A 57,671-nucleotide genomic window follows, 5' to 3' on the forward strand; every position below is an offset into this window, starting at 1 on the left:
CGTGCTCCGGTTGATGTTTTTGTGCTCCGGTTGATGTTTTTGTGCTCCGGTTGATGTTTTTGTGCTCCGGTTGATGTTTTTGTGCTCCGGTTGATGTTTTTGTGCTCCGGTTGATGTTAAAAACCGAGCGGCTTGGCAGCGCTCGGTTTCACTAAATTAATATGCTTTTGCCCAATAAACAAGTTCTTTGGCCTCTTTGCCGCAGCAGACGCATGTATCGGCAACGGTTTCTTGTTCAAATGGAATACAGCGGGATGTTGCTGTTGTTTCTTCCTTAATTTTTTCTTCACAGGCTGTATCGCCACACCACATTGCTTTAATAAAACCAGGTGTTTGTTCAAGCGTTTGTTTAAATTCCTCCATGTTCGTTGCGACCGATGTTTTCTCAGTACGGTGTGCTAATGCTTTATCATATAATCCTTGCTGAATTTCCTCCAGCAGTACGGATAACCGGCTTTCTACTTCATGTAAAGCAACGAATTCTTTTTCACCGGTATCCCGGCGAACGAGAACAACCTGATCCTTTTCGATATCCTTTGGTCCCATTTCAATTCGAACAGGAATTCCTTTCATCTCGGATTCATTAAATTTCCACCCCGGCGTTTTATCACTTGCATCAATAGCAACTCGTGCTATATTTTTCAGCTGATCCCGCAAATCGTATGCTTTATCCAATACCCCCTCTTTATGCTGGGCGATTGGTACGATCATAGCTTGCGTCGGCGCAATCCGTGGCGGTATTACTAATCCGCGGTTATCCCCATGAACCATGATTAATGCACCCATAATCCGGGTAGATAAGCCCCATGATGTTTGATGGACAGGCTGCTGCTTCCCTTCTTTATCCAAATAACGAATATCAAATGCCTCGGCAAAGCCGGTTCCCAAATAGTGGGATGTTCCGGATTGTAATGCTTTTCCATCGTGCATAAGGCTTTCAATTGTTAAGGTATAATCAGCTCCAGCAAACTTCTCTTTTTCCGTTTTCCGCCCGCTGATTACTGGAATAGCCAAATAGTTTTCGCAGACATCCGTATAGATACCGAGCATCCTCGCCGTTTCTTCCTGTGCATCTTCCATTGTTGCATGGCATGTATGACCTTCTTGCCATAAAAATTCCGACGTACGCAGGAACGGCCGGGTTGTTTTCTCCCAGCGGACAACATTGCTCCATTGATTGTAAAGCATTGGCAGATCCCGGTAGGAGTGAATATTTTTCGCATAATAGTCGCCAAACAATACCTCTGAAGTTGGGCGTACACAAATACGCTCTGCTAATTCTTCCTCCCCACCATGTGTTACCCAAGCAACTTCCGGAGCAAACCCTTCAATATGATCCTTTTCCTTTTGCAGCATGCTTTCTGGAATAAATAATGGAAAATAAACGTTCGAATGTCCTGTTTCTTTAAACTTCCGGTCCAGTTCATCACGGATATTTTCCCAAATAGCAAAACCATATGGCTTAATAATCATCGTTCCTCTGACTGTTCCGTAATCAACAAGCTCAGCCTGTTTAACCACATCGGTATACCACTGGGCGAAATCATCCTCCATCGCCGTTACCTTTTCAACAAATTGCTTATTTTTACCCAATCCTAACACCTCTTTAAAAATTTTATATACAAAAAACCTCGCATCCCAAATAAGGGACCGAGGTTTGGTGGTACCACCCTTGTTGCAATCAAAAGCACTTCTCCGACCTCCGGTATCTTGCCTCTGTCTTGCCACTTTACTTGATAACGGTTATGAACCGCGCGCATCTATTTGGGATAAACCATCAGAATTACGAACTTAAAGGCAGGTTCCAATCGTGTCTTTGGGAATTCACACCACCCATTCCCTCTCTTGCAAAAGACGCTCCGATCGTACTAATCCTTGTCAACGTTTCATCTATGTATTTTTAAATATATATCGATCGAAAAATAAAGTCAAGCCTTTCTCCTCAAAGGTTTTTCGTACCTGGAAAACTCATCCCCTGCACCAATATATCCGGTGGGCATGATAGCTTGAATCGCTAAAGCCAATTATTCCTATTATCTAGCGCATTGGCTTTGTTATCATGCCCACAGAAACTCCATATCAAACCGGCCATGATTTTATCATTTTACATTAAATAGCAAGAAGCCAAAATGAGAAAAGCTGAGCACCTATTTGTCTCTCAACCGGGGGTTAAGCGTATGCCCCCCAAATGGTTTTGAGTCATAAGCTTTTTTGTAAACCTTTTTTATAGCCCCAGTGACAAGGTATTCCTTATCACTAGGGATTGTTCAAGAGCAGACCTTCTGATCTATTGCCATTTTTCTAGTAAATAATCAGCATTCATTTTAAAGGCATTATACGTCTTCTCGGAAATTAACTCGTCATTTTTTTGTTGTTGAACCAATAACTTAAATCCTTTCATATGTTTTACTGCCTTATTAGATTTATCTTGCTTTTTGTAATGCTCTACTGCATCTAAATGTATCTTTAAAGCGCGGAAAGTTTGTTTATTCTTGAATTCTCCGTTTTTATTAAATTGCTCAACAAGATTTTTCATCCCCGCTACATCTTCCACTTGTGTTGAAGCAGTTGTAGCCAATGTATTTTTACTCATGTTTCCAAATGCGTCGATCGCTCTTATACTAATGTCATACGTTGTGGCAGGTTGTAAATTATCGACAGGCAATTCCAGCGGGTCGGGAATTTGAGCCTCGTAATACTCTGAAAAAGCCTTAAATTCATTCTCTACTTCGCCAGTTTTTTGATTTTTGGCTGTTACTTTATAGGAATGTGTTAATAGGTTATCAGTCGCTTGAGTAAACGCTATATTCAATCCAGATGTTGTTGTTTCATTTTGGTTGACAGTAATGGTCGCGTCATCTTCGAAATAAGGATTTTCTGGATCCCGGTCGTTTGTGTATTTAAAGTGCTCTTTATTATTACCCGCTGTTTCGATTACCCATGGATCTCCAATCCAGTCATTTGCTGTAAAACTACGGCGATTGATAACAACCCTGTCATCATATACTTCTACAAGGAGGCCATTACTAACCTCTGTCTCAGGGACTTCACCTTGTAGATAACCTGGTTCCGTCCACATATAAGCGACAGATCCTGTATTAACCGTAGTGTAATCTTTTTGATAGATTGACCTCGGATCGCTTATAGGATAATGAGTGTGGCCGGCCATTAAAATGACTTGCGGATATTGTTCTAAGGTATCGCGAAGCAACTTCTGGTTATCGTCATCAATATACCAATCATCGGTGCCGTATGTCGTATCTTTAATTCCATGGTGCAAAAACACGAAAATCGGCTTTTCCGGATCCCGTTGTTCCGCCTTATTCAGTTGCTTTCCCAGCCATTCAACTTGATCTTTGGAATAGAAGTATCCCGATTCTTCACCAAGCATGATGAAATTATAGTCATTAATAACCTTGTTATAATAAAGAGAATCCATACCTGTTTTATCTAGAAAACGTTGTTTGGATTCCTCAACAGATGAGTTATTTTGATACTCATGATTACCAATGCCAATCAATTGCTCTGCCTGTGGTTGGATATGATTATTAAAGACAGACATCCAATCGTCATATTCCTCCTCGTATCCATGCTCGGTTTCGTCACCAATGAAAACAAATGCATCTTGTTTTGGTGCTAAGCTATTGAGTTGCTTAAAAGCATTGTTAAAATTACGCAATTCTTCTCTTTCACCACCGACTTGTGTATCACTTATAACAGGAAAAACCAAATTAGGTTCTTCTTCTGCATCGAATTCCGACTCCCCCGAAGCAGCTACTTGCGCCCCCCAAGATAATGTAGTTATCCCTAGACCAATAACTAGAACCGTTGCAAAAATGAGTATATTCAGTTTCTTGCAAAAAACCTTAAACACAGAATGACCTCCTATGATATTGTTGATATTTCATTCAAGTCGAACAGCTCCGACTGCAAGCAAATTATTCTTTAATTTAAACTTACCCCTCCCTTATTAATTTTTTTATGTATTCGTTTTCTTTTTCCAAATGGTTTTAAATGTTAAATTTTAATTTAATATTTAAAACCATTTAATAAATTTAACCTTAACATAAAGAAAAGTTATGTCAAATGCCTCTTGTTTGAGAAGAAACACCCTTTGAAAGTTCACATACGCTTATTCTGAGTTAACAAAAACCATGCATATATTTGTTGTGTGTAGTCAAAATATCCTGTTTAATTTTCTGATCTTCTCCACCGCTGCCTAGATAACCCCATTGCGGAATTTCCTTTGCCTTTAACCAATTTTCCCCATCTTTAGTTGCAGTACATTTGCGGTTCTTTTTCACTTGCCAGTCTGACGGAAAAATTATCAACGCAGTTTTGTGTAAGAAAAGCGCAAGCGCCCGTTTAGCAACGTACAAACTGGAGCACTCCGCAATGAGATAAAGGAAACATGCCCTTCATAGGGGTATACGTGAGTTGGACGCAAAGTCCGCTTTTAGTCGGCCCTCCTTTGTCAAGCGAACCGATGTTGACTTATCGTAGTGAAGGAGTGTGAAGTTTGCCAGTTGCTGGGCGCTGGAACTGGACATGGCCAACTCTGACGTAAGCAGAATAGAGCCTAAATTTTTATATTTTCTTTACTTATAAAAAATCCTTCCATTGCTCGATCCCCTCTCTACTATTTGAAATTAATTTTACCGTGGACATTGGACAACAAGGAAAATCAGACTCTGGTATGAGTTAAATTCATACTAGCAGACGTTAATCAAAACCACCCTGCTCCTTATACTAAAGACAGCAGGCAAAGAAATCGCAAAAATATCTTTACTTTCTAACAACTAGTGTGTATTGTTAAATTAATTTGACCGTACAATTTATTTTAACAATTAGGAGTGAGCGTTTTATGAAACAAATGATGACACTTACAACACGCAATCAATTAAAAGTGATGGGAGAACCACTGCGTGCGGAGATAATGATGCATCTCATTGAAAGGCCTTATACCGGACAACAACTAGCTGAAGCAATGAATATTCCCCGTGGTAAAATGCATTATCATTTAAAAGAACTTGAAAAAAATGACTTGATTGAAATGGTCAAAACCGAAGAAAAGAATGGTATCCTACAAAAGTTTTATCAAGCGGTTGCGGCCGGATTTACCATCTCAGAAAAATTGCTTCCACATCGAAGCGAAATTAACCAGACGACACGCCAGGTGATAAATAGCATTTTGGATCGTGCCAAGCATCGGGTTCAAAATGCACCAGACTATGCATTCGAGGATAAAAACCAAAGTGAAAATCCTGAAGATTGGGGCTATATCACCACAAATGGTGAATTTAAGGCAACTGAGGAACAATTTATCGAATGGAAGAAAAAGTATTATGCCTTGATGCGGGAGTTTGAGCAATTGGGTGAGGAAACATCAGAAGAAACAAACACTTATTATTTCTTGCATATTGGTTTTCAAATTGAGGAAGAAGCGTTCCAAATTCCAATTGACAAGGGGACCAGTGACGATGAGGATTTTAAAAAATAAAAATTTCTTATTTTTATTGTTAGGAAGAATTGTGTCGAATATGGGTGACAGTATTTATTACGTGGCAGCGATGTGGCTTGTATATACATTAGGCGGAAATGCCTTCTATTCCGGACTTGCCGGGTTTTTAACATTACTTCCACAATCACTGCAATTTATCACCGGTCCATTCGTTGACCGCTGGCCGGTAAGGCGAACATTAATCATTACACAACTTCTCCAGGCAATCTTGATTCTAATCATTCCAATTGCCTACTATTTTGGCGTATTAACCGTACAAATCGTATTAATTGTCATGCCGATCGTTGCTTTTATTGAACAATTTGCTTATCCATCGCAATCAAAAGCATTGCCGTTAATTCTGTCAAAAGAGGAATTGGTGAAAGGTAATTCCTATTTCTCCTTTGCCTATCAAGGAATTGATCTCGTATTTAATGCATTATCAGGTGTTCTGGTTGCATTCGTTGGTGCAGTAACATTATATCTGGTGGATTCCGTAACGTTTGCCGTGGCGGCTATTCTTTTTACCATATTAAAAATCCCATCATCTGCTGAACAAACAGTCTCAAATGAGAAGGGGATTGTTCAGGGGATAAAGAAATATTTTTCTGATTTAAAAGAAGGCTTTTCCATTGTATTCCGTTCCTTAATGGCCACTTTTCTAATTGGCTCCATCGTCGCGAATTTTGCCATTGGCGGGGCGCTTGCCATCTTGCCTGCGTTTGCCGATGAACGGGGCGGCTCAGAAATATACGGATTCTACCTTGCAGCGATGTCGACCGGCGGATTAATTGGTGCCCTGTTCGCAGCATGGATGGGAAAATTTAGAGTAGGAGTGTTTTCCATCATCGCCTTTTTATTTGGTGCTGTTTGTTGGATTTTGTCCGCTACCATACCCTGGACTTATATCGCTATTGTTTTATATGGTATTGCTTGGATTCCTGTTGGCGGAACAAATGTTATCTTCGCTGCTACTGTACAATCTGTTGTACCAAACCGGCTATTGGGCAGAGTAGGTTCCGTATCTGCAAGTATGGGGACCATTGCCATGCCGCTCGGTTCATTAGCTGGCGGTTATTTTGCAACAATTACCAGCAGTACGTTAATTTTTGCTTTAACCGGCTTAGGACTGGCATTTGTGTCAATTGTTTGGATCCTCCATCCAAAATTAAGGGGGCTCCCCAAAGCGGATGAACTGTCACCAGAGAGGTTCGGATTGGATTTTACGGAGGAGCGAGTTAGGAATATGGTAGATTAAATTACCTGTAAGCTTGGAAAAAAATGAAGGGACTTTACAATGAATTTCCGCCACGAAATTCTGGTTGATCTTGACAATGAAGAACAGCCCACCTTCCAACGTGAGCTGTTCTTCATTTACGTGGTCCCTTTTGTTCACAAATCCACAGCAGTCGCATGGTAAATATCCGTAAGCTCTTGCAGCTGATCCAATTCATGCTGTTCCAATTGTTTATCAATTACGAGCATCATGATGGCATCACCACCAATTTCCGTACGACCGACCTGCATGGTGGCAATGTTGACATCGTTTTTCGCTAGCAGGCTGCCAACCCGGCCAATTGCACCTGGCTGATCCTTGTGATGGATGAGAACCATATGCCCCTCTGGAACAACGTCCATACTGTAATGGTCGACCTTGACAATTCGGGCGCCAAGTCCATTCAGCAATGTTCCTGCCACTTTGCGTTTTCCGGATTTTGATTTTGTTTCTACCGTTAACAGGTTGGTAAAGCCTTTCGTTGAAGAAGTTTTTTGCTCGTGAATGGTGATCCCCTTTTTTTCAGCCAAAAACGCGGCATTTACGGTATTGACATGGTCACCAAGGTGTCGTTTTAATAACCCTTTTACAGTATTTCGTGTTAAAGGAGTAACCTCTATTTCCGCTAGATCCCCTGCATAATAGATCCAAATTTCCTCTACTACTTCATTTCCCAGACGGGCAAGGAACGCTCCCAGCTTTTCTGACAAATAAAAATATGGCTCAATTTTCTTCATAACCTCTTGTGGAACAGACGGTATGTTTACTGGACTCTGTGCCAAACCGCCCCGTAATATCGTAATAACATCATGACTTACATCAATCGCAACATTTTTTTGCGCTTCAATCGTGCTAGCTCCTAAATGTGGGGTTGCAATCACCTCAGGAAGTTCCAGCAATTTATGATGGTGGATTGGTTCCTGCTCAAATACATCTAATGCTGCTCCAGCTACTTTCTTCTCGACAATGGCATTATATAGCGCATCTTCGTCAATAATCCCGCCCCGCGCACAATTGACAATTTGTACACCGTCCTTCATCATGGCAAAGGCTTCCTTGTTAATAATGTGTTTTGTTTCCTTTAACAGCGGGGTATGGACAGTAATAAAATCTGCTGCCTGAAGCACTTCTGCAAACGTGCCATAACCAATCCCCATGTTTTCAGCCTTTTCCTCGGTCAAAAATGGGTCATAAGCAATCACGTTCATCCGCTGTCCCTTTGCCCGTGCAGCGACTTCCGCACCAATCCTGCCGAGCCCGATAATCCCTAATGTTTTGCCTTTCAGCTCCACACCTACATATTTTTTCCGGTCCCAGCGGTTTTGCTTCAATGCATAAAAAGCTTGTGGTATTTTTCGTGCCAAAGATGTTAACATTGCCATCGTATGTTCCGCAGCAGAATTTGTATTCCCATCGGGGGCGTTAACGACGATGACACCATTCTCAGTAGCCGCTTCCAGATCAATATTATCCACTCCGACACCTGCTCGGCCAATTACCTTTAAATTTGCTGCCTGCTCAATAACCTCTCTCGTTACTTGAGTTTGGCTCCTTACTAATAACGCGTCAAAATCGGGTATCCGCTCCAGCAATAATTCCTTTGAAAGATCGGTTTCCAAAACGATCTCAACATCACCCGCTTCCCGTAATGGAAAAATACCGTCTTCGCTTAGCGGATCGCTAATTAACACCTTATATGTCATGGTTTGCTTCCCTCCTTGCATCTAAATAAATTTCCTGTGCGGCTATTACACCTTGCCCTAAAGCTATTCGTTTCCCTAGTCGCTGTATACCTAGCTCTAGCAAACTAATAATCTGCAATACATCTTGTGGTGCACAGTAGCCCATATGTCCAATACGAATGATTTTCCCTTTTAAGTGCTGCTGTCCACCCGCTATAGCCAGACCAAATTCCTGTTTAACCTGTTTTCTTAATTGTTCTGGGTCAAAATTTTCCGGATGAATCGCTGTAACAGTAGGGGAAGCTGCTTCCGTTTTTGTAAGTAAAGGAATCCCCAATGCTGTTATTGCACCACGCAACATTGCCATCATTGTCATATGTCTCTCGTAAACCTTTTGCAACCCTTCCTGCTCCATTAGCGCCAAAGCCTGTTCCAGTCCAAATAACAACGACAAAGCAGGAGTGAAAGGTGTGGAATTATCCGCTAAATTATCCCGATACTTTCTTAAATCTAGATAAAATCTTGGCTGCTGATTTGCTTCTATCACTTGCCAGGCTTGCTTACTAGCTGCTACAAAGGCTAATCCGGCAGGCAGCATCATCGCCTTTTGCGAACCGGTAACAAGCATATCAATCTCCCATTCATCCATCTTTGCTTCGACCCCGCCAACACATGAAACACCATCCACAACAACTAGAGCATCGGAGTTTTCATGGACTGCTTTACTAATTGCTGCTACCGGGTTTAACACGCCCGTTGATGTTTCGCAAAATGTAGCAAAAACAACCTTTATCTGCGGATTTTTTTGTAAAAACTCCCTGACTTGTTCCGGATCAACCGCTTCTCCCCATGTTACCTCAAGACGATGGACAACTAATTGATACGCTTCACAAATCTTTGCAAAGCGATCCCCAAAGGAACCTGTCACAATCACCAGCACTTCATCCCTGGCTTTCGTTGTATTCACAACAGCCGTTTCCAAACCAGAAGTACCGCTTCCAGTCATAATCAATACATCCTGTTCTGTACCAAAAACCGGCTTTAATTTCGGTTTAATTCGCCCTAAAAGTTCCTTTGTTTCGATACCTCGATGGCCGATCATTGGCTGGTCCATTGCACGTTGGACGCTTGGCGGTATTGGTGTTGGACCAGGTATTCGAAGTAAACTTGTGTCTTGTAGCATGACTATGTCTCCTCTCCTATTTCCGTTTACTGATTATGGTTTAATCCAAAGAACAAAGGCGCAAGCGCCCGGTTAGCGGCGTATGTGCTGGACTGAGCTGTAGGAGATAAAGGAAACATGCCCCTGCAAAAGGGGTATGCCGACGTTGGGCGCAAAGCCCGCTTTTAGTCGGCCTTCCTTCCTACCCGAACCGATGTTGACTTATCGTACGGAGGCGGGTGTTGCACACTAGCCGCTGGGCGCTGGAGCCGGATGTGGCCAACTCTGATGTAAGCAGAATAGAGCCTAAATTTATATACTTATCATTTAAAAAAACTCCCCACCCCCTAGTAGCTAAGCTAAGGGGCGAAGAGTTTGATCTCACGCGGTACCACCCTTTTTCACTGCATGACATGGCAAGCAGTCTTCATTGGTCCGATGCATAACGGGCATCTGCCGAACAGATCTACTCACATTTCAACCTGCCTATTCCGAAGTGCTGTCCATTGCCTGATCCACTGGTTTACACCACCCACCAGCTCTCTTAAGAACCCGATTCAATGCACCTGTCTTCTTCACTATATTTACACAACTGTGAAAACTTGATTTTTCTAATCATAGCAAATTTAATTAGATTGTCAATAGCAATTTTGACAATTTTGAATTGATGATTTTATTGTAAGCGTTTAACCGTAGAAAGGACCTGCTTAAATTTTTTTAAAAAGGCTTATAAAAATTCCTTTTTTATAAGCCTCACCTCGAATTTTTTAAATTACCTTTGCACCAAGTGTATTAGCAAAATGCCCCAATGCCCATTCATGCCCAGCTCCATTAAAACTGGCAACCGCATCCTGATAAACCACTATTTTAAATCCTTTATTGTACGCATCTACAGCAGTATGTAACACACAAATGTCGGTACATACCCCAACGAGATGTACCTCGTCAATTCCGCGTTCGCGTAATTTGATTTCCAAATCCGTTCCTGTGAATGCACTATAACGTGTTTTATCAAAATAATAGACATGTTTAGCATCTCGATTTGCCTCGTAGACCGCAGCCAGTTCGCCATAAAGATCCCGGCCTTTTGTTCCAATCACATTGTGGGCGGGAAATAGTGCTGACTCCGGATGATACTGGTCCCCTTCTTCATGTGCATCAATTGCGAATACAACATAATCCCCCGCTTCAATAAATTCTTGCGTCAGTGCCACAATTTTGCCCTCAATTACCTGACCAGGTGCACCACTTGTGAGCTTTCCATCTTCAGCCACAAAATCGTACGTGTAGTCAATATTAATTAGTGCTCGTTTCCCCATTGTTAGCCCTCCATTTGTTAGTTTATTTCAGCGAGTGGATCAAACCCGTCACCAACCATTTTGAACGAAGCTTTTCCCTCGTTTAATTCATTAACAAACACACCCCAGTTAGCCGCATTAACCGCAACCAAAAATAACCGATCCAGTACATCGATATCGTCAATAGCCATAATTTGTTCGGCAATATCGTCTGGCACATTGCCAAAGCGCATATTGATTAATCCCAATAGATCCTCTTTTTCTGTTATATTGATTGACGCATGATGATCATGTTCCATCACATATCCCTCCATAGTAGCCTAATTTTAGATTGCTTTACCATACCCAACAGAGCATCTACTGTAACTATAGCAAATTTCCAAAGTAATAAGGGTAGGACAATCAAACAAATTATTGAACAATTATCGAATGTGACTCGCCTTTAACCCGCAATGCCGCATGATAGGTAGGACCAACTTTTGCCGTATAGGAAAACCCGTACGCTATCGCGGTGGTAACAAATTTTTTCGCAAGCTCCACCGCTTCAGCCATCATCTTCCCTTTAGCCAACTGTGCGGTAATCGCAGCTGAATACGTGCAGCCGGCTCCACTTGTATGGACGGTATCAATTCGTGGTGCCTCATATGTAATGAACGATTTCCCGTCATATAGCACATCAATAGCGGGACCCTTTAAGCGTCCGCCTTTTACTAAAACATATTTCGGTCCGAGCTTGTGCAGATCAATAGCAGCTTGTTTTAGATCATCAACCTTATTTAACTTGCGGTCATCCAGCAAAAAGGATGCTTCAGGCATATTCGGTGTAATAATCGATGCCAATGGAAACAGTTCGGATTTCATTGCTTCAATTGCATCATCCTCAAGCAATTTGGAGTCCAGCTTCCCTACCATCACCGGATCAATCACAATATGGTCGGTCACGGAACTTTTTATGATTTTACTTGTTTTCAAAATAACTTCCTTGGAAAACAGCATCCCTGTTTTCAAGGCATCAATCCCAACCTGTTCAACTGCCGTCGCATATTGTGCTTCAATTGCCTCCATTGTTTGCGGATGAACATTTTTATTTGTTTCCGGATGACGGGCAACGATCGCCGTAATCACACTCATTCCGTATACGTCAAGCTCCTGAAATGTTTTCAGATCCGCCTGAATTCCTGCACTTCCACCCGCAGCCGATCCAGCGATTGTTAAAACTCGAGGTGGTTTACTCATCGTATCATTCCTTTCTTGATTATGTAGTGCCGTTTGTTAATATTGTTGTTTACTATTGATGTTACGTGTTTCACTGTCGATGTTACAACTTTTACTGTCGATGTCCGGACTTTCTCTGTTGATGTTACAACTTCTACTATCGATGTCCGAACTTTCTCTGTTGATGCTAAACGTTTTAGTGTATCCGGCAAGCACATCTTTTTTTCGACTGCCCTTGAATCACCTTTCTACACCACCACTACAATTATAAACCACACAATCATAATTAGCTGAATAATGACTTTTGCCACTGCCCCGCCTAAAAATCCGATTAACGAACCGAATGATGCACGAATCGCTTCATTAGCGGTTCGTTGCTGCATCATTTCAATGACAAATACAACGATAAATGGCAAAACAATAATGCCAAATGGCGGAATCACAAACGATCCAATTATTACGGCAATTGCTGCCCCCCGTTCGCCCCATTTACTGCCTCCATATTTTTTGACAAAATAACTGTTTGCAATGATGTCAGATCCGATGAGAACAATTGTCAAAATAGCCATTGCCAGCCAAAAGGTTGTCGTTAGCTCACTTGCGTCAATTACGAAATGATATAACAAAAACCCAACCCAAATCACTAGTGGTGATGGAATAATCGGAAAAATAATCCCGGCAAAGCTCAAGATAAATAGTGCAATGATAACGATCCATATTAGAATATCAATCATGTATCCCTCCAGTTAGTCTGTGTTTTTTTGGAAAAAACTAGATATCCTCGCTTCTTCCCTCGCTAAAATACGTTTGTAATTCTCTAAGTGCTTCATAATCGATAATACCGATAACAATACAACAACCATTGTGGGCTCAATACCGAAGAAATAATACGTCGTTACTAAAAATGATAAATACATAAACAATACGCCGATAACCAAATAATCCGTTGCAAATGTTAAAATCAGCAATATACCAATCCCGATACAAGCAATTTTCCAATCAATGGCCAGTAGCACTCCTACGAGTGAAGCTGTCCCTTTTCCGCCACTAAAGTTCATAGTAACAGGATAAACGTGGCCGGTAATGATAAATAGTGCATTAATATAAATCATTAGTGTTTGTGCTTCACCTGTAATTCCATTTTCGTTTAAAATATATAGCAGTAAGATAATCGATAATGTCGCTTTAAAAATATCAATAAGTGCAACCAAAATTCCGTATTTCCAGCCAAGTAATATAGTTGTATTCGATGCACCGGCATTTTTTACTCCGGCGCTTTTTATATCGACCTTTTTATATTTGCCAACAATTTGCGAGCCATGTAAACAGCCAAATGCATAGCCAATCAGGCAACTCAAAAAATAAAACATTGTCTCCCCCTTTCATGATTATTTTATATATATACAATCGACAACTCAAGCCAGTCAGGGTACATTATAATACGAATTATACATGGAAAAGTTTCAAAAGTGATGCCTTCTACATGATACTGCTGTACGATTATTTATTAAAGGAGAACCAGCGGATTGAAAAAGATAAACAAAGATCTTCTGACATGGATTATCATCATCCTGTTTTTTACAGCGGTGATCGTTATATATAATAAAGTAAATAACAATCAATATATTGACCAGGGGGAAAATACCACGCTCCCAACCGAACTGCACCCAACGGTTGAGAAAAAGAAAAATACACTCCTGAAAAAAACAACTGCTATTGGTATTGATGTTGTCATTACAGAAGGAGTACGTACGGTCGAGGAACAAGATGATTTGTATGCACAAGGCAGATCAAAAAAAGGGGAAATTATTACCCATTCCAAAGGCGGTGAATCGTATCACAATTATGGCCTTGCCTTTGATTATGCATTACAGAACGGGGAGGGGGAAATTATTTGGGACTTGCAGTACGATGGCAACCAAAATGGGGAATCTGACTGGTTCGAAGTCGCGGATATCGCAAAAAGCCTCGGATTCACCTGGGGCGGCGACTGGAAACACTTCACAGACTACCCACATCTGCAAATGGATTTCGGCTTAAGTATTAACCAGCTGCAAAAAGGGCTGCGGCCGGAAGTAAAAGATGATGAACAATTGGAGTAAATTGTAGCGAGGGGAGGACTGCACTCAATCAGGAAACAATCAACTGATTTCCGGGATCGTTCATTTATAAAAAAAGCATGCAATTTTCTTTGTTTCCCATAAAAAATTGCATGCTCCCTTTTTTTCACTCATTAACGATCTGATTTCTATTATCAAGATCCTCTTCCGGCAATGGATCAATTGTATGTTTATACGCATACCCTTTTGAAATTGAAACCAATGTCAGTACGAGGATAATCAGGATAATCGCAATTGCTACCAAAATATAAAACAGCATCTAATTTTCTCCCTCTAAATATTTTATATAAACCTGGTTCTTCTGTTTCCAGCCGTTACGCTTAAAGAAATCATGTACAGCCAAATTCGTTGTTGATATGGTTGCCGTTATTTGTACAGCATCCTTCTTTACCGCCAATCTCTCCAGCTTTTGATATAGATGCTCATCAAGACCTTTTCCCGCATACCCGCTCTTAATAGAAAGCTTATCAATATGGAATTCGCCCGCAGTCTGATCCATACGAAACAAAATGAACGCCACTATTACACCTGACTTTTCCACAACAAGCAATCGCACATTGTCCTGCTTCAGGCAATCAACAAAAAATTCCTTCTCCAGTTTACCCGGTTCAGCGGCTAAATGGATATTTTCACACGTGTCATTTAGTTTAGCCAGCTCGGCAAAATCCCCCAGCCTTGCTTCTCTAATCTTATACATCCATTACCTCCTTAGGCTTTCTCAAACGGTTTTATCAGTCCGTAAACCGTTTCTGTATACGGCATTTCAACACCGGCAGCTTTCGATAAACGCAGTGCTCCACCCTGCAAGTGGTCCACCTCTAATGGTAAACCTTTACGGCGATCCTGATGCATGGAGGAAGTTGCATCTTCCGGTAAATGCAATAATTTGGCTTTGGCCATTTCCACGTCATCACCTGGTATTTCTACATTATAGGCCTTCGCTAGCGTTCGCATTTCCTGCAAGATCATTTCAGCAATCCGAAATGTGCTGTCGTGATCCCGAATCTCGCCAATTGGCAGATTTGCTGCAGTTGTAATGCCGGAAAATGCCGTGATAAACGTATACTTTTTCCAGAGTTCAAGTAAAATGGTATCACTATTAATACCGTTTACATTTGCTTTATGACAAAGATTCTCCAGTTGATTGCAAATCGTTGTTTGCGTTGGCTCCAGCTGCCCGAAAACCAAATCATGAAAATCGCTTGAATGAATAACATGGCCATTTTCATCTAATGTTGCAATGATAAAAGAAAGGCCACCAATGACTGCATCTTTGCCAAGCTGATCCTGCAAATAGCTGATATGCTCGATCCCATTTAAAACCGGCAAAACATGAGCACCTTTTTTGGTTAATGTCTTCAGATCTGCTAACGTACCTGGTAAGTGATAACCCTTGACACTTACCAATACAAGATCTGCCGTCTCAATTTCCGCTGCATCAGTTGCTATTTTTGGGTTTGTAACCGTGTAATCCCCTGATGGGCTATTGAGCTTTATGTGGTTTTTTTCAATCTGCTTTGCACGCCTTTCCCGAACTAAAAAAGTGACGTTTGCCCCACCTTCCAGAAAGCGGGCTCCAAAATAAGACCCTAATGCACCTGCACCGATTACAACGATATTCATTCTGTCCCCTCCATATAAATCAACTTGATGTTATCGTACCGTGATTCTTATACTTTGTCTATATCCAACGCTTCAGAAAGTTTCCACACGGTAATTTCAGCAGTTTTTGAGTATACACGAGCATTATGCCATATATACAAGCATATGTTGATATAAAACAGCTTGATGGAGCTTACCATTTTATATGCCATTTAAATCGCAATTATCTAAATATACTGCGTTTGAGAAACTGCAAGAATGTCTTTACTATTAAAGAGTGTCCGCTAAAAAGCAACTTCAGCCCAATTTTCTCCGAAAAACAAATAGTATTTTTCACCTAAATCACAGGTAGTTCAATAGTGTTACTCATACTCCTGTTACTAATCACGATCATTCAGGTTTTTTAAATCGGAATCTATAACCGATTTAAATTTTTTATTATCAAACCATTTATCGAAACATTGATTGGAAAAATGTTTTTCGGTTAATGTTTTAAAATAAAAGGGGAGGTCTTTTTAGAAAATGAAGAAAATTTTACTTATATCTGTATGTTGCCTTGTGCTCATTATGCTGGCAGCATGCGGATCAGATGACGCAAGTGGAGATGGCGGAAAAAATGGTAATCTGCTGAATGAACTAAAAGAAAAAGGTACCGTAACTGTCGGTTTTGCCAATGAAGAGCCATATGCGTATCAGAACGATGAAGGCGAACTCAAAGGTGCTGCAGTGGACATTGCAACAGCCGTTTTTAAAGAACTTGGTGTTGATAACGTAGAAGGTCAGCTTGCTGATTTCAAACAATTAATCCCAGGTCTTAATGCCGGGAAATTCGATATCGTGACAGCTGGAATGGCGATTACCCCTGACCGCTGTGAAAACGCCGATTTTGGTGAACCGGAAATGATGTATGGGGAAGGGTTAATTGTCCAGAAAGGAAACCCGCTTGACTTGCACAGCTATAAGGATCTAGCTGAAAAGAATGCTACCGTGTCAATCATGTCCTCAGCAACGGAAAATGAATTTGTTAAAAAGGAAGGGGTTAGCGAAGATCAAATTCAATCTGCCCCAGACATTCCGGCAACATTTTCAGCTGTCGAGTCAGGACGTGCTGATGCAACAACAGGAACTGAAATGACGGTAAAAATGGCTTTGAAATCTTCCGGGAATGACAAGTTGGAATTTGTGGAGGATTTTGAGCAGCCTGAAGATATTGAAGGAGTTCCAAGCTATGGGGCAGCTGCTTTTCACAAAGACAACGATAAATTGCGTGAAGCATATAATGAAAAATTGGCTGAATTAAAAGAGAGCGGCAAAATTGCTGAAATTTTAGAAGCTAACGGCTTTAATGGGGAAACAAACAGTGTCCCTGATGGTATTACAGCCGAAAGCGTTTGTAGCGGGGAAAACTATTAGAGGGCGTTCATAAAATCACCAAATGATAAGCGCGACTTTTTGAACACGCACTATTAAACATATTTTCATAGGATACCAATTATCCGAAACGAACTCCATAGGGTCAGACTCCCTTACCCAGGGGGGCTGGCCCTATACTTTATAGAGGATGTTCAAAAAGTCATCAAACGATAAGCGGCGACTTTTATATACACACTTATTGCATATTCATCATGTAAAACGAAGGAGTGATTACTATTAATGCGATAGCAGACATTTTCCCTGTCCTGATGAAGGGTGTCGAGATAACTGTTACTGTTCTTTTGGCCTCGATTGTATTAGGATATTTCATTGCTTTTATCGCTGGGTTTGGTCGCCTTTCCAATAACGTTATCCTTCGCAAGTTCACCGGCTTTTATGTGGAAGTTTTTCGCGGGACATCGTTGATTGTTCAATTATTCTGGTTTTATTATGCATTACCAATTCTCTTTGGTATCGAGATCGGTAGTGACTTTTGGGCAGGAGTCTTGGCAATATCGTTAAACTATGGGGCCTATATGTCGGAAATTGTACGCGGTTCGATCCAATCGGTTGCCAAAGGACAGAGCGAAGCAGCGACGGCATTAAATATGTCGCGTTTCCAGCGGATGAGGCTGGTTATTTTCCCCCAGGCAGTTCGGATGATGTTGCCAGAGTTCGGTAACTATCTTATCTTAATGTTAAAATCTACATCACTTGTATCATTAATTGGTATGACTGATATTTTATACTATGGTGATATTTTACGGAGTTCCAACCTATCACAGGCACCAACGGTTTATCTGCTGGTACTTGTATTCTACTTCATTCTTGCGCTTCCATTAATTTGGTTAACGAAGAAGATGGAGAGCATATCCAAGAAAGGAGTGGCTAGTCAATGAATAACAATTGGAGCTGGGATATATTCTTTGATGCCTTCCCTAAGGTGCTGGAAGGGCTTGGTATTACGTTAGGTTTAACCATTGCATGCTATTTATTTGCGCTTATCTTTGGTTTTATCTGGACATTTGTCAAACGAATTCCCATAACGCCCATCAGATGGGTATTATTATGGATTATGGAATTCATTCGCTCTACACCACCACTTGTCCAGCTATTTTTTCTCTATTATGCATGGCCGATAGTGCCTTATATTGGTGTTACCTTAGATCCATTCACAAGTGCCGTACTTGGGCTGGGGATTCACTATAGCACGTATATCGGCGAAGTGTATCGATCAGGGATTGACAGTGTTGACAGAGGGCAATGGGAAGCAGCCAGAGCATTAAACTTCTCCACTGGACAAAAGTGGACCAAAGTCATCCTGCCACAAGCTATACCACCAACCATTCCGATGCTGGGAAACTATTTGATTATTATGTTCAAGGAAGTCCCGCTTGCGTCAACTGTTGGGGTATCTGGTATTCTATTTATGGCTGATGAATTTGGTTCTCAGCATTGGAAATACTTGGAGCCAATCACGATTGTAGCCATTCTTTTCCTTGTACTAAGTTATCCATCTGCTATTCTGATTAGTAAACTGGAGAAAAAAATGAACCGCCGTTTTAATAAAAAAGCAACAAGCAAGCAAATTCAGGAAAATAAAGGAGCTGTATCATAAATGACAGAACCAATCGTTATGTACAAAGATGTTCATAAATCCTTTGGTGATGTGAAAGTTTTAAGGGGTGTCGATTTAGACATTAAACCAGCAGAAAAGGTAGCAGTAATCGGCCCGAGTGGTTCTGGCAAAACAACGATTATCCGCATGCTCATGACATTGGAGGAGCCTACCTCTGGAGATATCATCGTTGATGGCAAAAACCTGTGGCACATGGAAAAAGGCGGCAAGCTTGTTCCTGCTAACGAAAAACATTTGCGCGAAGTTCGTGGTGATATTGGGATGGTGTTTCAGCATTTCAACCTTTTCCCGCATATGACGATTTTAGAAAACTGTATGACTGCACCTGTCAACGTTCAGAAGGAAAATAAAACCTCCGCTAAAGAACGTTCGATTGAAATGCTTGAGAAGGTTGGGTTAGGCGACAAGCTTGATAACTACCCAAGCCAGCTTTCCGGCGGGCAAAAGCAGCGTGTTGCGATGGCTCGGGCACTTGTCATGCGACCAAAGATTATGTTGTTTGATGAAGTTACATCAGCACTTGACCCTGAGCTTGTCGGTGAGGTGCTTGAGGTCATTCGCGATATCGCCAAAGAAGGCGAAATGGCGATGGTACTCGTTACCCACGAAATGGAATTTGCCCGCGATGTCGCCGACCGAATTGTATTTTTGGATAATGGTGTCATTGCCGAACAGGGCCCGCCAGCAGAAGTACTGGAGAATTCAACAAATGAACGGTTGCAGAGCTTTTTGCACCGGTTTAGAAGATAAAAAATAGCCTAATTATCCTTTCTTCATAAGTTGTGCAGTTTTACCAAAAAATTAAAATGAAAAATTTATAAGAGCCTGTTCTGGTCTATCATATGTCAAGGCAGGCTCTTAAAAATCACCGATGTATCTGGCTGTCTTCATCAATTTTCTATATTGATAAGAACTTTATCATCCAAAATTTTAAATTTTAACTTCATTGACTTAATGCCCATTTCTATTTATGATATCCGATACCTTTAACGCTATTTTTGAGAAAACATCGTGACTTGATTAATTAAAAGGAAGGGACTTACCACCAACTGCCTGATAAGCCCCTTTTCACTATCCCGTTTCACTTAAATTCAGCCGGGATCTCCAATAAATCGATTCCCCATACAACTGGCAAATAGAAGTATACTGCTACTACGATTAGGGAAAGGGAAATGATATTTAACCAAAATCCGTTTTTAACCATTTCTGTTATTTTCAATTTCCCTGTACCATAAATAATCGCGTTTGGTGGCGTACCTACTGGAAGCATAAATGCACAGTTTGCTGCCATTGCACATGGCACCATCAGCGCAAACGGATGGACATTCAATGCTAGCCCAAGCGTAGCAACTACTGGTATAATCATGGTTCCTGTTGCCGTGTTTGAGGTGATTTCGGTCAAAAATAGAATTACACCAGTAGCCACAAGCATAATAATAAAAATGTTCATTCCTTCAAGTCCTGCCAGCTGATTGCCAATCCAGTCAGAAAGACCTGTTTCTGTAAACCCTGCAGCGATGGCAAGTCCACCTCCGAACAGAATTAGAATACCCCATGGAATATCCTTGGAATCCTTCCATTCCATTATCTTGCTTCCATCCTCCTGCTTTGAAGGGATCAGGAAAAGCAGAATGGTTGCTGCCATCGCGATAATACCGTCACTAATACCAGGAACGTGTACAATATTTTCCCAAATAAATGTACGAGTAATCCACATAAAAGCAGCGAAAGTAAAGACAGCTGCAACAGCCTTTTCTTCATAAGAGATTTCCCCAAGCGATCTTCTTTCCTTATTGATCTGTTCCTTCCCGCCCGGAAGCTCGCGGAAGTTTACCCTATAAACGATCTTGGTAAGGTATAGCCATAAGATAGGAATTAACAAGATCGCAACCGGTACACCGACCATCATCCAGTCTGCAAACGAGATTTCAGTATCAAACATTTTCCCTACTGTTGCTGCAAGAATACTAAGGGGAGGGGTTCCAATCAATGTTCCCAGACCGCCAATGGTTGCAGCATATCCTATTCCGAAAATAACTGCTTTTTCAAATTTCGGTATTTCCTTTGCATATTCACCTTTTTCCAACGAACTTGTTGCCTGATTGATAATCGCCAGTCCCATTGGTATCAACATCATCGTAGCTGCTGTATTGGAAACCCACATTGACAGAAAAGCAGTAGCAACCATGAACCCTAATACAATTCGCTGGGGGCTAGTGCCGATGACAGAGATAATTGATAAGGCAATCCGTTTATGCAAATTCCACTTTTCCATCGCAGTTGCAATAAAAAAACCACCTAAAAACAAGAAAATAATATCATTTCCATAGGACGAAACAACCGTATCCCCATCCATCGCCCCGGTAATCGGTAACAAGATAATCGGGAAGAGTGAAGTTACCGCAATTGGAATCGGCTCAGTAATCCACCAAGTAGCGACCCATAACGTTACGGCAAGGACAGCCCTTGCCTCAGGGCTTAAACCTTCCGGCTGAAACAGTAATAGGGTTAATAAAAATAGCAACGGTCCCAGGATTAGACCTACCTTTTGAGCAGGTTTATAAGCTGGTTTTTTATTATTATCATTAGTTCCGCCTTCTGAAAAATTAGAGCTACTTTCTTTACCGCTTTCAGAAGCATCTGAATCCCTTTCTTTTATAACCCGTGAAAAGGTAAATCGTTCATTTGTTTCGCCATAAGGCTGCCGGATCCCCCATAAAACTGCTTTAAATCCTTGCCCCATATTTCCATCCACCTTTCAAAATCATATGTTAACGCTTACAAATATTTTAGGGGATTACTTTCCGGCTGTGTACCTTTTGAAACTATTTCAACCCTTTTGTAACTAAAAAAATAATAGAAAATATTTATTTTATTTCTCCTATGAGCGAATGAAGCATGTTGATACGCTCCGGTTGCAACAAATAACGATGCAAAGGGCGCCCTGTCTCCTGATATATCACCTCCACTTTCAGCACGTCCTGCCCTGTTAGGTACTTTAAATACTTGCTTATCGATACACGGGATATTCCGGTTTTATCGGCTATTTCGGCTGTGGAAAATGGGCGGTTTTCCCATTCTGCTATCTGCCTTGCAATTCGGGCAAATGTTGGTACGGTAAGCCCTTTCGGAAGGTCGATTGGATTTATATTAGGGATGGATTTTTTCAATAGAAAGGCGTCCAAATCTTTCTGTTGTACATCCTGTCCCTCTTTCATCCGTTCAAACTTTTCCCGATATTTGAGTAATGCATCCTTCAATCGTTCGAAATCAAATGGTTTAATTAAATAATCAAACGCTCCATTGCGTAACGCCCTTTGTATTGATGAGCGATCATTTGCAGCCGTTATAACAATAACGTCAACATTTATATCAGCATTCCTTATCTCTACAAGTAAATCAAGTCCATTGTTATTAGCCATATAAATATCTAGCAGGACAAGGTTCACATCATTGTTATTTAAAAAATGCTGCCCTGCGGAAATATCATGAACCACACCGATTACAGTAAATCCTGTTACTTTTTCAAGGTATATACGATTGAATTTCGCAACCATTGGGTCATCTTCTACAATTAACACGTTAATCATACATTACCACCTTCATATGGAATAATTACATCAAAAACAGTTCCTTCCCCTTTTTCAGAAGATACCTCAAGTGTACCATCCAGTACTTTTAGAGCTTGCATTGTCAGAAATAATCCGTAGCCTCGGGTTTTCCCTTTTGTGGAACGTCCCTTTTCAAAAATGGCTTCCTTTTCGGATGGTGTTAAACCGGGTCCATTATCCTGAATCGTAAAATGAAATTGTCCGTTTATATAATTTATTGTAATAAGAACACGTCGATCCGCTTGTTGAGCTACTGCTTCATTCGCATTATCACTCAAATTCCCGATCATTGTTATGATCGCTTCCATCTTTTTTGTATTTTTTAATAACGGCAATTGCCGGTCCCCGTTGAGTTCTACAACTACTCCGTTTTCCCTGAATTGACTCAGCTTATTATGTAAGTATCCTGCCAATACTGGATCCTTCACAAGACGTGAAACCGCACCAATTTCCTTATGATAATTATCGGAAATGTAGCCAATATACTCCTCCAATTCCTTGTAAGATTCCGTGTGGACCATTGCTGACATAACATGCAGCTTATTCATAAATTCATGGGTTTGTGCCCGCAAGGTGTCGGCATAAGTTCTTGTATCTGTTAGCTGTTTTACTAAAGAGGTGAGTTCCGATCTGTCCCGAAACGTGGCAATTATACCTGCTATATGATCATTGACTATAACTGGCTTCGTATTTACAATGATATCAATCCCATTGAGTTTTTGCTCCTGATCGAATTCGATATTTTGATCCAGTAATACTTGTGTTAAATCAGAGGGAGGTAAATAAGCATCCACTTGCTTGCCGATAGGATTTTCCGCAAGGCCTGCCCGGCGGAACAGATCCATAGCGGCATGATTAGCCACGACAATCTCAGCATGTTTATTAATGGCAATAATACCTTCTCTTACTGACGCGAGCATGGCATCCCTTTCCTGTAACAATTGTACAATATCACTTGGTTCAAGCCCATGTAGTATACGCTTTACACGCCTTGCCAAAAGGACAGCTCCAATTGCTCCGGCAACCAGCCCAGCAGCAATCCCAATATAGACGATAATTTGACTGGCAAAAACCGTGTCCTCTACGTTGTTAAGTAATATTCCAACCGCTACCACACCGATTTGTTCACCCTCGTTCCACACTGGCGTAAATGCACGCATGGATTTACCAAGCGTTCCTTCTGCAACAGACGTGTAGCGTTCTCCTTGGAAAGCCCGATCTTCATCATTTCCAACAAAGTATTGTCCGATTCTTTCCTCAACAGGATGCGATCGGCGAATATGTTGATTATCCATAACGACAATGTAATCAACATCCGTATCTTCCTGTACAGCTTTTGTATAGGACTGTATTTCTCCTGAACTATCCAGGTTCACTAACCCGTCGATAACAGACTGGGTCTGACTAACCGCACTAGCAATATTCATCGCCTTTTCTCTCTGGCTTTCCCTGGTTTTCTGTGCTGTTTCATTGCCAATAAGAAGGCCTGTTATCGTTAATGCAATCATTAACACCGAAACGATTAGCAGCATAATCCATGTTTGCAGCCGAATTGGTTTTCGATTCCGAAAAAAATTTCTCATTATTTGATCTCCTCTAAACCGTAAAATCAGGACCCAAATCATTTACTTTTACTACTAAGAAGGACTGTGAACAATTACTTTTGCTCACAGTCCTCTGTTATTCCACTAAATCTTCCCCAATAATTTTAACCTCACGTTCCAGTTTCACACCAAATTTCTCTTTTACTGTCTTCTGGATGAAATGGATCAGATCGATATATTGTTTGGCCGATGCATGATCCTTGTTGACAATGAAACCAGCATGCTTCAAGGATACTTGCGCCCCACCAATTTGTTTTCCTTGCAGGTTACTGTCCTGGATGAGTTTGCCGGCGAAATATCCCGGCGGCCTTTTGAATACACTGCCACATGATGGATATTCCAACGGCTGTTTCGATTCCCGTTTAAACGTTAAATCATCCATGACTGCTTTGATTTCGTCATAATTTCCGTTCTGCAACGAAAAGGTTGCTTCCAAAACGATGTAGCCATTATCAGGAATATTACTTGACCTGTATTCCAAGTCCAATTGATTGGCAGCCAATGTGAGAAGATCTCCATCTCTAGTGACAACTACCGCACTTTCCAACACATCTCTGATTTCGCCGCCATATGCCCCGGCGTTCATAAATAATGCACCGCCGACCGATCCAGGGATCCCGCAGGCAAATTCAAGTCCGGTAAGTTTTTTCACTAAGGCGTGGCGAGAAACATCAATGATTCGCGCGCCACTTTGGGCAATGACGGTTGTTCCATCAGCAGTAATTGATGCCAACTTTTGTAAATTTAATACGATACCACGAATTCCCCCGTCTTTTACAATTAAATTAGATCCGTTTCCGAGCATTGTAAAGGGGATATTATCTTTATTTGCAAGCTTGACGATTTGCTGTACTTGTTCATATGTTTCCGGTGTCACATAAAAATCAGCCTTCCCGCCTAAACGGGTATACGTATGATTTTTTAAGTGTTCATCAACCATCACATTCTTCACTGCTGTAATTTCCGTCAATTTTTCGTACGTATGATGATCATTCACCACTTAAATCATTCCTTTTTACATTAATCTATATTATTTTAAGTTATTCCTTTCGTTCTTGCCACAAAAACGAATGGATCAACTTGTCAACCTGTCTATTTTCGTGCAGTTCACTGTGCCCCAAATTGTCATTTTCGATCATGATTTCGGTTAATTGATTTGCTGGGACAATTTCTTCTAATGTATGCACACTTTTCGGCACTGCCACCATATCCCCTGTACTGCCAATGCTCAGCACAGCTAAATCATCCGGAATCGCCTGTCTGTTGGATCTCAACAGCTGTAAGGCAGGGGAATCGGGTTTTAAGTCTGTTGCTGCGGGGTCACGATTAATTTGAAAATAATACTGGCTATAGATCCCATCAAATGGGCTGCCAATCGTAATTAACTTATTGGTCGCAGGATATTCGGCTGGATCCTGATACTCTTCAATATATTTCAAGGAAACCAAACCACCCATAGAATGGCCGATAAGGTTTACCGAATCAATGTGATACGTATTTTTCAAATGACGCATGACCTCGGATAACCATGTTGCACTGTCATCAAAACTTGCCCGGTTATTTTCAAAAATGACCTGGATGAATATTGGTTCCCTACTCCCTTTGTTTAAAGGATACATTTTTACATCCCCATGGCGGGTAACATAATAAATCAGTGCCTTATTTCCCCAATTGTTTCGTTCAAACCGATTCAACATGCCACCGAAGGAATTGGTCGTTCCTTTATACCCATGGACAAAAACGTTTATCGGTGTAATAGAATGCTGTGAACTTGCATGCCTTGGCATATATGTAATGATTGTGGCTGTCACGATAAGAATACCAATTGCTGTAAGCTGCAAAATACGTTTCTTCTTCAATTGCCTTGCCTCTCCTGCCTAAAAAACAGCTTTCACACCCGGAAATTCCCCGCTGACAGGTACATTCACATGTTGCCAACCGAGTGCTTCTGCTTTTTTAATGTTTTTTGCTTTAAAATAAACCAAGTAAAATACGCGGCTATTAGTAGTAATAATACTTTAATCGCGAATAATGGAATTACAAAAATAACGGTGTACCCCATGGAAATCCATAGCAGTGAGACACCGATTACTTTTGTCCTTAATGGAATGCCTTTTCCCGCCCGGTAATTTTCAATATACGGCCCAAAATATTTATTGTTTAAAAGCCATTGATATAATTTTCTTGAGCTGCGGACATAGCAAGCTGCCGCCAGCAAAAGAAATGGCGTTGTTGGTAAAAGCGGCAAAACAATCCCCAATAGTCCGAGTACGAGAGAAATTGTCCCGCAAATGATCAGGAGTCCCTTCTTTACCTGCTCCATAATTAACACCAGCTATAAGAGGTTGTTCAAAAAGTCATCAAATGATTAAGTAGCGAATTTTTGAACACACACTACAATTATTCTTTCCCTTATTCTTTATTGTATCATCTTGCCTTGTTTTTTTCCGTACTGTATGGCGAACTTTTTATGACAATTTTAATGGGGATAGTCCCTCGATTGGATGCTGCTTTGCTTTTCCTTTTTCAAATGTTGTAATATAACGAAATCCAAGTGTTTGAAGCAGTGCCAACGCATCGTTAAATTGAAAAGCAATTGTCCTTGAAGTGTGTGAGTCGGATCCAAGTGTGATGATTTCGCCGCCAATCTCCTTATACACTTTTAAAATATCGGCACTCGGCATACCGCTCTCTAACCCATACCGAACGCCAGATGTATTCAACTCAATCCCTTTACCTTCTGGAATAATGACCTTAAAAATTTCCGCTATTACCTCCCTGAAGCCTTTCGTTGCCCTTTCCCTTGTATACCGTTTTACCAAATCAAGGTGTCCCAAAACCTGGTACTGTTTATAATGCTTTACACAATAAAGCAGCTCATTGTAATAGGCAGTGTACGCTTCATCAACTGACTTATCGGTAAAAAATTCACCAGAATGCAGATCCTGTTTATTGGTGGTGTGCATCGAGCAGATAACAAAGTCAAATGTTTCACTTGCCGTTAATTGGGAATACCGGCTCAGGAGATGTGGCTGGACACCAATTTCAACTCCCTTTTTAATCGTTATTTGCTTAGCATACTTCTCTTGTAATTTGGTTAGCTTACGATTATATTGCGCCAAATCTAAATCAAATATAATGGAACGATCTGGATAGTCATAATCAATGTGATCGGTAAAACAAATTTCTTTAAGTCCTGTTTCAATTGCCTTTTTGATGCTCTCTTCCATTGGTGTATCACAGTCTGCCGAAAATGTACTGTGAACGTGGTAGTCAAACATCGGAAAATTCCTCCCTTTTGCTATTGGTAAAGATAGTATAAAAATTGGGCGTTATTTTTTCCATTTTCAGCGCCAGCCACGTCCAGCTCCAGCGCCCAGCGGCTAGTGTGCAACACCCGCCTCCGTACGATAAGTCAACATCGGCTCGCTTCCAGCTCACCGTGTTTCCTTTATCTCCTACGGTTCAGTCCAGCACATACGCCGCTGAACGGGCGCTTCCACTTTTGTACTTGACTTTCATACTATTAATTATTAGAATACTATATAACTTTAATTAAATAAAGCAATAGAGTGATAAAGTTATAGAATAGGAGATCTTTTATGCTGCAGGACGTTTTTCACACTAGCAATACACTTAGCCTTGATGATTACCAGAAAAAAGAATATCTCTTGGCAAAAATGAAGGATCGCTTTGCTACTTATGGCTACAGGCAAATTCAAACACCGGCATTTGAGCCATACGACTTGTACCAAACCAGTACTGGTATGATTCATCCAGAAAAGATGGTAAAGGTCATTGATCCAGCCGGGAAAGTATTCGTGCTCAGGCCGGACGTCACGATACCAATTACAAGAAGGGCTGCGGCAGGAAACCAATTGGATTGGGATGATGAGCGACTCTTTTACATCTCTACCGTCTTTCGCAACGCAAGTTTTGATCAGGGCGAACAGATGCAGGCTGGCATAGAAAATTTCGGGTTAAAAACTGACGAATTAGACGCAGAAGTGATTGCTTTAGCGATTCATACATTACAGGATCTGGGCTTTGAACAGTTTAAGCTTGAGATTGGTCATGCCGGATTTTTTAAGGAACTGTTAAAGCAAATAGAACTTTCCAAGCAAGAAATTGAACAGCTTCAGGCAATTATTCAGGCCAAGAATGTCTCCGAAATAGAAGCATTCCTGGAAAACCTGCCGATTCAACCGGAAAGTAAAAAATCCTTACTGCAAATTCCATTATTGTATGGGGATCCAGAAAAGGTTATCAAACATGCGGAATCCGTCGCGCTAAACAACCAGATGCAAGAGAAAGTTACAGATCTTCACAGCTTGCTGGAAGGGCTAAAATTATACGATGCGGAACAATTTATTTCTTTTGATTTAGGGTTGATTAACCACATGAATTATTATTCCGACATTATATTCCAAGGGTTTGTTGAAAATTACGGAAAGCCCGTATTGATGGGAGGCAGATACGATCAATTAGCCGAACAGTTCGAGAGGGCCCTTCCTGCGATTGGGTTTGCCTTTGATATTGCTGCGGTATTACAGGTGATGAGCCAGCAATCCCTCTTTCCGGTTATGGATCCGGCGGTGGATATTCAAATCCTTTATACAGAGTCAAAGCGAAGGGAAGCATTGTCTTGTGGGCAAGCACTGCGCAGTCAAGGTGTGCGTGTACGTATCGATCCAATTGGTGGAGAAGCAAACAATCAAACTGCTGCCAATGTTATCTATTACAAGGAATCACAAAATCTTATCGCTAACGAAAAGACTTCTCGTGCTTTTTTCAGTCAAGCAGAATTATTAGACCTGTTTAAGGAGGGATTTTGACTTGAGTTATCTTACGTTGGCCATGGCAAAGGGACGAACCGCTGACCAAACAATCAAGCTCCTGGAGACAGCGGAAATTCACTTTCCTGCCTTTAACAAGAAATCCAGGAAACTAATTTTTTATGATGAAACAGATAGTTTTAAATTAGTATATGTGAAAGCAATCGACGTGCCGACATATGTTGAAAAAGGTGCTGCCGATATCGGGATTGTCGGCAAAGATAATATTGCCGAAGCGCAGGCTGATGTATACGAAATGATGGATCTCCGGTTTGGAACGTGTCAATTTGTCCTTGCTGGTTTGCCTAATACCGCAGTAGACAGCGGGAAAAAGCTTACAGTTGCTTCCAAATATCCAGCCGTTACAAAGGCATATTTTCAAAAAAAAGGCATCCCGATGGAAACAATTAAATTAAATGGTTCCGTTGAATTGGCACCACTCATCGGGCTATCCGACGTCATTGTCGATATTGTAGAAACCGGAACAACTTTAAGGGAAAACGGATTAAAGGTAATCGATACGATAGAAGCAATCAGTACAAGATTAATCGTTAATAAGGCCAGTTTTGCCACGAAATCAGAGCGTATCCACTTGTTTTTGGAGAAACTGAATCGAGCATTGGAGGTACGTATGTAAATGCAAATACTAACCCCAGCGAGCTACCTCACTGCACAGGAAAATCGGTCGGGAGTTTTTCAAGACGCAACACTTGATCAAACTGTACTGGAGATTATTTCTCAAGTTAGAAACCAGGGTGATCAGGCACTTTTCCGTTATACCGAGCAATTTGATCAAGTAAAACTGGATAGCCTTGTCGTAACGGAAGCTGAAATAAATGAGGCACGACAGCAAATGAGCGATCGATTTATCCAGGCACTAAAACAAGCAAAGGAAAATATCAGCAGGTTCCATAAAGCCCAAGTTGAACAGTCCTGGTTCATCAACGACGAGAACGGGAATATGCTGGGACAGAAGATCACACCACTTGAAAAGGTTGGCGTTTATGTTCCTGGTGGTAAAGCGGCATATCCCTCAACGGTCTTAATGAATGTACTTCCGGCAAAATTGGCAGGGGTAAAATCCATCACGGTCGTAACACCACCACAATCTGATGGAACGGTAAACCCGTATGTTTTAGCTGCGGCGTATGAGGCAGGGGTAGATTATATTTACAAAGTTGGTGGCGCCCAAGCAATTGCTGCTCTTGCATATGGTACATCCACAATTGAAAAGGTAGCGAAAATCGTTGGCCCCGGAAATGCCTACGTCGCCCGAGCGAAAAAATGGGTGTTTGGTGATGTCGCGATTGATATGATCGCTGGACCTAGCGAAATTTGCATTGTTGCCGACGAAACGGCTAACCCACGTTACGCTGCAGCAGATTTGTTATCCCAGGCTGAGCACGATGAACGGGCGAAAGCGATTTGTATAACGACAAGTAAACAACTCGCTGAAGCTATCCAGGTGGAAATCGAGAAACAGCTAGCTTCACTTGAGCGAAACACAATAATCAAAAAATCATTAAGCGATCATGGAAAAATCATTATAGCAGATAGTTTAGAGGAAGCATTTGCCCTGGCAAATACAATCGCTCCGGAGCATTTACAGCTTATGGTTAAAAACCCGGCAGAAAACGTGCATTTTGTCAAGAATGCTGGTGCAATTTTTCTTGGGCCATATTCACCTGAGCCTTTAGGAGATTATTTTGCCGGACCGAATCACACGCTCCCAACAAACGGATCAGCAATTTTTTCATCTCCACTCGGTGTCTATGACTTTGTTAAAAAATCGAGCATTATTCATTATACAAAATCCTCCCTCCTGCAAGCTTCCGAACAAATTGTGACGTTGGCTGAAGCAGAAGGATTAACGGCACACGCAAATGCAATTAACGTAAGAAAGGGTGCTAACGATGCGTAACAGTACGATTCAGCGAACGACAGCAGAAACAGCGATTAACATGGACTTATGGATTGACGGAACTGGAACCGCCAAGATCCAATCAGGCGTAGGATTTCTTGATCATATGCTGATATTGATGACGAAGCATGGATTATTCGATATGGAACTTACATGTACAGGTGATTTAGAAGTTGACCAGCATCATACGGTTGAAGATATTGGAATCGTACTTGGGCAGGCATTTGAGGAAGCAATTGGGACGAAGCAAGGAATTAACCGCTATGCGACAGTCACCATCCCAATGGATGAGGCATTATCAACACTCGCTCTGGATATTAGTGGCCGTCCCCATCTCGTTTATCGAGTTAATGGACTAAAGGATAAAATTGGGGATTTTGATACAGAGCTTGTCGAGGAATTTTTCCAAGGGTTCGTCAACCATGCAAAAGTAACATTGCATATTAATCTTGCATATGGCAGCAATAGCCATCATATCGTCGAATCGATTTTCAAAGGATTTGGACGTGTACTTGATGAAGCAACGAGGGAGAATCCGCGTATTAAAGGCGTTCCTTCGACTAAGGGATCGTTGTAATCCGGAGGTCAGATATCAGAGGCCAGAGGTCAGAATTGATCGGCCCCACTTGAGAGGAAGATAGAGAAATGATTGCGATTATCGATTATGGTGCGGGGAATATTAAGAGCCTTCAATCTGCATTAACAAAACTGGATATAGCGTCTTGTTTAACTACCGATGAGCAAACGATCAGAGCGAGTAAAGCTATTATTCTGCCAGGGGTTGGGGCATTTAAAGATGCGATGGATGCACTTGATGAGCTTGGATTAGCAGCGCTATTACGGAAGGAAGCAGCTGTCGGAAAACCAATCCTTGGCATCTGTCTGGGCATGCAGTTACTGTATGACGAGAGTTTTGAAGATGGTGACTGGGAAGGGTTAGGGATTCTAAAAGGATCGGTAAACCGAATTACGGGTAATGTGAAGGTGCCGCATATGGGCTGGAACACTTTATCACACCACCGCACCCATCCAATCTTAATGGATATTGCTGAACAGTCATACGTTTATTTCGTTCACTCCTACTATATTGATGGAAACCTTGCGGATGAACTATTAAGCAGCTGTGACTATGGCGTAAAAATCCCGGCGATTGTACAAAAAGACAACATATACGGGATACAGTTCCATCCGGAAAAAAGCGGTGCAACAGGACTTAACCTACTAAAAAACTTCGGGGAGTTGATCACGTGATACTTTTTCCAGCAATTGATATACGAAATGGAAAATGTGTACGTTTAGTGCAAGGTGACTATAGCAAAGAAAATGTATATAGTGATTCCCCGGTGGATATCGCCATTCAGTGGGAAAAGCAGGGTGCCGAATACTTGCATATTGTCGATCTTGACGGTGCAAAAACAGGCGATTCACCTAATAAAGAAACGATCCAAGCCATTGCAGGGAACACTACCATTCCCACTCAAGTTGGCGGCGGGATCCGTTCACTGGCGATCATCGAAGCATATATTTCGGCTGGTGCCCGTCGGGTGATCATTGGAACTGCAGCCATCACCGATAAAGAATTTTTACAAAAAGCGGTCGATCAGTATAGAGATCAAATCGCGGTTTCCATTGATGCCAGAGGCGGATTAGTAGCAACAAACGGGTGGCTTGAAACAAGTGACGTAAAAGCAATGGATCTTGTGAAAGACTTGGAACAGATTGGCGTCAAAACAATAGTTTACACAGACATTTTAAAAGACGGAATGCTTACAGGACCAAACTTCGCTGAACTGCAAGCAATAAATGAAGCAACCTCCATTAAGGTTATTGCATCAGGCGGAATAGCAAGCATTCAGGATATTGATAAATTGGCGGAGTTAGATCTTTATGGGGCGATTATTGGCAAGGCATTATACGACGGTACCTTATCTTTGCCATCATTAATGGAGGTTAGTAACGATGCTCGCTAAACGAATTATTCCGTGTCTGGATGTTGACAAAGGCAGAGTCGTCAAAGGGAAGAAATTTAAGCAAATTCGTGATGTGGCAGATCCTGTTGAACTAGCAAAACGCTATCGTTCTGATGGTGCCGATGAACTTGTTTTTTATGATATTACAGCATCAAATGAGGGTCGGGATATTTTTGTTGATATTGTCGAGCGTGTCGCAACGGAAATTAATATTCCGTTTACCGTTGGCGGAGGACTAAGATCGGTTGCTGATATTAATCGTGTTCTTCGGGCAGGTGCTGATAAAGTATCCCTAAACAGTGCGGCGCTCAAAAACCCATCGCTTATAACAGAGGCGGCAGCTAAGTTTGGTAGTCAATGCATTGTTTTATCGATCGATGCGAAACGTACCTCATCTGGCTGGTCCGTTTTTATGAACGGCGGCAGAGTCGACATGCAAATCGATGCAATCGCTTGGGCAAAACGTGGCGCAGAACTCGGTGCTGGTGAAATCGTCGTTAATGCGATAGATGTCGATGGCGTCAAAAACGGTTTTAATGTGGTATTAACAAAGGCAATCGCCAATGCGGTAACGATTCCAGTTGTCGCAAGTGGTGGTGCTGGCGAAAAAGCACACTTTGCGGAAATTTTAAACGAGGGGAAAGCTGATGCTGCACTCGCCGCCTCTGTCTTTCATTACAGTGAAATAAGCATACCTGATTTGAAAAATTATTTAGCTGCGAACGGCATAACAATGAGGAGGGAACCATCTTGGACGAAATAATGGAACAAGTAATGTTTGATGAATCCGGTCTTGTTCCCGCGATCATTCAGGATATTGACACGGGAAAGGTCCTTACGCTCGCATACATGAATGAAGCAGCCTTACAAAAAACGATTGAAACAAAAGAGACATGGCTTTTCAGCCGCAGTAGACAAGAACTTTGGAATAAAGGGGAAACATCCGGAAATAAACAAATGGTCAAACGCGTGAAATATGATTGCGACGGGGACGCTATTTTAGTACAAGTACAGCCGCTTGGGCCAGCCTGTCATACGGGGAGTGAGTCCTGTTTTTACAAGCAGCTGTACGAAGAAGATAATGGTGCAGATTTTGCTATGCTGAATCAGCTTGTGAACACGATTAAATCAAGGCGTAACAACCCGGTTGATGGGTCTTACACAACCTATTTGTTTAATGAAGGGATTGATAAAGTACTTAAAAAGGTTGGGGAGGAAACAGGTGAAGTTATCATTGGGGCGAAAAATGCTGATAATGCGGAACTGATCTGGGAAATTTCTGACCTTATTTATCACACGCTTATAGTAATGGAGATCCGCAATGTAACGCTTTCGGACATTAGAAAGGAACTTTATCAACGTCATATGCAAAAAGAAGGGATCCGCGGTGAGTAAACTCTGGAGTAAGATGGCACTAAGGGCTGATCCGTATATACCGGGGGAGCAAATAGATGGGAAAGGGATTATAAAATTGAATACGAACGAAAATCCCTATCCCCCTTCACCACATGTAGCGGAGGCCATTACCCAGGAATTGGACCGGAAACTAAATCTATATCCCTCCCCTACTGCAGATTCATTACGGGAGACAATTGCTGTGCATCATCAGTTGCGTCCAGAAAATGTATTTATCGGCAATGGTTCTGACGAGGTACTGGCATTCGCTTTTATGGCTTTTTTTGATCCGGGAAAAGCCATACGCTTTCCTGCGATTACGTACAGTTTTTACCCTGTATATGCCCGGTTATTCGATATTCCTTATGAAACAGTTCCACTAGCCCGAGATTTTTCCATAACAACATGTTCCTTCTTTCAATCAGATGGAGGCGTCATTTTTCCCAATCCAAATGCACCTACAGGCATTTATTTAGAGCTTGAGCACATAGCGGATATCGCTAAGAATAACGCAGGCACGGTTGTGATCATTGATGAAGCTTACATTGATTTTGCCGGGGAATCCGCTGTCTCGCTTATCAATACGTATGACAATTTACTCATTGTGCAAACCATGTCCAAATCACGATCACTTGCCGGCCTTAGAATTGGCTATGCATTAGGGAACGCAAAACTAATCGAGGCATTAACACGGATAAAAAATTCCTTTAACTCGTACACATTGGATCGTTTAGCGATTGTTGGTGCAGAGGCAGCAATCAGAGATCAGCAGTATTTTGCACAACAGGTGGAGCGAATCGTCCAAACCCGCGAATGGGTTACAAAACGGCTGAAACAAAATGGGTTTACCGTCCTCCCTTCCCAGGCTAATTTTATCTTTGCCAATCACTATAAACTGTCGGCAAAACTACTGTATGAAAAACTAAAGCGGAATGGTGTGCTTGTTCGTTACTTCGACAAACCGGAAATTGACAATTATTTGCGCATTACAATTGGAACAGATACAGCTATGACTGTCTTTTTTGAAAAACTGGGGGCAGTGATAGCGGAACTTGTGAAGGATGGCGTACATGCCCGAGTCTGATGACACGGACTGTCTGCTCTCGCGTTGATATTCCGGCTCCGAGGTTGATGTCTCAGCTTTCAGGTGGATATTTATAAACAATTTACCCCCTCCAAATCTGGAGGGGGCTTCAATTTAAATCATATTCTTAATTTCAGCGTCTTTTTTGAGTTCATTTATTTTTGCTTGCAGTTTTTCATTTTCTTTTTGTTTCGTCAGCTCATCTTTAATTTGTTCCTTAACTTTTTTCAATTCCGGGATATCTTTACTTTGTTCTTTTAGCTTATCATAATAAGACTTGATTTCCTTATCTGTAACATCGGTTCCGGTGATCTCCTTGTTAATATATTCATCTACAGTCAGTTCGAACGCTAGCTGATCCTTGTAAGCTTGTTCGCTAAGCTGATATTGTTCGAGTACAGCCGCAAACTGATCCTCATTTTCTGCTTTGATTTTTTCAAATTCACTTTGTACCTTTTCGCCTGAAATGTCTATTCCTTGCTTTTTAGCATCCTGTTTTAACAATTCCTGCTGAACAAGTACATTAATTGCTTGTTCTTTTAACTGGTCTTTGTCACTAACATCCTCGCCGAATTGATTCATTGCCACTTTGGTTTGGGCATAAATATTATTGTATTGATCACCTTTTATTTTGGTATCATTCACTTGCACGACAACATCATCTTTATTAACCTTTTCATCGTCGGAAATCTTAACATCCTTGTCTTGAGCCTGCTTTGCCTGTTGTTCCGTTTTATTTTGATCGCCACTTTTCTTTCCTGCATCGGAACTGGAACCAGAGTCAGAATTATTTCCACAGGCGGCCAACATCGTTACTATACTTAGTGCTACTACTAGCATGACTAATTTTTTCATCGGACTCTTCCCTCATTTCATTTATTGTCTTCCCATTCAAACATATATGCCATACAAATAGCAAGTCAAGCTTTTGTAGCTACCCCTCGGGAAGACGATCATGGCAGGCATTGACGTGTTAACTTAACAATTTCATGACACACCAGCCTATTTTTTGCCACAATTATGGGGACAGTCCCCCATCGCAACAACACGTTAGCGTGGCGGGGACTGTCCCCAAAAAATTAATCTAAACTATCTTGAACTTCTTTAATCATTTCTTGTACGGATACAAGTCCGCCACCGGAGAGATACCAGAATTCTGGGTTGAGATACGTAATATCGTCATTTTTATAGGCTTTGGTATCCTTCATCAGTTTATTTTCTACAATTTTCTTCGCGGCCGGCTCATCACCTATAGCAGCACTTCGGTCCACGACATATAATAAATCCGGGTCCTGTTCTTTTACATACTCAAAGGAAACGTTCTGTCCGTGTGTAGAAGCTTCAATGTCTTCATCAGATGCTGGAACACCGAACACATCATGAATGAGACCGAATCTCGAATCTGGACCATAGGCACTTATTTTATCATCATTTGCTAAAATGATCAGCCCTTTTTTATCCACTTCTTCCGCTTTTTTCTTTAACGAGGCAATGGAATCATCAATTTTGGTAAGTTCTTGGTCAACTTCATCTTTTTTATCAAATATTTTACCGACTGTTTCCATGTTCTCTTTGAACGAATCCATGTAACGGGTGGTATCTACACCAAGATAAATCGTCGGTGCTATTTCCTGCAATTGATCATACACATCGGATTGGCGTCCAGAGATAATTATTAAATCCGGATCAACTTCAGCAATTTTTTCAAAGTCCGGTTCTTTTAAACTACCTACATTTTCATAATCATCACTATCATATTTCTCCAAATAGGATGGGATGCTCCCTTGTGGAACCGCGGCAACCTGAATACCAAGTTCATCTAATGTGTCTAAGATGCCATAGTCAAACACAACTACTTTCTTCGGATTTTTCTCCACTTTTGTTTCACCAAGTTCATGCTTAATCGTGATGGTAGAATCTTTGCTATCTCCAGACTTATCTTCTGTTTTGTCTGCTGAATCTTTTGAGCCGCAAGCTGTAATCATGACAGCTAGAAAACCAACTATTAAAATTAGTGCAAATTTCTTCATATGAATAAACTCCTTTTTTATATTTTTTATTTTACATAGCTAACGCTGCATGAAGTGAAAGAAATATATAGTAATATGTTCTGCGTATTGAGCGCTCAATACGCAAATTTCATTCAAATGTATTGCAATAAAGCATATTCATTTACCAAATGAAGAAAACAAGGTAAGATGAATGGTAGTCGGGTTCCTTTATATTGGTTTGGGGCATGGCCGTACCGCTTCCATATAAGGGGACTTTTTTTACTTCCATTCTCCATGCAGCACTAGCCACTAAAAATAAACACAAATGCGCTGGTTATCAATTTCTTTAATATCAATGTCCATATCGTAAATGTCTTTTAATACACACTTGTCAATGACATCACAAGTTGGACCTTGTTTGACAATCTTTCCGTCTTTTAGTGCCACAATATTATCGGAATAGCAAGAAGCAAAATTGATGTCATGAATCACAATCATAATGGTCTTGCCCATTTCATTGACAAGTCGGCGTAATGTTTTCATGATCGATACAGAATGACGCATATCCAGATTATTTAGTGGTTCGTCAAGCAAAATGTATTCCGTATCCTGCGCAATAACCATGGCAATATGTGCACGTTGACGCTGCCCACCACTGAGCTCATCTAAAAATTTATCCTGCATATCACGGAGTTCCATATAATCGATGGCTTCCTCGACTTTTTCCCAATCCTCTTTATTCAATTTACCTTGCGAATAAGGGAAGCGGCCAAAGGACACTAATTCCTTTACCGTTAGCTTCAGATTGATAGCATTCGACTGCTTCAGAATGGAAATCTTCTTCGCCAATTCTTTATTTTTTGCTTGCAAGATATCTTGCCCATCAATCGTTATTTCACCATCATCTTTTGCGATCAGACGACTAATCATTGAAATCAACGTACTTTTCCCAGCACCATTGGGGCCAATAAATGATGTAATGGTTCCCTTTTCGATTTTGAGAGACACATCATCTACTACCTTTTTTTGGTTATACTTTTTAAATACATGTTTGATATCTACCATGATTTATTCTCCTTTAACAAAAGATATATGAAATACACACCGCCAACAAAATTGATAACGACACTGACGGTTGTTTGAAATGCAAAAACCTTCTCTATCATAAATTGCCCGCCAATTAAGGCAATGATACTAATTAGCATCGATCCGATAATGATATAAAAGTGCCGGAACGTTTTTAAAAACTCATACGCCAGGTTGACAACAAGCAATCCTAAGAATGTAATCGGTCCGACTAATGCGGTTGAAATCGAGATTAACACGGCGACAATGATCAATAAGCGTTTGACCACGTAATCATAAGGAACACCTAGATTAATTGCATCATCTTTCCCTAGTGCCAGTACGTCCAAATACTTATAAAAACGCATGAAATACAATGTAATTAACACTATCATTCCAATCGACAGATAAACAAGATCGGTATTGACATTATTAATACTGGCAAACATTTTATCCTGCGCAACCATGAATTCATTCGGATCGATTAGCACCTGCATAAATGAGGTAAAACTGCCAAAAAAGGTACCTAAAATCATACCAACCAGTAACAGGAAGTAAACATTATTCTTTTCTCCCCGAAACAACAGGCGGTAAAGAACTAAAGCAAACAGAACCATAATACCGAGCGAGAATACGTAATTTAGTTTACTGCTCATCATCACTAATGACCGTGAACCAAATAGAAAGATCATAACCGTTTGGATCAATAAATAAAGAGAATCCAGTCCAAGGACACTTGGTGTCAGAATCCGATTATTGGTAATGGTCATAAAGATCGTTGTGGAGTATGCAATCGCCCCTCCTGTCAGGATAATAGCAACAACCTTGATGATTCTTCTCGGCAGGATGTACCCAATATTGCCACTTAGGTCGTAGAACACAAATAAGAGTGTAAGTAACGTTGCGATAACGGCTAGAATAATTGTCTTTTTTTTATAATCCATATTTCTTTCTCCTTAATAATAGATAGATAAATATTCCACTACCTATCACCCCAACGGTTAAGCTAATTGGAATTTCATAAGGATAAATAATAATTCTGCCGATGATATCGCACATTAATACGAATATAGCACCTAACAATGCGGTATGTAACAAACTTTTCTTCAAGTGGTCCCCCTGATAAATGGTAACGATATTAGGGATGATTAAGCCCAAGAACGGGATCATGCCAACCGATAACACAACGGATGCCGTTATCAGGGCCACAATGATTAGTCCAAGGTTCACCACCTGCCGATAATTTAAACCCAAGTTTTTGGAAAAGTCCTCCCCCATTCCTGCAATGGTAAATTTATTGGCATAAAAAGCTGCTAACAACAGAATAGGAATACTTACAAACATCAATTCGTAATTCCCACTCATGATCATCGAAAAATCGCCTTGCATCCAGGATGACATGTTTTGAATCAGATCATTTTGATAAGCGAAAAAGGTAGATACTGAGCTAATAATATTTCCAAACATTAAACCAATTAATGGAATGAATATGGCATCTTTAAACTTAACCTTTTCTAAAATCTTCATGAAAATAAGTGTGCCAAGCAGCGCAAAGGCAAACGATACAAGCATCTTCTCCAAAGGACTTGCGGATGTAAACACCATCATAGAAACCAGAATTCCTAATCTTGCGGAATCAAGGGTACCTGCAGTGGAAGGTGATACAAACTTATTTTTACTTAGCTGCTGCATAATCAGACCACATATACTCATACTCATCCCTGCAATTAAGATACTTAATAGCCGGGGAATCCTGCTGACGAACAAAATCTTTTTCTGATCTTCTGTTAAGCTGAACAAGTCAAGTGGAGAAACGTCGGAAACCCCAACAAAAACAGAAGTAACAGAAAGAATAATGACTGCTATAACTAAATACCGTATCTTCATATAATGACCTCGACTCGAAAAACTCATGCCAACCACAAACATGGCTATTTAGAATAATTATTACCTTCTAATCAATCTAATTAAGAATGATATTCATTATCAATTAGATTCTACAAAAGATTATAGCAGATTAAATAACTTGGTTCAATGGTTTTTATGTAATAAATATCACATTTTTGTGTCGGTTTTGAGAACTGTTTTTCCTAAGAATAAAAAACTAACCCTGTTAGAGTTAGTTTTTAAGACATCCAGTTAATCCTCAATTTCACAGCAGCCATCATCTGTACAATACGTTGTCTTAGATTTTTTCGGAGTTAGTGACTGTAAGGCAGGCTTTTCACTTTCCTCTTCCCAGACCTTAGCCAATACCTCGGTAAAAACCTCTGTCGGCTGAGCACCGGACACAGCATATTTTTCATTAAAAACAAAAAACGGAACACCTTGAACGCCAATTTGCTTTGCTTCTTCCTCATCTGCACGTACCTTTGCTAAATAATTATCTGATTGAAGCAATGTATGGATAGCATCAGGATCCAACTCAACATCACCGGCAAGTTCTATTAATGTTTGCGGATCGCCGATATGCTTAGAGTCCGTAAAATATGCCTTTAGCAAACGTTCCGTCATCTCATTTCCTTTATCTTTTTCCTCAGCGTATTTAGCGACCCGATGAGCATCAAGCGTGTTCGTGTGCTGCATCGTATCAAAATTATATACAAGCCCAAGTTCAGCTGCTTGCTTTGCCATATTATCATTCATGCTTTTTGCTTTTTCTACCGTTGAGCCAAATTTTTTAGCCATTAATTCATGGATTGTTTTACCGGGGTTTTTTTCCGCATTTGGATCGAGTTCGTAGCTTTTATATTCAATCGTTACAGCATCTTTGTGCGAAAATTTTTCTAAAGCTTTTTCCAACCTGCGCTTCCCCATATAGCAAAAAGGGCACACAAAATCGGACCATATTTCGATTTTCATGTTGAAACACCTCATTTCACTAGTTATTGTAGCACAGGAAAACTTTTTTTGAATACTGTTGTGCTTACAAATAACCAGAGAAATACCATTTAATGCAAATTCCCATCCGTATAGCGGCCATAATCCGGAACGGCAATCTGTTCAAAATTTTCTACAAGGTTTTGCAAGCCTTTTGTTAGAGATTCACCTTCCATATAATGTCCATGACCTGTAACCGCCAATTCCGGTTTTAGATCAGCAAGTTTTTTTACCGATTCCCATGCGGCATACCAATCGGTTGTCAAATATCTTGGCGGTCCATTAACCTCCTCCGTCTGCATTAACACCTTATAAAATGAATCCTGTCTTACCGTAATGAAAGCATCTCCAGCTAGGAGTGTCCGATCGCTTTCTCTGAAAAAGGAGACATGGCCTGGTGCGTGTCCTGGTGTATGGATCCATTTCCAATCCGTTAATCCAGGTACAGAATGATCGTTCGGCAAGGCTTTTACAGCATCTCCCAGATTAATCGGTTCATTTGGATAAATCGGTGATATTTTAGCCAAAAACCCTCCTTCAACTGTCGCGTCTGGTTCCGGATAGCTTTTTTCACCGGTTAGATAAGGAAGCTCAAGCTTGTGCGCATAAACAGGGACTTCCCATTCCTGCATCAAATCAACCAATCCGCCAACATGATCAAAATGTCCATGAGTCAAGATTATTGCTGCTGGTTTACTGTCTTTCCCGAACCGCTCACGTACAACAGCACGAATTTCCGTTGCAGCTCTTGGTAGACCTGCGTCAACAAGAACCCACTCTCCTTCTTCCGGCAAGCCAATAAAACTGATATTGACAATTTGATCGGTATAATAGTAAACATCGTTACGGACTTCTTCGCCAACTCCGCTCGTTATCGATGTCATAGGGATAAATTTGTCATCCCCACTTTTACGTTTCTCGTTATCCATTATATCACCTCCACTTTTTGCTAGTATTTGAACTAAAATTGGAAAATATACACAGCACTAATTAAAGTTTGCACCTTATCGTCCAGGTAGGAGGCGGAAAAAAGGCAGACAAAACCTGAATGTCCAGATTCTATCTGCCTGCCTTCTAACTTTTTAATAGGAATAGGTTGCTTGTACAGAGCCGTCCTGCTTATGAACAGTCAGTGCTGTTCCTTTATTCTGGGCGATTTCTTTCGCACGGTTTACTGCTTCATCTTTGGTAGCAAAAACAGCACTTGGTTTTTTGGCTTTACTGGATGTAACCGCCCAACCTTCTTCATGAGCAATAACATGCTCCCCTTCATTTAAGCGTTCCGGATTATTTTCGTAACGTTTTCCTTCTTTAGATCTTTCCGTCGGCTTCCCCGCCTTTTCATAAGCTTTTATTTCTTCTTTATCCGCATTTTGATACCATTCTTTTGCCTGTTGTGTGGCAATGGGAATTGCCCGTCCCTCTTCATACCCTTCATCAACCATTGAATTCGCTATATCAATCGCTTTTTTACGGACAACCTTATCCAGATTTTTCATTGATGAAGGGTAGTCATTTAATGTCCAGGGCATATTGTCCCCTCCTTTGTTTTCTGGTACAATTCCCTTTCAGAAAGGTATAAAACTATATTCATTAAAAAAAGCTCCTATATAACGAATTGCACACTTGTGCAAGTTCGTTATATAGGAGGTGGTGGCTCAGTTCATGTCACAAGTGGCTCTAAATCAAGTCATAGGTGGCTCTAGAATTGTCAAAGGAGGTGGTATTATCTTTTGTAAAATTCGACATAAAGAAAGTCGGGAATTCCTAAACTAAGGGAATCCTCGGCTATTGTTTTTGTTGGATAAAAAGAAGGTTTATAAAAAGACAAATACCATAGGGAAATAAAAAATTAAAAAATCCACTATCCAATCCCGCCCAGGGAACATCTTTTTTTGAAAAAACTATTCTATCCAAACCCGCTTACTACTTTCTTGAGTAGTCACTTTCTTTCTATCTAGGTGTTCTAAAAAAGGGATAAGATATTTTCTACTAAGTTTTAGGATCTTTTTTGCATCTTGTACTGTAAAAAAATATGGGTAGTATTTCTTTAATAGATAAATCGACTCTTTTATATTTTTGTAATGAACCACATATTTATCGTTTAATCGTTCAACTACTCCTTCTTTCTCAATATAAAACAAAAAATCTTTAATCACACAATTATTTAAGCTTGATTGTGATAATATTTCTAGTACTGGAGCTGGTTCTAAACCTTGTTTCTCTAAATTTCTAATTACCTTTATCATTTCTTTCTTTGTTTCGGAGGGAAACTCCGGCCGAAAATTTTTAATACATACATTAGGTCCTCTAAAACAAATTAGTTTATCATTGTCTAAATTGATTAAAATATTTAGTATTAGATTTGGAGGATAGAGTTCACTGAGAGAGCTAATCAATTCAGCTTTGGGAATCCCATATTTGAGAGGATGTTGTCTATGGTAGTTTCTCAATTTATTTAACACAAGACTCCTCAGTTGGTTCATGACTGTTTGAGCAGTATACTGTCCCTTAACTGATGTGAGTACCCCGCTGGCCACACATTTACTTAGTAATTTAGATATATAATGTTCAGACACGCCAATATACTGTGCAAGCTGTTTTTCTGTCATCATCATATGCTCTTCCAGGAGAGAAATCAATTGTTCCAAAAGAGGATCATTGTCCAGCCTCACTAATTTTTTAATTGTTTCTTTTCCAAAAGGATATTTATTCGTTTGTGTCTGTAATATAATGCCACCAGCAAATGTTTCCGTTGGTGAAAGTTTGCGAAGAATTAGGGAATCACCTTTTTTTGCAACTATAGGATTATCTAGTCGGATTTGGCAATATATTTCTTCATTAGGTAAAAATTCAATACTGTTTCTATCAAAAAAAATAATTTTGCCAGTAGAATTGGTTGTTCCAATATGTATCATTATATGCTCATGCTGTTTTATTTTTTTATACCTTAACGAATTTACTGTTTTAATCTTGACATCAATAGTTTGGGTACTGATATAATAATCCGAGTCTACAATAACTTGTCCTCGTTTTATATTTTCCTTATTTACACCAGAAATATTAAGTGCTACTCTTTGACCGGCATATGCATTTTTAGTAATCTGATTATGATATTGCATTTCCTTAACTTTGACTCGTAAATTACCAGGTAGTATGGTAACCAGTTGCCCAGATGTTATTTTTCCATCATATAAAGTTCCCCTAGTAACTGTGCCATAACCCCGGAGCGTAAAGACCTGATCAATAGGCATTCGAAGTGGAGTATTAATATCCTTGCTAGGTATTTTTTCAAGTTCTTTTGATACCCTATGCTTTAATTCCGAAACTCCACGATATGAAATCCCATCTACATGTACGACCTTAGCACCGCTAAACCTAGTGTCTTTTAAAAAATTTTTAATGTTTATAGTTATAATTTCCAATTCTTTTTGATTTACTAAATCCATTTTTGTAACTACAACAATGATTCTTTGTACACTCAACAATGAAATTATTTCTAGATGTTCTTTTGTTTGGTACATAATGCCTTCATTTGCAGCTACTACTAATATCGCCAAATCTAAACCCGATGCGCCTGCTATCGCCTTTTTTATGAATTTTTCATGCCCAGGTATATCAATAATTGAGGCTTGATAATTATTTTGAAATTGAATAGGTGCAAATCCTAATTCAATTGAGATTTTCCTTTGTTTTTCTTCCTTTAATTGATCTGTATCAACACCAGTTAAAGCCTTGGTTAGAGTCGTTTTCCCGTGATCAATATGCCCTAGAACCCCCATAATGTAAAAATTCATGATAATCCCCCCGTTAATAAATATTGTATTACTCTATTTTGCATTTTATTGCAATCTATTAAAAATCTCTTTATTATGAAAGATGGGAGAGGTTGAGACGCTGGTGCACTCCACGGTCTTCAAAACCGATTGGGACGTCTTGTTAGACGTTTGGTGGGTTCGATTCCCATCCTTTCTCGCCAAATTTCAATTATGTTCTATTTTTACCAAGTGATTATATACGTTATCTTGCTCCCGCACTGTTTTTTATGAACTGCTATATTTCCTGGACAGTAAAAAGCTTTAAACATTAAGACACCATCCGATCATCACCGGAATCAAGCATTTCTTCCGTGTTTTTCCGTTGTTTTGAATTATTTTGGTTACGGTCAAAGGCGGGTTGCGAGCAAACATGAGAAAAATAAACCGGCGTAAATAAGCCATGACCGTAGCCTCCGAGACAATAGACTTGGATGGCGCTCTCAGATAACGAAAGAAACGTACTGAACCCTTATGCGAAAATTTTACTGCAATTAATTGCAACAGACCCATGGCGATGCAACTGCACATCACAAACCCTTCAATGGCCTTGACGGTTTGCTGGATGTTCCGCCTGTCTTTTAGCTCGGTGACTTGCTCCAACGGATGTGTCTCACTTTTTTTGAGATACCTTTTCAGCTTAGGCATGGATTTGCTCCAGAATTGGTAACTAAATCCACCGATCGCCTGCTTCATCTCCCGAAAGGTGCATTCGATTTTGAAACGATCCCCATACAAGTGAATGATATCGGCGGCTTCCAGCTTCAAATCGGTACTTACCAAAATAGAGACTCCTCCGTTAAACTTCACCAGCACAAAACGCAGCTCCTGGTAACGACCTTGTCCCCATAGTAAATCCAGACACAGGTATTGAACGGTTTCCTTTTTTCCGTACATCGTCACCTCGGCTGTTTGAAATTCGTCCGCTCGGCTTTGAAACAGTGTCTTCAACTTGATCATGTTTCCTTTTTTTCGCGGGCGTCCCCGTCCCTTCTTTTTCTTGGAAGGGTGCTCATAAGCAACGGCGTTCATCTTAGCTCTGGTCACAAGGTGTAGCTGGACATCTCCTGACTGATTCCATTGGTTTAATCGTTTTAAGGCGGGAACGGATAGGAAATAACGATCAAGAAGCAGGAGAGCATCCTCCTTCAACCCTTTTGACGCTTTAAAGCCTTGATCAATCACTTGAATCACATGGGATTCACATCGATCGGATGAATGGTCTCAGTCAAAAATGGCTTTGACTCCGTCGTGCAGATTGATGAATAAGGGCAAACAGAATCATTTCACCGGTGTGCCCATCAAAACACCGATACCACCAAACAAATGGCCGAAAATGTATGCGGCTTTGGAGGTGTTCTCGGACTCCTGATGGAGCTTCTTGACACCAGGCATATGTCGGGCTTCTTTTGCCTGTTTCATCCCATCTCCGACGAGCACTACTCGACCATTAAGGTAGAAAAGAGGGGCGAAACGCTTGACTGTCTGAAGCCATTTTCTTCGCAGGGATTCCAGCGACCAAGCAGAAGACCGAAAAAAATGTACCAGCGTCTCGTAACGATGACTGGGTAAGGCAAGGTCACGCATAATCGAGGTCAGACCCAACTGATCCGAGCGCAACATCAAACCCATGATAATGGTAACAAACCAATGGAACGTTTTTTCCCGGGAAAAGCAGTGACGAAATTCGTTTAAAATGGTATTGATAAATTTCAACATAATTGTGGCAATTTGCATGAAAGTAATGTATACTCTCATTTATAACCCTTTCAGCGAATCTGAGCTCCTTTCAGAGATATAGGCTGCACCTATATCATTCGCTAGAAAGGGTTATTTTTCCTGCTAGAACTTTTGACTGTCCAGTATATTTCGATTTATCATTCTATTTTTTTGAACACTTCTACAATAATCGGTATATCCTCAGTGGTTATAGTTCGAAAATCTAAAAGTACATGATTCTTTTTTAGTCGCGCTATAATTGGTGATGTGCCCTGTCGCAATCTAGAGTGTATAGTGTGCGAATCTAGATTTAAATGTTTAACAGCTAAAACCAATGTAGGTATTTCTATACCTGGCATTGCCCCTCCCCCCACCTGTGAAGCACTATTTTCTATCTTAAAAATCCATTTATTATCGTTATTATTGAAATGATCTGTAAACATCATTATTCGTTTTTCTATCTCACATATTGGAAGTGAAATGTCTCTTATAGTAGGTATATTGTTAAATTCCTCCCGTAAATAATTGCCAAGCGTTGCTTCCAAGGCAGCTAATGTCATTTTATCCACACGTAGTACCCTTGTTAGTTGATGCCGTTTCAATTTATTTATAAGTTCTTTTTTTCCAATGATTATTCCGGCTTGAGGCCCACCAATCAGTTTATCCCCACTAAAAGATACAAGATCTACACCAGTTTCTATTACTTTAGAAACGACTGGTTCATTCCCCATTTTAAAATCATATAAGGAACCACTTCCTAGATCTTCATAAATTAGGGGTTGATGATATTTCTTTGCAAGATTTACTAATTGTTTTGTTGAAATAGCATGAGTAAATCCTATAGTTTTAAAGTTGCTTTGGTGAACTTTCATCAATATGGCAGTTTCTTTATTAATTGCTTGTTCATAGTCATATAAATGAGTCCTATTTGTCGTACCAACTTCCTTAAGAATAGCATCACTTTCCTCCATAATGGATGAGATTCTAAATGCACCACCAATCTCAATAAGTTCCCCCCTAGAGATAACAACCTCTTTTTGTTTAGCAAAGGTCCTTAATATCAGAAAAACAGCTGCCGCGTTATTATTAACTACCATTGCTGCCTCGGAACCAGTGAGTTCCTTTAATAACACTTCGGTAATTTTATGTCGCGTTCCCCGTTCACCCTTATTTAGGTCATATTCAAGATTTGAATAGTTACCTGCAACAGCAGCTACTTGGCTGACTGCATCATTACTCAACCTCGTTCTTCCTATATTGGTATGTATAACGGTTCCCGTCGCATTTATAACCCTTTTAAGTTTAAGTGGTTTCAAATAAAGTTCAGATCTCATTTTTAACCTTTTAAAAACGTACTTTATCATTTCACTTTTGTTATAGGGATACTTATTACAGCATTTAGATAGCATTTTTTGTCTAATACAATTAATTTCTTCTTGCACCCAATTAGTTAACCGTTTATTAGAAACTGAGGTTTCTGCCAATAGTAACCGAAACCGTTCATCGCTTTGTATTAAATCAATGGATGGCAAATGCTGTAGATAATTCTTCAATTCAATCACCCTACTTCTTTTTCATGAATTATATCATATTTATAGTTTTAAACTTGTAACTTAAGGAAATAGGTAATGAGTTTTTAAATTTTTTAAATTTTTTTAAATTTTTGTTGCATAATTAATATCTTTACGCTATAATACAATTTATATCGTACAGATTTCTCTTCCACCATACTAACCTACCTACATTAATTGAGAAATTAAGTTATTTACTACCAAACTAATTATTCCCACATCATTGTTAAAACCTATCATTTACTTAAAAGTCTAATTACATTAATCAGGAGGTGTTTTATGAATGAAGAAAAATTACAAAATTCTAATATAAAACTGCAAACGTTCGCAGAACATATAGGTGAATTGAGAGGAAGAATCATCATAACCGTGTCCATTCTTCTTTGTCTTTTTCTTATTTCATATTTTTCAACACCATTTTTTCTAGGTGTCATCAAATCCTCTGCTACACAGTATGGTCTAGACTTAAACGTATTTAAAGTAACCGAATCAGTTAAGATTTACATCAAAATAATGTTGGTTCAAGCATTATCAGCAACCATACCAATAATTGTTGTTCAAATTTATTTATTTATTAAACCAGCTTTAAACATCCAAACTAGAAAAATGGCAATTCTTTTGGTTCCGATAGCATCAATACTATTTTTCTTTGGAGCATTTTTGGGTTTCTATGTTATTTCTCCCATTTTGCTTTCATTTTTTATAAATGTCTCCAATACATTGGAATTGAACACTGTATATAATTTTACTGACTTCTTTGATTTTATATTCGCCATCTGTATTGTATTTGGATTAATTCTAGAGTTACCTGCTTTTTTATCATTTCTCACCCTTGTTGGTATAGTTTCTGTGAATTTGTTGAAAAAGTTACGCAAATTTATTTATCCTATTTTATGTCTGTTTTCTATGATTGTAACGCCACCGGATTTTTTCTCTGAAATAATTGTGATGTCCTTAGTATTTATTTTGTTTGAAATCAGTCTTTTGATATGTTCAGTTATTTCTTCCAAGCAAATTAATAATAGTAAAAAGACACAAAACTAGTGGAGGTGAAAAAGGATGCTTAGTCAAATTGGAATTCCTGGGGTAATTATTCTTCTTATTATTTGCATAGTCGCTTTTGGGGCAAAAAACTTACCTGATATAGGCCGTTCTGTGGGAGAATCACTAAAAGAGTTTAAAGGTGCATTTAATGACGAAAGAAAAGCGGTTGATCAAGAGTCAAATCAAAAGGAGGGTCAGTAATGGGATAACACATAATATTTTAATCAGCTTCTTGATCATGTTTTTTTTTCTATCAGGATTTCTTAAAATAGTTAGTATAAAACAATTTTCGTCATTAGTTTTGGAATATAGGGTTTTGCCAAAAAGGATTTCAATCATTGTTGGTTATATTGTTCCATTCTTGGAAGTCGCATTTGCATTTCTAATCCTATTTTCCAAAACATTCATCTTTGGTGTCCTGGGCATTCAGTGTTTATTATTAAGTTTTGGCTATGCAATTTTAAATGTAATAAAGAATAAGAGAATAATAGCATGTGGTTGTTACGGAAAATTCCTGGATGCCAAAGCAGATAATTTTTCCCTTCTAAAGATCTTACTGATTTCTTTAATAAATGTATTTGTCCTTGTTGTCCCGAAGTCAGTAAACTTTGGAATAGAGCAATATATTGCGGGATTTTCCCTTATTTTCTTTTTGATAATTATCCAAAAGCTATGGTCTTACCATAAATCTACAGTTGACTTACTAAAAAAACATGATGCATTGTGAGGGGGCATTAAATGAATTTCTTAATCTATTCAAATATAGCATTGTGGATTTTACTTATCCTGGTGATTATTTCATTAATCATGGTTTTTCGCCAGTTTGGGGAGGTATATTTAAAATCAAGTGACTCAATATCACGGGATGGACTAGCGATTGGAGAGAAAACTCCTGAGCTTAATATCCCTTTGGTTAATGGAAACGGAAAATTTAATAACGCAATGTTTCAGTATAATCCTACACTGTTAACCTTTGTTTCTCCTAATTGCGGAGCGTGTAAAAATATGGTCCCTGAATTGAAAGATGCAATTTATCAATATAAAGATAGATTCAATTTTATCTTAATTACTATTGGTAAAAAGGAAGAAAACCAGCAGTTAATACAAAACTTTGATATCAGTGATGTACTTTATGTTGATGAGGATATGAAAGTATTTCAAGACTTTAGGGTTAGGGTTACACCTTTTGCATTCATGGTCAATGAGGATGGGGTGGTAATAGAAAAAGGACTTAATAATGGAATGGATCACATTCGTAATTTTATTGATATTGTTGAAAAAAAACCATTCCAGGTGATAAATAATTAGGGAGGGTGACATATTTATGCGGAATTTTATACAAATCTTTGATGAGATTTCAAAAAGAATTTCAGAAAACATTGCAAGGAAGGTTGATCGAAAGCAATTTTTGAAAACCATTCTAGCAAGTGCTTTTACAGGATTTGCTATATTTTTTATCAACCCAATTAAAGGGCTTGCAGCAAGTCATAGCTGGTGTGAGGTTTGGAAAAGGTCCGGGCAAGGCTGTCAGCCCCCACGCGGTAAATTTTGCAGCGGTTGTGGTAGTTCTAAGTGTCCGTCAGGTTATAAGGTTTCATATGCCTGGGGATACCGTTCAACTGGTTGTTGGTGTATCCCAGGGAGTGGATACGACCGAGTATGTTGCGACTGTACAAAGTCCAGTAATGTAAACTCACCACATTCAAGTGATTGCGGGTGCAGCCACATTATAAGGACAAACACTTTATTATAATATTAATTGGAATAATTGCTACAACACCGTTGATATTGAAGGTAAACTTACTATTTTCCAAGCTCCTACATCTTTAAAAATAGGAATTGTAATGCAAGAATCTGGATGTATAAGGGATTTTCACAAGAAGTTGCCAGACCAATCAAGGAAATCGTTTTAAAATTTATAGGTTATTAAGTGAATGATATGACTAAAATGCATTAAAAAAGTATATTAATTAAGGGGGTGGGCAAAGTGTTGACAACAGGTATTTTATTATGCTTGTTTACTGCAATTGTTGCTGGCTATTCGAAACTTTGCACATATTGAGGAATTAATGTAACCCTTGAGGTTATGCATCTCGGTGAGATGTACAGACTAAGAAGCGAGTGGAAGGCTTTATTACTTTACATCATGTTATCCGGAATTAGCGGAGCAATTTTTGGGTTTATTATTGTCACAGGGGTATTTTATATAACGTTTTGGTTAGCCCCTTTTATAAAGTTTTTTACTTTGTTTATATTTATTATTGTATTGATTCTAAAGGAAGCTAATATAATTAAGATATGGTTGCCACAAAACCATTGGCAAATTCCATCATCTTGGTTATTTCATTCTAAGGTAGTAAATATGGGCATCTGGGGATCTGTTTTAGGTGCGGGTGTATTTACTTATATACCATATACATCTTTTTACGCGTTGTATATTTTTTCAGGAATTGCATTTAGTCCAATATACGGTTTAATTTTTGGATTCGTCTATGGGTTTACGAGGGCTTTGACTCCCTTAATCTATGTTGTTTTACGGAATAACCAAGTAATTAAAGGAGATAATGATCCAACAAATATATTAAATCTACGAGGTTTCAATAAACCGATAAACATTATAGTGCTTTTTATGTTATTACTATATTCAGTTATTACAATGATTATTATATATATCAATAATTAGTTGTCTAAGCCGTCAAACTGAATTATTGATGGTATGTGGTATTTGACTCACTATGTCAACCCTTTTCAACATCTGTTGTATATATAACCCGAGTTTGGCGACAAAAATTTCCAAACGCAGTCATGGCAGGGGTTTTGAGCTTTAACCTAAATATTGTAGTCCTAAATTTCGATTTTAGCCATTTTATAGGCTGGTGTGACAGACTTTATAGCATCTTTTTTCGTTTAGGACTCCTTTATTAATATGGCAAAAGCACTGTTATATCAACAATTGGAAAAAATTTACGCCAAACTCGGGATATAAGATAAAAGATTTTAGACCCAGCTTTGTTGGGGAGTTCTTCAGATTCCCGTATAATTTGATCAAGAATGTACTAAATTAAAGGTGGTTTGTTGCATGATAAAAAAGATTCCTCTTTTTTTATTATTAGTTGTTGTATTAGCTACTGAAGGATGCGCTAATATAAATGACAAGACTAATGATATAACCATTGATAATGGAAAAAGTGACCATAAAGATCAAAATTGGAAGGAAAGCCCACTGTTTGAATCCAATGGTTATACAATGATTGGAGAGAAAGGGAGAATAGGCTTTATTTATGATGATAGCGAGACTACTAGATTTTATCCAAATAAAAAAAATAAATACATGTTTCATGTTTGGGGGAAGGATAAAGAATTAGACGGTTCCTTCGAGGTTATTGCAACTCATGAAGACGATGATAAAAAAATAACCATTTTAAATGAAAGTTTGGCCGGACCGAATAACGGTGCTGACCGCCATCTTCCAACCACTTTATCATTACCAAAAAGCGGAATGTGGAGGTTAGATGCTTATATTGGAAATCAATTATTCGGAAGCATTTTTGTTAAGGTTTATAATAATGAACATTAGACAGTCAAAACAGTTTGGATACCTCAAGCTGTTTTGACTGAATACAACTAATTGGGACTCGCCAACATTCCAAGGAATACATACTAGCCTTTTCTTTACTCTTTCAGCAATAAGGTTTATTTCTAATTCCGCACTTGCAAAACTTTTGTATACGCGTTCTAGTCACAATAGATGGTACTTCTATACTGTCACAACCGGTTTCTTACACAGGGTATCCCCTTTCAGGGTCCACCATAGTATTTGCGGTCTGGTTGTATTGTTATTAACTGTATTGTGCCATATTATAATGGCTGATATACCTTCTATCTAGATTAGAAAGCCCTTTTCATGATAGATGGTGGCTACACGGAGCGGAGCCATGTTGGTTCCTTATCTTTTAAAGGAAACATCACTAAAAAAGGGGTATGCCGACGTCGGGCGCAAAGCCCGCTTTTAGTCGGCCTTCCTTTACCCGAACCGATGTTGACTTATCGCACGGAGGCGGGTGTTACACACTAGGGCTGGGCGCTGGAGCTGGACGTGGCTCCTCTCGACTATCCAGTTGTCCACAGGCTTTAAATTAATTTTATAGTTTCATAGACATTAAAAAAGCTAAAACCGAAATAGGCTTTAGCTTTCCTCATCAAGCAATGACCGTCCCATAATACTTACCCGATTTGTATTTTTCAATTCGGTAATTGATTTCGCACCAATCCCGAACATCACCATTTTCATTTCAAATTCAATTTGTTCCATCGCTTGCATGACTTTTTCTGCGGATTCCGTTGCCGCCTGCAGTAATTGTCTGGCAAACCCGATCATATCTGCGCCAATTGTCATTGCTTTGGCAGCATCAACACCTGTTTTCATTCCGCCACTGGCAACGATCGGTACATCCGGCAGTTTACTCTTTACCGAAACGATACAATCTTTAGTAGGGTTACCCCAGCTGTTAAACGCCTCCGCAGCGGCTTTTCGCAATGAATCCTTGGAACGAAGCTTTTCCACTTGACTCCATGATGTTCCGCCAGCACCAGCAACATCTATATAAGAGACCCCTGCCTCATACAATTTTTCTGCTACTGTCCCATCAATACCAAAACCAACCTCCTTAACACCTACAGGAACGGGTAAGGCTTTACATACTTCTTTTATTTTCGGCAATAGATCTTTAAAATTCAGATCTCCCTCATCTTGAACAACTTCCTGCAAGCTATTCAAATGTAAATAAAGCGAATCCGCTTCCGTCAAGTCAACCAATCGCTGGCATTCTTTTGCACCGTACCCATAATTCAGCTGCACTGCACCTATATTTGCAATTAGCGGAACGGATCGTGCATGCTTGCGAATTAAAAAGGATTCTTTATGTGCATCACTCTCAAGCAGTGCCCTTGTAGAACCGAGCCCGATCGCCCAGCCTCTTTCCTCGGCAGCAATGGCTAAATTCGTATTAATTTTTTCCGCAAGCTCCGAGCCACCAGTCATGGAGCTCACTAGAAACGGTGCTTTTACCGCTTTTTTTAAAAAAGTGGAATCCAGCTTAATATCGGCAAAGTTAATTTCCGGCAATGCATTATGTATAAACGAAATTCCTTCTAATCCCGTCGTTTTATTAATACCTTCCACATTTTCTGTTAAGCATAGCCGAATGTGTTCAGTTTTCCGTTTGTTAATTCCTGTATCCATAATAGCTTAGGCCTCCAATATTACTTCTACCCTAAGTTTACTTGTTTCCTTGCTGTTTTGAAAGGGAAATGAACCTTGCGTGTTTACGCCTTTTTCGGGAATACTGTGTAACTAAAGCTTATTGCAAAGTCAATGACCAGAACGAGCGACCATAGCATGATTGTTTGCAATAATGCTTCGGTTTGTGCAAAGTTATCGATAAATAGAATAATAGCGCCTAGTAAACCAACTCCAATGATCCAGGCAAGTAAATGGTGATACCAGCCAACTCGTTCCATTTTCGCAAATTCCTTGCCATATTTTTTCCGTTTGTTTGGTTTCGGCCCCTTGGTAAACAAATACTGAAACCATCTATCAGCCCACTTAATCATTCGATGACCAAAGGCAACACTTACCCCTATATAAATTGCGGCTACACCGTGCATTGTAGTCGCTACTGCACCATTTTTTAAGTCGATTACGGTTGTAATTAATAAAAGCAAATCAACAATTGGCGTACACGCTAATAACAGTACACCTAATTTCTTCATTTTAAAAACGTAACGAGTAATTAGACCTGCCAATACGAATACCCAAAATCCAACTTCACACGCAATGATTAACCAGCCTATCATTTTGTTCCTCCTTTTTTAATAGGTAAGAAAATATAAAAATCCGGCACTATTCCGCTCATGACAGGGTAGGCGACGTCCGGCTCCAGCGCCTTTGTTCATACAATTGTGCTGAAAATAATGTACCATATTTCTACTAAATAATACAACTGTGCTATAATAAAAATATGCCAAAAATAGTTGATCATGATAAACGAAAAATTAAAATAGCCGAGACGACATGGAAAGTGATCATTCGCGATGGCCTTGAACAGGCATCCGTGAGAAAAATTGCCAATGCAGCTAGTTTGTCTGTAGGGGCATTACGTCATTATTTTTCTACCCAGTCAGAATTATTTCAGTTTTCGATGAAGCTTGTTGCCGACCAGGTAAAGCAACGTATAGCCAGAAAGAATTACGATGGTGAACCGCTTGACGTAATGAAAGAAATAGTAAGTGAACTGTTACCGGTTGATGAGGATCGCCGGATAGAAATGGAGGTGTGGTTGGTTTTTTCTACAAGAACGCTAGTCGATCCGAGCTTAAAACAGTTAAGCCAAACCGTCTATAAAGAAATTCGTCATGCCGCCACGTTGGTTATAGAAGGACTAATTAATCTGCAGCTTGCCAAAGATGATTTGAATAAGGAACTGGAAATCGAACGGCTTTACGCTTTAGTGGACGGACTGGCACTGCATGCTCTTCTGCACCCTGATCAATTGTCGATCGAAAAAATGCAGGATACGATAAAATATCATTTAGAATCACTGTGTAACGGGAATGGATAAGGAACAAAAGATGGAGGAGGTGTCTTATTGAAACAACAAGCAAGAGCGTTTGCTGAAAAGGCACATCAGGGGCAAACTAGAAAGAGTTCTAATGTCCCGTATATTACCCATCCGATCCGTGTTGCTGAGCGCTTAGAGCAGGCGGGTTTTTCCGAAGCATTGGTTTGTGCCGGCTATCTGCATGATGTGGTTGAGGACACACCATATGAGATTGAGGATATAGAAGAAACGTTTGGGGCTAAAGTTGCACAGCTTGTCGCGGCGCATACAGAGGACAAATCAAAACCGTGGCAGGAACGAAAACAGCATACTATTGATACAGTCCGAGATGCTTGTAAAGAGGTAAAATATCTAATTGTAGCCGACAAATTGGACAATTTGCTTGGACTGGAACAGGATCTCGCGCGACTAGGCGATGCGGTATGGCAGCATTTCAATGCAGGCTTTGACAAACAAAAGTGGTATAACCAGTCGATAGCAGCGAATATGTATGTTGGGCTAAAAGCTAATGAAATTCCGAATTACTTCAGTGAATTTGAGGAAGCCGTGGCACGCGTTTTCGGCTGATATTCCTGTTTTCTTTTCGGGTTAATGTTCTCGTTCTCGCGTTGATGTAAAACACCTTCCCCAGCAGGCGGGGAAGGTGTTTACTATCTAAATTTATACTTATTTTTCAATTCCTTAGATACTTGCTTCCATTTATTCTTTTCCTCTAACCGTGCTTTTTGATCCTGTTTTCTTTTTTCATAAGCAAGTTCCCTTTGCAGCTTCAAATAACTTTGAAACCGTTCCTCAGTCAATTCACCTGCTGCTAATGCTTCCTGGACACGGCACCCAGGCTCTGTATCGTGCTGACAATCGGTGAATCGGCATTCCAGCACCAATGCCTCAATATCCTGAAACGTTGTATCAATAGCCGAATCCCCATCCCACAATTGCAGCTCGCGCATTCCAGGGGTATCGATTAATAATGCACCGTTTGGCATGATAAACATTTCACGATGAGTTGTTGTATGACGTCCTTTACTGTCTGCCTCACGGATATCCTTGGTTTCCTGTACTTCCTCACCAAGTAATTTATTCACTAAGGTAGATTTACCAACACCTGATGATCCAAGTAATGCAACTGTTTTCTGTGCTGGCAAATATTTCAGAAGTTCCTCCATGCCTTCTCCCGTTATGCTGCTGATTGCGACAATTGGTACGCCGATCGCCACTTCTTCCACCTGAGCAATGATCCGCATAACATCTTCTGGCGTAGATTCATCCAGTTTCGTAAGCACGACAACTGGAGAAGCACCACTTTCATACGTTGCCAAAATATAACGTTCCATTCTGCGGACGTTTAAATCATGATTAAGCGAATTCACAATAAAAACCAGATCGATATTTGCAGCAACGATTTGTCCTTCTGTTTTTAATCCAGCAGCTTGTCTGATAAACTGACTTTTCCGAGGCAAAACACGATGAATTACCGCTTTTTGTTCGTCCGCTAATTTCTGTACCTCTGCCCAATCCCCCACAGCAGGGAAATCAAGCGCAGTGGTTGCTTGATTCAAAAATTTCCCACTTAAATGGGCAAAATATTCTACTTCTCCGTCAGAAATTCGATAGCTATTTTTTTGCACAGTAATAATCC

General features: G+C 39.9%; 59 protein-coding genes, 1 tRNA gene and 2 other annotated features (1 of these 62 cut by a window edge). Of the genes, 25 read left to right on the forward strand and 35 right to left on the reverse strand.

Going from position 1 to position 57,671, the window contains the following annotated elements; genetic code table 11:
• Positions 1 to 156 precede the first annotated feature (156 nt).
• The 3 genes from proS to IEX12_RS11155 form a co-directional block, all read right to left on the reverse strand.
• Positions 157 to 1,554, reverse strand: a complete 1,398-nt coding sequence (gene proS, locus IEX12_RS11145; RefSeq protein WP_371871306.1) for a proline--tRNA ligase — start codon at positions 1,552 to 1,554, stop codon at positions 157 to 159.
• 88 nt (positions 1,555 to 1,642) lie between these two features.
• Positions 1,643 to 1,891: a binding site (T-box leader), on the reverse strand.
• A gap of 396 nt (positions 1,892 to 2,287) precedes the next feature.
• The gene (locus tag IEX12_RS11150) at positions 2,288 to 3,874 is read right to left on the reverse strand and encodes a metallophosphoesterase family protein (protein WP_188725168.1); all 1,587 of its coding nucleotides are present in this window, start codon (positions 3,872 to 3,874) and stop codon (positions 2,288 to 2,290) included.
• A 268-nt stretch (positions 3,875 to 4,142) separates the two neighbouring features.
• Positions 4,143 to 4,379, reverse strand: coding sequence for a hypothetical protein (locus IEX12_RS11155; RefSeq protein WP_188725169.1), 237 nt, complete (start codon positions 4,377 to 4,379; stop codon positions 4,143 to 4,145).
• 485 nt (positions 4,380 to 4,864) lie between these two features.
• Between IEX12_RS11155 and IEX12_RS11160 the strand changes: the two genes are divergently transcribed.
• Positions 4,865 to 5,500: a winged helix-turn-helix domain-containing protein gene (locus IEX12_RS11160; protein WP_188725170.1), complete on the forward strand. Its 636-nt coding sequence runs from the start codon at positions 4,865 to 4,867 to the stop codon at positions 5,498 to 5,500.
• Complete coding sequence (locus IEX12_RS11165) at positions 5,481 to 6,758, forward strand: MFS transporter (RefSeq protein ID WP_088051103.1); 1,278 nt, start codon at positions 5,481 to 5,483, stop codon at positions 6,756 to 6,758. The genes IEX12_RS11160 and IEX12_RS11165 overlap by 20 nt, the downstream gene beginning before the upstream one ends.
• A 134-nt stretch (positions 6,759 to 6,892) precedes the next feature.
• On the opposite strand, the gene serA is transcribed toward IEX12_RS11165, so the two are convergent.
• The 7 genes from serA to IEX12_RS11200 all read right to left on the reverse strand — a co-directional run bounded on the left by serA (position 6,893) and on the right by IEX12_RS11200 (position 13,503).
• Entirely contained in the window at positions 6,893 to 8,479 is a 1,587-nt protein-coding gene (serA, locus tag IEX12_RS11170) for a phosphoglycerate dehydrogenase (RefSeq protein WP_188725171.1), read from the reverse strand.
• Positions 8,469 to 9,641, reverse strand: a complete 1,173-nt coding sequence (locus tag IEX12_RS11175; RefSeq protein ID WP_088051105.1) for a pyridoxal-phosphate-dependent aminotransferase family protein — start codon at positions 9,639 to 9,641, stop codon at positions 8,469 to 8,471. Before IEX12_RS11175 ends, serA begins: the two co-directional genes overlap by 11 nt.
• 338 nt (positions 9,642 to 9,979) lie before the next feature.
• Positions 9,980 to 10,208: a binding site (T-box leader), on the reverse strand.
• A gap of 179 nt (positions 10,209 to 10,387) precedes the next feature.
• Positions 10,388 to 10,939: a cysteine hydrolase family protein gene (locus IEX12_RS11180; RefSeq protein ID WP_188725172.1), complete on the reverse strand. Its 552-nt coding sequence runs from the start codon at positions 10,937 to 10,939 to the stop codon at positions 10,388 to 10,390.
• Positions 10,940 to 10,956: 17 nt separating this feature from the next.
• The gene (locus tag IEX12_RS11185; protein ID WP_188725173.1) at positions 10,957 to 11,217 is read right to left on the reverse strand and encodes a hypothetical protein; all 261 of its coding nucleotides are present in this window, start codon (positions 11,215 to 11,217) and stop codon (positions 10,957 to 10,959) included.
• Positions 11,218 to 11,329: 112 nt separating this feature from the next.
• Positions 11,330 to 12,154: a bifunctional hydroxymethylpyrimidine kinase/phosphomethylpyrimidine kinase gene (thiD, locus tag IEX12_RS11190; RefSeq protein ID WP_188725174.1), complete on the reverse strand. Its 825-nt coding sequence runs from the start codon at positions 12,152 to 12,154 to the stop codon at positions 11,330 to 11,332.
• A 227-nt stretch (positions 12,155 to 12,381) separates the two neighbouring features.
• A complete protein-coding gene (locus IEX12_RS11195) occupies positions 12,382 to 12,867 on the reverse strand; it encodes a DUF456 domain-containing protein (RefSeq protein WP_188725175.1) in 486 nt (161 codons plus the stop codon).
• Positions 12,868 to 12,879: 12 nt separating this feature from the next.
• Positions 12,880 to 13,503 carry a glycerol-3-phosphate acyltransferase gene (locus tag IEX12_RS11200; protein ID WP_188725176.1) on the reverse strand — a complete coding sequence of 208 codons (624 nt, stop codon included), beginning with the start codon at positions 13,501 to 13,503 and terminating at the stop codon, positions 12,880 to 12,882.
• A 156-nt stretch (positions 13,504 to 13,659) separates the two neighbouring features.
• On the opposite strand from IEX12_RS11200, the gene IEX12_RS11205 reads away from it, so the two are divergent.
• Positions 13,660 to 14,235 (forward strand): M15 family metallopeptidase, encoded by a 576-nt coding sequence (locus IEX12_RS11205; protein WP_188725177.1) that lies wholly within the window; start codon positions 13,660 to 13,662, stop codon positions 14,233 to 14,235.
• A gap of 124 nt (positions 14,236 to 14,359) precedes the next feature.
• Here IEX12_RS11205 and ytzI read toward each other — a convergent pair whose 3' ends face one another.
• Genes ytzI through IEX12_RS11220 form a run of 3 tightly spaced genes read right to left on the reverse strand, consistent with a single transcriptional unit; the run spans position 14,360 to position 15,876 of the window.
• Positions 14,360 to 14,512: a YtzI protein gene (gene ytzI / locus IEX12_RS11210; protein ID WP_188725178.1), complete on the reverse strand. Its 153-nt coding sequence runs from the start codon at positions 14,510 to 14,512 to the stop codon at positions 14,360 to 14,362.
• On the reverse strand, positions 14,513 to 14,950 hold the full coding sequence (locus IEX12_RS11215) for a GNAT family N-acetyltransferase (RefSeq protein ID WP_188725179.1): 438 nt from the start codon (positions 14,948 to 14,950) through the stop codon (positions 14,513 to 14,515).
• A gap of 11 nt (positions 14,951 to 14,961) precedes the next feature.
• Complete coding sequence (locus tag IEX12_RS11220) at positions 14,962 to 15,876, reverse strand: ketopantoate reductase family protein (protein WP_188725180.1); 915 nt, start codon at positions 15,874 to 15,876, stop codon at positions 14,962 to 14,964.
• A 501-nt stretch (positions 15,877 to 16,377) separates the two neighbouring features.
• Here IEX12_RS11220 and ehuB point away from each other — a divergent pair.
• From ehuB to ehuA, 4 genes are all read left to right on the forward strand, one after another.
• A complete protein-coding gene (ehuB, locus tag IEX12_RS11225) occupies positions 16,378 to 17,268 on the forward strand; it encodes an ectoine/hydroxyectoine ABC transporter substrate-binding protein EhuB (protein WP_188725181.1) in 891 nt (296 codons plus the stop codon).
• A gap of 236 nt (positions 17,269 to 17,504) precedes the next feature.
• Complete coding sequence (gene ehuC, locus IEX12_RS11230) at positions 17,505 to 18,167, forward strand: ectoine/hydroxyectoine ABC transporter permease subunit EhuC (RefSeq protein WP_088053436.1); 663 nt, start codon at positions 17,505 to 17,507, stop codon at positions 18,165 to 18,167.
• Entirely contained in the window at positions 18,164 to 18,886 is a 723-nt protein-coding gene (gene ehuD / locus IEX12_RS11235; RefSeq protein WP_188725182.1) for an ectoine/hydroxyectoine ABC transporter permease subunit EhuD, read from the forward strand. The genes ehuC and ehuD overlap by 4 nt, the downstream gene beginning before the upstream one ends.
• Positions 18,887 to 19,657 (forward strand): ectoine/hydroxyectoine ABC transporter ATP-binding protein EhuA, encoded by a 771-nt coding sequence (ehuA, locus tag IEX12_RS11240; RefSeq protein WP_286171095.1) that lies wholly within the window; start codon positions 18,887 to 18,889, stop codon positions 19,655 to 19,657.
• Between the two features lie 331 nt (positions 19,658 to 19,988).
• Here the strand turns inward: ehuA and IEX12_RS11245 are convergent, their stop codons facing one another.
• The 7 genes from IEX12_RS11245 to IEX12_RS11275 form a co-directional block, all read right to left on the reverse strand.
• Positions 19,989 to 21,650, reverse strand: a complete 1,662-nt coding sequence (locus tag IEX12_RS11245) for an SLC13 family permease (RefSeq protein ID WP_188725183.1) — start codon at positions 21,648 to 21,650, stop codon at positions 19,989 to 19,991.
• A gap of 124 nt (positions 21,651 to 21,774) precedes the next feature.
• Positions 21,775 to 22,497, reverse strand: coding sequence for a response regulator (locus tag IEX12_RS11250; RefSeq protein ID WP_188725184.1), 723 nt, complete (start codon positions 22,495 to 22,497; stop codon positions 21,775 to 21,777).
• Complete coding sequence (dcuS, locus tag IEX12_RS11255) at positions 22,494 to 24,101, reverse strand: DcuS/MalK family sensor histidine kinase (protein ID WP_188725185.1); 1,608 nt, start codon at positions 24,099 to 24,101, stop codon at positions 22,494 to 22,496. Before dcuS ends, IEX12_RS11250 begins: the two co-directional genes overlap by 4 nt.
• A gap of 97 nt (positions 24,102 to 24,198) precedes the next feature.
• Entirely contained in the window at positions 24,199 to 25,062 is an 864-nt protein-coding gene (gene murB, locus IEX12_RS11260) for a UDP-N-acetylmuramate dehydrogenase (RefSeq protein ID WP_371871307.1), read from the reverse strand.
• A 100-nt stretch (positions 25,063 to 25,162) separates the two neighbouring features.
• The gene (locus IEX12_RS11265; RefSeq protein ID WP_286171096.1) at positions 25,163 to 25,981 is read right to left on the reverse strand and encodes an alpha/beta fold hydrolase; all 819 of its coding nucleotides are present in this window, start codon (positions 25,979 to 25,981) and stop codon (positions 25,163 to 25,165) included.
• A gap of 65 nt (positions 25,982 to 26,046) precedes the next feature.
• Positions 26,047 to 26,445, reverse strand: coding sequence for a YbaN family protein (locus tag IEX12_RS11270; protein WP_188725187.1), 399 nt, complete (start codon positions 26,443 to 26,445; stop codon positions 26,047 to 26,049).
• Positions 26,446 to 26,590: 145 nt separating this feature from the next.
• Complete coding sequence (locus tag IEX12_RS11275; protein WP_188725188.1) at positions 26,591 to 27,403, reverse strand: histidinol-phosphatase HisJ family protein; 813 nt, start codon at positions 27,401 to 27,403, stop codon at positions 26,591 to 26,593.
• Between the two features lie 321 nt (positions 27,404 to 27,724).
• On the opposite strand from IEX12_RS11275, the gene hisZ reads away from it, so the two are divergent.
• The 9 genes from hisZ to hisC all read left to right on the forward strand — a co-directional run bounded on the left by hisZ (position 27,725) and on the right by hisC (position 35,327).
• Positions 27,725 to 28,957: an ATP phosphoribosyltransferase regulatory subunit gene (hisZ, locus tag IEX12_RS11280; RefSeq protein WP_188725189.1), complete on the forward strand. Its 1,233-nt coding sequence runs from the start codon at positions 27,725 to 27,727 to the stop codon at positions 28,955 to 28,957.
• A 1-nt stretch (position 28,958) separates the two neighbouring features.
• Positions 28,959 to 29,594, forward strand: coding sequence for an ATP phosphoribosyltransferase (hisG, locus tag IEX12_RS11285; protein ID WP_102415946.1), 636 nt, complete (start codon positions 28,959 to 28,961; stop codon positions 29,592 to 29,594).
• Positions 29,595 to 30,878, forward strand: a complete 1,284-nt coding sequence (hisD, locus tag IEX12_RS11290) for a histidinol dehydrogenase (protein WP_188725190.1) — start codon at positions 29,595 to 29,597, stop codon at positions 30,876 to 30,878. It begins immediately after the preceding gene.
• Complete coding sequence (gene hisB, locus IEX12_RS11295; RefSeq protein WP_188725191.1) at positions 30,871 to 31,455, forward strand: imidazoleglycerol-phosphate dehydratase HisB; 585 nt, start codon at positions 30,871 to 30,873, stop codon at positions 31,453 to 31,455. Before hisD ends, hisB begins: the two co-directional genes overlap by 8 nt.
• A gap of 68 nt (positions 31,456 to 31,523) precedes the next feature.
• A complete protein-coding gene (gene hisH, locus IEX12_RS11300) occupies positions 31,524 to 32,129 on the forward strand; it encodes an imidazole glycerol phosphate synthase subunit HisH (RefSeq protein WP_188725192.1) in 606 nt (201 codons plus the stop codon).
• On the forward strand, positions 32,126 to 32,848 hold the full coding sequence (gene hisA / locus IEX12_RS11305) for a 1-(5-phosphoribosyl)-5-[(5-phosphoribosylamino)methylideneamino]imidazole-4-carboxamide isomerase (protein WP_188725193.1): 723 nt from the start codon (positions 32,126 to 32,128) through the stop codon (positions 32,846 to 32,848). The genes hisH and hisA overlap by 4 nt, the downstream gene beginning before the upstream one ends.
• Positions 32,838 to 33,611 carry an imidazole glycerol phosphate synthase subunit HisF gene (gene hisF / locus IEX12_RS11310; RefSeq protein WP_188725194.1) on the forward strand — a complete coding sequence of 258 codons (774 nt, stop codon included), beginning with the start codon at positions 32,838 to 32,840 and terminating at the stop codon, positions 33,609 to 33,611. The genes hisA and hisF overlap by 11 nt, the downstream gene beginning before the upstream one ends.
• Positions 33,611 to 34,243: a bifunctional phosphoribosyl-AMP cyclohydrolase/phosphoribosyl-ATP diphosphatase HisIE gene (hisIE, locus tag IEX12_RS11315; protein WP_371871308.1), complete on the forward strand. Its 633-nt coding sequence runs from the start codon at positions 33,611 to 33,613 to the stop codon at positions 34,241 to 34,243. The genes hisF and hisIE overlap by 1 nt, the downstream gene beginning before the upstream one ends.
• Positions 34,236 to 35,327: a histidinol-phosphate transaminase gene (hisC, locus tag IEX12_RS11320; RefSeq protein WP_188725195.1), complete on the forward strand. Its 1,092-nt coding sequence runs from the start codon at positions 34,236 to 34,238 to the stop codon at positions 35,325 to 35,327. The genes hisIE and hisC overlap by 8 nt, the downstream gene beginning before the upstream one ends.
• Positions 35,328 to 35,441: 114 nt before the next feature.
• Here hisC and IEX12_RS11325 read toward each other — a convergent pair whose 3' ends face one another.
• The 9 genes from IEX12_RS11325 to selB form a co-directional block, all read right to left on the reverse strand.
• Positions 35,442 to 36,182, reverse strand: coding sequence for a SurA N-terminal domain-containing protein (locus IEX12_RS11325; protein WP_188725196.1), 741 nt, complete (start codon positions 36,180 to 36,182; stop codon positions 35,442 to 35,444).
• Between the two features lie 224 nt (positions 36,183 to 36,406).
• Positions 36,407 to 37,357, reverse strand: coding sequence for a siderophore ABC transporter substrate-binding protein (locus tag IEX12_RS11330; protein ID WP_188725197.1), 951 nt, complete (start codon positions 37,355 to 37,357; stop codon positions 36,407 to 36,409).
• 270 nt (positions 37,358 to 37,627) lie between these two features.
• Positions 37,628 to 38,383 (reverse strand): iron ABC transporter ATP-binding protein, encoded by a 756-nt coding sequence (locus tag IEX12_RS11335; protein WP_088051135.1) that lies wholly within the window; start codon positions 38,381 to 38,383, stop codon positions 37,628 to 37,630.
• Complete coding sequence (locus tag IEX12_RS11340; protein WP_088051136.1) at positions 38,377 to 39,327, reverse strand: iron chelate uptake ABC transporter family permease subunit; 951 nt, start codon at positions 39,325 to 39,327, stop codon at positions 38,377 to 38,379. The genes IEX12_RS11335 and IEX12_RS11340 overlap by 7 nt, the downstream gene beginning before the upstream one ends.
• Positions 39,317 to 40,270: an ABC transporter permease gene (locus IEX12_RS11345; protein WP_088051137.1), complete on the reverse strand. Its 954-nt coding sequence runs from the start codon at positions 40,268 to 40,270 to the stop codon at positions 39,317 to 39,319. Before IEX12_RS11345 ends, IEX12_RS11340 begins: the two co-directional genes overlap by 11 nt.
• A gap of 252 nt (positions 40,271 to 40,522) precedes the next feature.
• Positions 40,523 to 41,245, reverse strand: a complete 723-nt coding sequence (locus tag IEX12_RS11350; protein WP_088051138.1) for a DsbA family oxidoreductase — start codon at positions 41,243 to 41,245, stop codon at positions 40,523 to 40,525.
• 89 nt (positions 41,246 to 41,334) lie between these two features.
• Positions 41,335 to 42,192: an MBL fold metallo-hydrolase gene (locus IEX12_RS11355; RefSeq protein WP_188725198.1), complete on the reverse strand. Its 858-nt coding sequence runs from the start codon at positions 42,190 to 42,192 to the stop codon at positions 41,335 to 41,337.
• Between the two features lie 153 nt (positions 42,193 to 42,345).
• Positions 42,346 to 42,795 carry a DUF2188 domain-containing protein gene (locus IEX12_RS11360; RefSeq protein WP_188725199.1) on the reverse strand — a complete coding sequence of 150 codons (450 nt, stop codon included), beginning with the start codon at positions 42,793 to 42,795 and terminating at the stop codon, positions 42,346 to 42,348.
• Between the two features lie 372 nt (positions 42,796 to 43,167).
• Positions 43,168 to 45,060: a selenocysteine-specific translation elongation factor gene (gene selB / locus IEX12_RS11365; protein ID WP_188725200.1), complete on the reverse strand. Its 1,893-nt coding sequence runs from the start codon at positions 45,058 to 45,060 to the stop codon at positions 43,168 to 43,170.
• Positions 45,061 to 45,144: 84 nt separating this feature from the next.
• Here selB and IEX12_RS11370 point away from each other — a divergent pair.
• Positions 45,145 to 45,242 (forward strand) — tRNA-Sec (locus tag IEX12_RS11370).
• Positions 45,243 to 45,342: 100 nt separating this feature from the next.
• On the opposite strand, the gene IEX12_RS23435 is transcribed toward IEX12_RS11370, so the two are convergent.
• The 3 genes from IEX12_RS23435 to selA all read right to left on the reverse strand — a co-directional run bounded on the left by IEX12_RS23435 (position 45,343) and on the right by selA (position 48,359).
• A complete protein-coding gene (locus tag IEX12_RS23435) occupies positions 45,343 to 46,272 on the reverse strand; it encodes a hypothetical protein (RefSeq protein WP_286171101.1) in 930 nt (309 codons plus the stop codon).
• A gap of 87 nt (positions 46,273 to 46,359) precedes the next feature.
• A complete protein-coding gene (locus IEX12_RS23440) occupies positions 46,360 to 46,836 on the reverse strand; it encodes a transposase (RefSeq protein ID WP_286171102.1) in 477 nt (158 codons plus the stop codon).
• Positions 46,837 to 46,955: 119 nt separating this feature from the next.
• Positions 46,956 to 48,359, reverse strand: a complete 1,404-nt coding sequence (selA, locus tag IEX12_RS11380) for an L-seryl-tRNA(Sec) selenium transferase (RefSeq protein ID WP_308777684.1) — start codon at positions 48,357 to 48,359, stop codon at positions 46,956 to 46,958.
• A 288-nt stretch (positions 48,360 to 48,647) separates the two neighbouring features.
• Here selA and tatC point away from each other — a divergent pair, with 288 nt between their 5' ends.
• The 6 genes from tatC to IEX12_RS11410 all read left to right on the forward strand — a co-directional run bounded on the left by tatC (position 48,648) and on the right by IEX12_RS11410 (position 52,989).
• On the forward strand, positions 48,648 to 49,412 hold the full coding sequence (gene tatC / locus IEX12_RS11385; protein WP_188725202.1) for a twin-arginine translocase subunit TatC: 765 nt from the start codon (positions 48,648 to 48,650) through the stop codon (positions 49,410 to 49,412).
• Between the two features lie 15 nt (positions 49,413 to 49,427).
• Positions 49,428 to 49,613, forward strand: coding sequence for a Sec-independent protein translocase subunit TatA/TatB (locus IEX12_RS11390; RefSeq protein ID WP_188725203.1), 186 nt, complete (start codon positions 49,428 to 49,430; stop codon positions 49,611 to 49,613).
• A complete protein-coding gene (locus tag IEX12_RS11395) occupies positions 49,561 to 50,139 on the forward strand; it encodes a MauE/DoxX family redox-associated membrane protein (RefSeq protein ID WP_371871304.1) in 579 nt (192 codons plus the stop codon). The genes IEX12_RS11390 and IEX12_RS11395 overlap by 53 nt, the downstream gene beginning before the upstream one ends.
• A gap of 11 nt (positions 50,140 to 50,150) precedes the next feature.
• The gene (locus IEX12_RS11400) at positions 50,151 to 50,720 is read left to right on the forward strand and encodes a TlpA family protein disulfide reductase (RefSeq protein WP_188725205.1); all 570 of its coding nucleotides are present in this window, start codon (positions 50,151 to 50,153) and stop codon (positions 50,718 to 50,720) included.
• 134 nt (positions 50,721 to 50,854) lie between these two features.
• Positions 50,855 to 51,103 carry a hypothetical protein gene (locus IEX12_RS11405; protein ID WP_188725206.1) on the forward strand — a complete coding sequence of 83 codons (249 nt, stop codon included), beginning with the start codon at positions 50,855 to 50,857 and terminating at the stop codon, positions 51,101 to 51,103.
• Between the two features lie 1,388 nt (positions 51,104 to 52,491).
• A complete protein-coding gene (locus tag IEX12_RS11410; protein WP_188725207.1) occupies positions 52,492 to 52,989 on the forward strand; it encodes a DUF4871 domain-containing protein in 498 nt (165 codons plus the stop codon).
• Positions 52,990 to 53,598: 609 nt separating this feature from the next.
• Here the strand turns inward: IEX12_RS11410 and fni are convergent.
• Entirely contained in the window at positions 53,599 to 54,654 is a 1,056-nt protein-coding gene (fni, locus tag IEX12_RS11415; RefSeq protein WP_188725208.1) for a type 2 isopentenyl-diphosphate Delta-isomerase, read from the reverse strand.
• An 83-nt stretch (positions 54,655 to 54,737) separates the two neighbouring features.
• Positions 54,738 to 55,268, reverse strand: coding sequence for a hypothetical protein (locus tag IEX12_RS11420; protein ID WP_188725209.1), 531 nt, complete (start codon positions 55,266 to 55,268; stop codon positions 54,738 to 54,740).
• Between the two features lie 164 nt (positions 55,269 to 55,432).
• Between IEX12_RS11420 and IEX12_RS11425 the strand changes: the two genes are divergently transcribed.
• Both IEX12_RS11425 and IEX12_RS11430 read left to right on the forward strand, forming a co-directional pair.
• The gene (locus IEX12_RS11425) at positions 55,433 to 56,032 is read left to right on the forward strand and encodes a TetR/AcrR family transcriptional regulator (protein WP_188725210.1); all 600 of its coding nucleotides are present in this window, start codon (positions 55,433 to 55,435) and stop codon (positions 56,030 to 56,032) included.
• Positions 56,033 to 56,059: 27 nt separating this feature from the next.
• Entirely contained in the window at positions 56,060 to 56,599 is a 540-nt protein-coding gene (locus IEX12_RS11430; RefSeq protein WP_188725211.1) for an HD domain-containing protein, read from the forward strand.
• A gap of 83 nt (positions 56,600 to 56,682) precedes the next feature.
• On the opposite strand, the gene rsgA is transcribed toward IEX12_RS11430, so the two are convergent.
• Positions 56,683 to 57,671 carry the 3' portion of a ribosome small subunit-dependent GTPase A gene (gene rsgA, locus IEX12_RS11435; RefSeq protein WP_188725212.1) on the reverse strand. It continues 70 nt past the right edge of the window, so the window shows 989 of its 1,059 coding nt (coding positions 71–1,059); the start codon falls outside the window, past its right edge — the gene reads right to left on this strand; its stop codon occupies positions 56,683 to 56,685.

Source organism: Lentibacillus populi (genome assembly GCA_014642895.1).
Lineage (GTDB): Bacteria > Bacillota > Bacilli > Bacillales > Amphibacillaceae > Lentibacillus_C > Lentibacillus_C populi.

What these genes read in the sequence shown, in the direction of transcription:
- proS (WP_371871306.1), bottom strand. Translation starts at nt 1,554, where the DNA reads ATGGAGGATGATTTCGCCCAGTGGTATACCGATGTGGTTAAACAGGCT.
- IEX12_RS11160 (WP_188725170.1), top strand. Translation starts at nt 4,865, where the DNA reads ATGAAACAAATGATGACACTTACAACACGCAATCAATTAAAAGTGATG.
- IEX12_RS11165 (WP_088051103.1), top strand. Translation starts at nt 5,481, where the DNA reads ATGAGGATTTTAAAAAATAAAAATTTCTTATTTTTATTGTTAGGAAGA.
- serA (WP_188725171.1), bottom strand. Translation starts at nt 8,479, where the DNA reads ATGACATATAAGGTGTTAATTAGCGATCCGCTAAGCGAAGACGGTATT.
- IEX12_RS11175 (WP_088051105.1), bottom strand. Translation starts at nt 9,641, where the DNA reads ATGCTACAAGACACAAGTTTACTTCGAATACCTGGTCCAACACCAATA.
- IEX12_RS11180 (WP_188725172.1), bottom strand. Translation starts at nt 10,939, where the DNA reads ATGGGGAAACGAGCACTAATTAATATTGACTACACGTACGATTTTGTG.
- IEX12_RS11185 (WP_188725173.1), bottom strand. Translation starts at nt 11,217, where the DNA reads ATGGAACATGATCATCATGCGTCAATCAATATAACAGAAAAAGAGGAT.
- thiD (WP_188725174.1), bottom strand. Translation starts at nt 12,154, where the DNA reads ATGAGTAAACCACCTCGAGTTTTAACAATCGCTGGATCGGCTGCGGGT.
- IEX12_RS11195 (WP_188725175.1), bottom strand. Translation starts at nt 12,867, where the DNA reads ATGATTGATATTCTAATATGGATCGTTATCATTGCACTATTTATCTTG.
- IEX12_RS11200 (WP_188725176.1), bottom strand. Translation starts at nt 13,503, where the DNA reads ATGTTTTATTTTTTGAGTTGCCTGATTGGCTATGCATTTGGCTGTTTA.
- ytzI (WP_188725178.1), bottom strand. Translation starts at nt 14,512, where the DNA reads ATGCTGTTTTATATTTTGGTAGCAATTGCGATTATCCTGATTATCCTC.
- IEX12_RS11215 (WP_188725179.1), bottom strand. Translation starts at nt 14,950, where the DNA reads ATGTATAAGATTAGAGAAGCAAGGCTGGGGGATTTTGCCGAGCTGGCT.
- IEX12_RS11220 (WP_188725180.1), bottom strand. Translation starts at nt 15,876, where the DNA reads ATGAATATCGTTGTAATCGGTGCAGGTGCATTAGGGTCTTATTTTGGA.
- ehuB (WP_188725181.1), top strand. Translation starts at nt 16,378, where the DNA reads ATGAAGAAAATTTTACTTATATCTGTATGTTGCCTTGTGCTCATTATG.
- ehuD (WP_188725182.1), top strand. Translation starts at nt 18,164, where the DNA reads ATGAATAACAATTGGAGCTGGGATATATTCTTTGATGCCTTCCCTAAG.
- ehuA (WP_286171095.1), top strand. Translation starts at nt 18,887, where the DNA reads ATGACAGAACCAATCGTTATGTACAAAGATGTTCATAAATCCTTTGGT.
- IEX12_RS11245 (WP_188725183.1), bottom strand. Translation starts at nt 21,650, where the DNA reads ATGGGGCAAGGATTTAAAGCAGTTTTATGGGGGATCCGGCAGCCTTAT.
- IEX12_RS11250 (WP_188725184.1), bottom strand. Translation starts at nt 22,497, where the DNA reads ATGATTAACGTGTTAATTGTAGAAGATGACCCAATGGTTGCGAAATTC.
- dcuS (WP_188725185.1), bottom strand. Translation starts at nt 24,101, where the DNA reads ATGAGAAATTTTTTTCGGAATCGAAAACCAATTCGGCTGCAAACATGG.
- murB (WP_371871307.1), bottom strand. Translation starts at nt 25,062, where the DNA reads ATGGTTGATGAACACTTAAAAAATCATACGTATACCCGTTTAGGCGGG.
- IEX12_RS11270 (WP_188725187.1), bottom strand. Translation starts at nt 26,445, where the DNA reads ATGGAGCAGGTAAAGAAGGGACTCCTGATCATTTGCGGGACAATTTCT.
- IEX12_RS11275 (WP_188725188.1), bottom strand. Translation starts at nt 27,403, where the DNA reads ATGTTTGACTACCACGTTCACAGTACATTTTCGGCAGACTGTGATACA.
- hisZ (WP_188725189.1), top strand. Translation starts at nt 27,725, where the DNA reads ATGCTGCAGGACGTTTTTCACACTAGCAATACACTTAGCCTTGATGAT.
- hisD (WP_188725190.1), top strand. Translation starts at nt 29,595, where the DNA reads ATGCAAATACTAACCCCAGCGAGCTACCTCACTGCACAGGAAAATCGG.
- hisB (WP_188725191.1), top strand. Translation starts at nt 30,871, where the DNA reads ATGCGTAACAGTACGATTCAGCGAACGACAGCAGAAACAGCGATTAAC.
- hisH (WP_188725192.1), top strand. Translation starts at nt 31,524, where the DNA reads ATGATTGCGATTATCGATTATGGTGCGGGGAATATTAAGAGCCTTCAA.
- hisF (WP_188725194.1), top strand. Translation starts at nt 32,838, where the DNA reads ATGCTCGCTAAACGAATTATTCCGTGTCTGGATGTTGACAAAGGCAGA.
- hisIE (WP_371871308.1), top strand. Translation starts at nt 33,611, where the DNA reads ATGGAACAAGTAATGTTTGATGAATCCGGTCTTGTTCCCGCGATCATT.
- IEX12_RS11325 (WP_188725196.1), bottom strand. Translation starts at nt 36,182, where the DNA reads ATGAAAAAATTAGTCATGCTAGTAGTAGCACTAAGTATAGTAACGATG.
- IEX12_RS11330 (WP_188725197.1), bottom strand. Translation starts at nt 37,357, where the DNA reads ATGAAGAAATTTGCACTAATTTTAATAGTTGGTTTTCTAGCTGTCATG.
- IEX12_RS11335 (WP_088051135.1), bottom strand. Translation starts at nt 38,383, where the DNA reads ATGGTAGATATCAAACATGTATTTAAAAAGTATAACCAAAAAAAGGTA.
- IEX12_RS11340 (WP_088051136.1), bottom strand. Translation starts at nt 39,327, where the DNA reads ATGGATTATAAAAAAAAGACAATTATTCTAGCCGTTATCGCAACGTTA.
- IEX12_RS11345 (WP_088051137.1), bottom strand. Translation starts at nt 40,270, where the DNA reads ATGAAGATACGGTATTTAGTTATAGCAGTCATTATTCTTTCTGTTACT.
- IEX12_RS11350 (WP_088051138.1), bottom strand. Translation starts at nt 41,245, where the DNA reads ATGAAAATCGAAATATGGTCCGATTTTGTGTGCCCTTTTTGCTATATG.
- IEX12_RS11355 (WP_188725198.1), bottom strand. Translation starts at nt 42,192, where the DNA reads ATGGATAACGAGAAACGTAAAAGTGGGGATGACAAATTTATCCCTATG.
- IEX12_RS11360 (WP_188725199.1), bottom strand. Translation starts at nt 42,795, where the DNA reads ATGCCCTGGACATTAAATGACTACCCTTCATCAATGAAAAATCTGGAT.
- selB (WP_188725200.1), bottom strand. Translation starts at nt 45,060, where the DNA reads ATGAATTTTTACATTATGGGGGTTCTAGGGCATATTGATCACGGGAAA.
- IEX12_RS23440 (WP_286171102.1), bottom strand. Translation starts at nt 46,836, where the DNA reads ATGAGAGTATACATTACTTTCATGCAAATTGCCACAATTATGTTGAAA.
- tatC (WP_188725202.1), top strand. Translation starts at nt 48,648, where the DNA reads ATGAATGAAGAAAAATTACAAAATTCTAATATAAAACTGCAAACGTTC.
- IEX12_RS11390 (WP_188725203.1), top strand. Translation starts at nt 49,428, where the DNA reads ATGCTTAGTCAAATTGGAATTCCTGGGGTAATTATTCTTCTTATTATT.
- IEX12_RS11395 (WP_371871304.1), top strand. Translation starts at nt 49,561, where the DNA reads ATGACGAAAGAAAAGCGGTTGATCAAGAGTCAAATCAAAAGGAGGGTC.
- IEX12_RS11400 (WP_188725205.1), top strand. Translation starts at nt 50,151, where the DNA reads ATGAATTTCTTAATCTATTCAAATATAGCATTGTGGATTTTACTTATC.
- IEX12_RS11410 (WP_188725207.1), top strand. Translation starts at nt 52,492, where the DNA reads ATGATAAAAAAGATTCCTCTTTTTTTATTATTAGTTGTTGTATTAGCT.
- fni (WP_188725208.1), bottom strand. Translation starts at nt 54,654, where the DNA reads ATGGATACAGGAATTAACAAACGGAAAACTGAACACATTCGGCTATGC.
- IEX12_RS11420 (WP_188725209.1), bottom strand. Translation starts at nt 55,268, where the DNA reads ATGATAGGCTGGTTAATCATTGCGTGTGAAGTTGGATTTTGGGTATTC.
- IEX12_RS11425 (WP_188725210.1), top strand. Translation starts at nt 55,433, where the DNA reads ATGCCAAAAATAGTTGATCATGATAAACGAAAAATTAAAATAGCCGAG.